Origin of the sequence: Enterobacter sp. KB-280D8 (assembly GCF_041399405.1) — a bacterium.
Classification (GTDB): Bacteria; Pseudomonadota; Gammaproteobacteria; order Enterobacterales; family Enterobacteriaceae; genus Enterobacter; species Enterobacter cloacae_N.
Window position 1 is genome coordinate 1 of record NZ_JBGKEC010000014.1, and the last position, 57,671, is coordinate 57,671.

Consider the following 57,671-nt stretch of genomic DNA (forward strand, 5'->3'; position numbering starts at 1 on the left):
GTCGCTGAAAGCTTTAACTCATTCTGAAACAACCTTATTGCTTCTGCTTATAAATTACTGGGGATTCCTCAGCCCACGGGGAGAGGGAGAACGCCTGGCCCGTAGGCCCGGTAAGCGAAGCGCCACCGGGCGGTTGGGCTGCACTGCGGGCTGATGCCTTCTTTACTTCAGAGATCCTTTGAGGAACTGCTGCAACCGCGGGCTTTGCGGGTTCGCCAGCACTTCGTCCGGGTGGCCCTGCTCTTCAATTTTCCCCTGATGCAGGAAAATCACGTGGTTCGAGACGTTACGGGCGAAGCCCATCTCGTGCGTCACCACCACCATCGTTTTGCCCTCTTCGGCCAGCTTCTGCATGATGCGCAACACTTCGCCGACGAGTTCCGGGTCCAGCGCGGAGGTCGGTTCGTCGAACAGCAGCACTTCCGGCTCCATCGCCAGCGCGCGGGCGATAGAGACACGCTGCTGCTGGCCGCCGGAGAGGTGCACCGGGTACTTCATCTGCTGGCGCTCGTCGATACCCACTTTCGCCAGGTATTTCACCGCGCGCTCGCGGGCTTCCTGCTTGCTCAGGCCCAGGACCTGAACCGGTGCTTCCATCACATTCTCCAGCACCGTCATGTGACTCCAGAGGTTGAAGTGCTGGAACACCATCGTCAGGCGCGTGCGCAGCAGGCGCAGCTGATTCTTATCCGCCACCTTCAGCTGGCCGTCTTTGTCACGGACCAGGTTAATAGTCTGCCCGCTCACCACAATCGAACCTTCGCTCGGCTTTTCGAGGAAGTTAATGCAGCGCAGGAAGGTACTTTTACCCGAGCCGGATGAGCCGATGATGCTGATCACATCGCCCGCATTCGCCTGCAGCGACACCCCTTTCAGCACTTCATGTTCGCCGTAGCGTTTGTGCAAATCAATAACGTTTAATTTGTTCTCAGCCATCATCTTTCTCAGTGCGTCGAAGAAGGTTTTATATGCTGCAACCAGCGTTTTTCAGCCTTACGGAACAGGCTAATCAGAACATAAGAGATAATTAAATAGAGCACCGCCGCAATGCCAAACGCGGTAAACGGCTGATAGGTCGCGGAGTTGATATCGCGCGCGATTTTGAGCAGATCCGGCACCGTCGCGGTAAAGGCGAGCGCGGTGGAGTGCAGCATCAAAATCACTTCGTTGCTGTACGCCGGAAGCGCGATACGCAGCGCCGAAGGCAGAATAATACAGCGGTAAAGCTTCACGGAGGAGAAGCCGTACGCGCGCGCCGCCTCGATCTCTCCGTGCGGCACGGAACGAATGGCCCCGGCGAAAATCTCGGTGGTATAGGCGCAGGTGTTGAGCGTTAGCGCCAGCACCGTACAGTTCAGGCCACTGCGGAAGAACGCGTTCAGCATTTCCGTGCCTTTTACGATCTCAAGCGTATACATCCCCGAATAGAACACCAGCAGCTGCACGTACAGCGGCGTGCCGCGAAACACATAGGTAAACAGCCAGATCGGGAACTGGATAAACTTGTTGTTCGACACGCGGCCGATGGCGAGAAACACCGCCAGAATGCCGCCCATCACCACGGAAGAAATCAGCAGCCAGAGCGTAATCGCCACGCCGGTAAAGCGGTAGCCATCCGTCCACAGCAGGGATTTCCAGTATTCCTGAATAATCTCAATCACAGGTCAGCCCTCTTCACACCCACGGAGTAGCGACGTTCGAGCAGAAGCAGCACACCATTGGAGACGGTCGTAAAGACCAGATAGATCACGCCGCAGACCACCGCAAAGTAGAACGGCTCCCAGGTGCTCTTGCCCGCCAGCTGAGTCGCTTTAACAACGTCTTCCAGACCGAGCAGCGAGACCAGCGCCGTCGCTTTGAGGATAACCTGCCAGTTGTTGCCGATGCCCGGCAGCGCATAGCGCATCATGGCCGGGAACATGATCCGGCGAAACGTTTGTGAAGAGGTAAAACCAAATGCGGTTGCCGCTTCAATGTGTCCTCTTGGGACCGCCATGTAAGCGCCACGGAAGGTTTCCGTGAAGTAGGCACCGTAGATAAAACCGAGGGTAATAATACCGGCCACCATCGGGTCGATATCAATTTGTCCCATCCCCATCGCATCCGTCACGCTGTTCAGCGCAATCTGCAGACCGTAAAAGATAAGCAGCATCAGCACCAGATCGGGTACGCCGCGAATGAGTGTGGTATAACCTTCGAAAATGAGCGCCAGCGGTTTGTTAGCCGAAAGCTTCGCCCCTGCGCCCGCCAGACCTATCAGCACCGCCAGCACCACGGAGCTGATAGCCAGCTCAAGGGTGACAAGCGCGCCCTGTAAAATAACGCCAGAAAATCCGTACAGCATACCGCGAGCCCTGTCGTATCGTGAGTGGTAAACCGTGTCTTATCCCCTCCCGCAGCGGGAGGGGCCGCACGTTATTTGACGGAGCGATTAGCCGCCGTACACATTGAAATCGAAGTACTTTTTCGCCAGCTTGTCATAGGTACCGTCAGCGCGCATTTCCGCAAACGCTTTGTTCAGCGCTTCACGCAGCTCGTTGTCTTCTTTGCGCAGGCCCATTCCGGTGCCTACACCAAACAACTTCACATCCTTAATAGACGGGCCGCCGAACTTGTAATCTTTACCCACCGGCGTTTTCAGGAAGCCTTCGCTTGCCGCGACTTCATCCTGGAATGCCGCATCAATACGGCCTGCCGTCAGGTCTGCGTAAATATTTTCCTGGCCCTGATAGGAGACGATTTCAATCCCCTTCGGCGCCCAGTGTTCGTTACCGTAGGTTTCCTGCGTGGTGCCCTGCAGCACGCCCACGCGTTTCCCCTTCAGCGACTCGAGGGTCGGTTGAATGTCTGAAGACTTTGCCACCACCAGACGTGAATCGGCCGCATAGAGCTTGTCGGTGAAGGCAATCTCCTGCTGGCGTTTCTCGGTAATGGAAAGCGAGGACATAATCACGTCGATTTTTTTGGCTTTCAGGGAAGGGATCAGCGCATCCAGCGGGTTTTCTACATAAGTACACTGCGCTTTGATGCGTTTGCACAGCTCATTGGCCAAATCGATGTCAAAACCCACCAGTTCACCCTTTGAATTCTTCGATTCAAACGGCGCATAGGTTGGATCAGTACCAATACGGATTTTCTGCGGAATGGCTGCGAATGCCGCGGTGGCGCTGGAAAAGGCCAGCACGAGGGATAGTGACAACACGAGTTTTTTCATATTTGTCCTCAACAAACTGTCTACATACGGTTTTTTTACGACGACGGGGTGGGGTTAATGTGCCATTAATCCCTGCTGTCAGGCAAAGAATAATGCCTTTCTGGCGGGATTTTTTGCATTATAAATGCTTAAGTATGCACACAGCGACCCAATATGGTGCACAGACTGCACCATATTGAATCATCCTCACCCGTGATGCACCACATCAGTGCATCACCGTGATGCGTTAGTCACCGTAGACGTTGAAGTCGAAGTATTTCTTCGCCAGTTTGTCGTAGGTACCGTCTTTGCGCAGCTCGGCAAACGCTTTGTCAAAGGCGGCTTTAAGCTCTTTATCGTCCTTGCGCAGGCCAATGCCGGTGCCGTCACCAAAGTATTTTTTGTCTTTCACGGACGGGCCCGCAAAGGCGTAGTCTTTACCTGCCGACTGCTTCAGGAACCCTTCGCTCGCGGCGACTTCATCCTGGAACGCGGCATCCAGACGGCCCGCCGCCAGGTCAGAGTAGATCAGATCCTGGTTCTGGTAAGCCACCACGTCGACGCCCTTCTCGCGCCAGTTGGCATTGGCGTAACCTTCTTGGGTCGAGCCCTGGAGTACGCCAACGTGCTTGCCTTTCAGCGAGTCGATGGTCGGTTGAATCGGGGAACCTTTCGCGGCAATCAGACGCGAATCCGCAGCGTAGAGCTTGTCAGAGAACGCGATCTCCTGCTGACGCTTTTCGGTGATGGAGAGAGACGAGATAATGGCGTCGATTTTCTTTGCCTTCAGCGACGGGATTAACGCGTCGAAGTCGCTGCCCACCCATGTGCATTTCACTTCCATACGTTTGCACATTTCATTTCCCAGATCGATGTCAAACCCCACGAAATCGCCCTTCGCATCCTTGGAAGAGAATGGCGCGTAGGTTGCGTCTGTACCGATACGAACCGTCTGTGGAAGCGCTGCGTAGCTACCTGCTGCTGCACTTAACCCCACCAGCAAAGACAGAGCCAGAACCGTCTTCTTCATACATTTACCCTCAAGTACCGTGATTTTATTATGTATTGTGTTGTGTGTTGTGTTGCAGGCTTCTCTTGCAGGTCTTATGCCACATTGCCGTCTGGTCAAAACTTCGACGTTAAATATGTTAATAAAACGTTGCGATATTGCCTTAATGGTGAAAGATAGCAGGTCTGCCGAACGAACCGGAAAGAGAAAAAGGGAAAAAGCGAATTAAATGTCGAGGATATGATCGCCGTTGCATAATTGCCCTGAAACAGGGCAACGTCTCTTTTCATGCACAGCATTTGTGCACAGAATCAGGCTCCCTGCCAGCGGGTGAAGAGATCTTCGGGCAGGTCGATGTCAAACTGATCCAGCACGCGATTGATGGTCTGATTAATCACATCGTCCAGCGACTGTGGTCGGTGATAGAACGCCGGTACCGGCGGCATGATCACCGCGCCCAGCTCGGCGGCCTGAGTCATTAAGCGCAGATGGCCCAGATGCAGCGGCGTTTCCCGCACGCAGAGCACCAACGGGCGACGCTCCTTCAGCACCACGTCCGCCGCGCGCGTCACCAGGGTGTCGGTATAGCTGTTCACAATCCCGGAGAGCGTTTTAATTGAGCAGGGCAGGATAACCATGCCGGCGGTTTTAAACGAGCCTGAGGAGATGCTGGCGGCGATATCGCGGGCATCGTGAACCACGTCTGCCAGTGCCTGGACATCGCGCAGGGAAAGATCCGTTTCAAGGGAGAGGGTTTGTCGCGCCGCCTGGCTCATCACCAGATGCGTTTCCACTTCTGCCACGTTACGCAAAACCTGTAGCAGGCGTACGCCGTAAATCGCGCCGCTGGCACCGCTGATGCCAATAATGAGTCGTTTCATGATTTCGCCCTTGCTGATTTCTGGGCTGACTGTGCAGGATTTTGCGGGGAGTTGCAAGTGAGGGCACGCGCCCTCACCTGCGAAGAGATCAACCTTCGTTGTGCATCTCTAAGCTTTCGAGATCGTTTTGCAGCTGAACGGCTTTCGCATCGTCATTGCGCAGCGAATCAAGATAGTCAAGGTACTGCTGGTCAACGTCTTTCGTCACGTAGACGCCGTTAAACACGGAGCATTCGAACTGCTGAATTTCCGGGTTCTCGGCGCGCACCGCGTCGATGAGATCGTTCAGATCCTGGAAAATCAGGCCGTCGGCACCGATGATCTGGCGAATTTCGTCCACTTCGCGACCGTGAGCAATCAGCTCGTTGGCAGTTGGCATATCGATGCCGTACACGTTCGGGAAGCGAATTTCCGGCGCGGCAGATGCCAGGTAGACTTTCTTCGCACCCGCTTCGCGCGCCATCTCGATAATCTGCTCAGAGGTGGTGCCGCGAACGATGGAGTCATCCACCAGCAGAACGTTCTTGTCGCGGAATTCCGCGCGGTTGGCGTTCAGCTTACGGCGCACGGACTTACGGCGCAGATGCTGGCCCGGCATGATAAAGGTGCGGCCAACGTAGCGGTTCTTCACGAAGCCCTGACGGTATGGCTTTTCCAGAATACGGGCAATTTCCAGGGCGATATCGCAGGAGGTTTCCGGGATAGGAATAACCACGTCGATGTCGAGATCGTCCCACTCGCGGGCAATCTTCTCGCCGAGCTTCGTGCCCATGTTCACGCGCGCACTGTATACGGAGATTTTGTCGATGAACGAATCCGGACGGGCGAAGTAGACGTATTCAAACAGGCACGGGTTGCTGACCGGGTTGTCAGCACACTGGCGGGTAAACAGCTGGCCCTTCTCAGTGATATAGACCGCTTCGCCCGGCGCAACGTCGCGCAGGAATTCGAAGCCCAGGGTATCCAGCGCCACGCTCTCAGAGGCAACCATATATTCGGTACGGCCATCGCCAAGGTCGCGCTTACCCAGCACCAGCGGACGAATGCCGTTTGGATCGCGGAAGGCAACCATACCGTGACCGATGATCATCGCCACGCAGGCGTACGCACCGCGGATCTGGCGGTTGGTCGCAGCAATGGCAGCGAAGATATTGTCTGCTTCCAGCGGGTAATGACGGAAGTTATCCAGCTCGCTGGCGAACACATTGAGCAGGATTTCTGAATCAGAGGTGGTGTTAATGTGGCGACGTTTCTCTTCGAACAGCTTCTTACGCAGCTCATGGGCGTTGGTCAGGTTGCCGTTATGGGCAAGCGTGATGCCATACGGTGAGTTGACGTAGAAAGGCTGTGCCTCAGAGGCGCTGGAACTGCCAGCAGTAGGATAACGAACGTGACCGATCCCCATATTACCTTGCAGACGCTGCATATGGCGGGCTTCAAACACATCGTTTACCAGGCCATTCGCCTTACGTAAACGGAAGCAGTTGTTTGCATCAATGGTGATGATACCCGCAGCATCCTGCCCACGGTGCTGAAGCACCGTTAACGCGTCATAAATCGACTGGTTTACCGGCATGAAACCGGCGATACCGACAATACCGCACATTCGTCTTTTCCTCGTTAAGCCACATCTCAGGGTTTATGCCCTGGGCAAAAAACTCGACGAGCTTTGCAGATAGTCAAAGAACCATCTGATGATGAAGCTGAACTCCGGAATGAGCTGCGATTTCTGCCAGTCTTCACTTTTGGAGAACCCGGTGAAGGTATCCAGGAAGAACAGGATCGCGGCCACAATCAGCACGCCTCGCAACGCCCCGAAACAGATCCCGAGTACCCTGTCCGTTCCTGACAGACCGGTTTTCTCGACCAGCTGACCTATCACATAATTTACGATAGCGCCGACAATCAGCGTCGCAATAAACAGCACCGCGATGGCGATTCCATTTCGGACCAGTTCATCTTCAAAGCCCGTGAACCAGACAGACAGGTAAGTGTAGTAATGACTGGCGACAAAGAAAGCACAGCCCCATGTCACCAGCGATAACGCTTCACGAACAAAGCCACGGATCAGGCTAACCAGACAGGAAAAACCAATCACCGCAATGATGGCGTAATCAATCCAGACCATATGTGTCCCACGATTAAACGCCCTGTCATCCAGTTCGGGGCGAATTCTAACAGAAAAAGAAAACGTTTGCGTAGGGATTTCCTTCCCGCGCGTAAATAAAAAAGGCGCTGAAAAAATGTTCAACGCCCCTCACCCTAACCCTCTCCCCAAAGGGGAGAGGGGACGGTACGATGCAGTATGATACAAACGCGCTCAATGCGACTTTCACCCTCTCCCCTTTGGGGAGAGGGCCGGGGTGAGGGATAGATCTTATCAGTTCGCGCTGTAGCTCATCACCACACCGCTCAGCCCGGAGATCTGCTTCAGCTCGCCGAGCGACCCCTTCAGCTTGTCTTTCGACGCTTCCGGCCCCACGAGAATACGGGTAATTTTACCCTGCACCGGCGTGGAAGGTGAAGTGTAAACGCGATATCCCGCGCTGCGCAGTTTACCGACAACCTCGTTGACTTTATCGGCGTTTTTCAGCGCCCCCAGCTGCACAACGTAGGCTTTGCCGGTCGGGGCCGCGTCTTGCTTCGCCGGCGGTGGGGTTTCAGACGCAGCAGCCAGCTGCTCTGCCGCTTTATCCCGCTGTGGCTGTTGCTGTGGCTTCGGCTGCGGTTTCTCTACCGGCTTCGGTTTTTCAACAGGCTTAGGCTTCTCTACCGGTACCGGATCGATCTCGATGTTGTTATTCGCCGCCAGACGCGACGGATCGAGTGACGGTGCAGCGGCATCGCCCGCGCGAACTTCTTCCGCCGCCCCTTCAGGCGGCTGAGCAGGCAGCGCCTGCGTCGCCGCAGGCAGCATATCCGGCTCATCGCGGTCGCCCGGCTTCGGCACCAGCGGAATGGCTGCAAACTCGTCCTGATAATGTTTTTTCTGCCCGTCGAGCAGCCCGGGAAGAATAATTACCCCGAGCGCGACCAGCACAATGGTTCCTGTTAAACGGTTCTGAAACTTACTCGCCACCGGTTCTCCCCGCGTCCATCACTTCCATGACATGTGCCACCGTGTGGAAAGAGCCACACACCAGCACGGTATCTTCTGGTTTAGCCTCCGCCATCGCGGCATGCCAGGCCTGCGCCACGCTACTGTAGATTGCGCCTTTGCCGAGATGTTCCATCAGCTGCTCAGCGGTCGCGCCGCGCGGCCCCTCCAGAGGAGCACAATACCAGCTATCGACCACACTCTCCATGCAGGCCAGCGTCCCGCCGATATCTTTATCATGAAGCATACCGATAACCGCCAGCACGCGCCCGGTTTTTGGTAACGATTTGAGACGTCCTGCGAGATACGCCGCCGCATGCGGGTTGTGCGCCACGTCCAGGATCAGACGCGGTGACTCGCTGACGATCTGGAAACGCCCCGGCAGAATTGCGCTCTGAATACCGTCGCGGATAGCCTGCTCGCTGACAGCTAATCCGCTGGCGCGCAGTGCCGCCAGCGCGGTTGCCGCGTTAGGCTGTGGTACCTGCGGCAGCGGCAGGTTGTCCAGCGCACCCTGTGCATCGCTGAAGCGCCAGCCGTTGTCCTGTACCTCATACTGCCAGTCAACGCCGCGGCGCAGGAGCCGTGCGCCCTTCTCGTTTGCTACATCAGCGATGGTGTGCGGCATGTCCGGCTCGCCGACCACGGCGGGCTTATTTGCGCGGAAAATACCGGCCTTTTCGCGGCCAATACTTTCACGGTCCGGGCCCAGCCAGTCAGTGTGATCCAGCGCGATGCTGGTGACCACCGCCACGTCCGCATCCACCATATTGGTGGCATCCAGACGCCCGCCCAGGCCAACTTCCAGAATTACCACGTCCAGCTGCGCCTGTTTAAACAGCCACAGCGCCGACAGGGTACCGTATTCGAAATAGGTTAATGAGGTTTCCCCGCGCGCAGCTTCGATAGCCGCGAACGACGCCGTATGGGCAGATTCCGCCAGCTCGCTGTTTTGCACGCGTACGCGCTCGGTATAGCGCACCAGGTGCGGAGAGCTGTAAACGCCAACCTTGTAACCGGCTGCCATCAGGATAGCTTCCAGCGTGCGGCAGGTGGTGCCTTTACCGTTAGTTCCGGCGACGGTAAACACGAAAGGCGCCGGTTTCAGCACGTCGAGACGCGCGGCAACCTGACTTACGCGATCAAGCCCCATATCGATGGTTTTACTGTGCAGGTTTTCCAGATAAGAAAGCCACGCGGCCAGGGGCGACGTGGCTTGGGGAATGCTTTTATTTTCCATAATGCCCGGTTGTCATTAACAGGTTATAAAGCAAAAGGGCAGCGCCATCTGGCCCTGCCCTTTTCAGTTATCAGGCCTCGGGTTCCTGATCCGGTACCACCACGCCTTCGCGCGGCTCATCCGGGTTCGGCGCTGGCAGATTCATCAGCTTCGCCAGAATGCTGGCCAGTTTCAGGCGCATTTCAGGGCGGCGGACGATCATGTCGATAGCGCCTTTCTCAATGAGGAACTCACTGCGCTGGAAGCCAGGCGGCAGCTTTTCACGAACGGTCTGCTCGATGACGCGAGGACCGGCAAATCCGATCAGTGCTTTTGGCTCAGCGATGTTCAGGTCGCCCAGCATCGCGAAGCTTGCAGAGACGCCCCCCATGGTTGGGTCAGTCAGCACGGAGATGTACGGCAGACCGCGCTCCTGCATTTTCGCCAGCGCTGCAGAGGTTTTCGCCATCTGCATCAAGGACATCAGCGCTTCCTGCATACGTGCACCGCCAGAGGCAGAGAAGCAGATCAGCGGACAGTTGTCTTCCAGCGCCTGCTCAACGGCACGCACAAAGCGCGCGCCCACCACGGAGCCCATAGAGCCGCCCATAAAGGAGAACTCAAACGCAGCGGCAACAACCGGCATCTCATGCAGGGTGCCTTTCATGACGATCAGCGCGTCTTTCTCGCCGGTCTCTTTCTGTGCAGAGGCCAGACGATCTTTGTATTTTTTGGAATCGCGGAACTTGAGCACATCTTTTGGCTCCAGTTCACTGCCCAGTTCTACCAGAGAACCTTCGTCCAGCAGGCTATGCAGGCGGTTGCGCGCCGACATACGCATATGGTGGTCGCACTTCGGACACACCTCAAGATTGCGCTCCAGTTCTGCACGATACAGAACCTGGCCGCAGCTATCACACTTCGTCCATACCCCTTCAGGAATGCTCGCTTTGCGCGTCGGGGTAATGTTGCTTTTAATTCGTTCAATCCAGCTCATTGATAACCTTTCTGCCTGAACCTGGTCGTATGCCAGTTTTGCTATAAGAGGCGAATAATGCCATTTTTGCCTCCAACAGACCATGAATGTTGCACATTAAAACATAACAGCCCGAAACTTTGGATAAAAAAGTGGTCGAACCGCCAGTGTGCATTTACTTCGCTTGTTTTGCCGCCGCACGTTTGTGACGAATGATTTCGATAACGCCCGGCAGAACGGAAAGCACAATAATCGCTACAATCAGTAACTTAAGGTTTTCCTGAACCACCGGCAAATCGCCAAACAGGTACCCTGCATAGGTAAACAGTAGCACCCACAGCAGCGCGCCTGCGACGTTATACATTGCAAAATGACGATAGGACATATGCCCCATTCCCGCCACAAACGGTGCAAATGTGCGCACAATAGGCACAAAACGCGCAAGGATAATGGTTTTTCCACCATGACGTTCATAGAAGGCATGGGTCTTGTCTAAATAGCTGCGGCGGAAAATTTTCGAATCAGGATTGCTGAACAAGCGCTCACCGAACACCCTGCCAATCGTATAGTTGACAGCATCCCCGACAATCGCGGCGATCACCATCAATACCACCATCAGATGCACGTTCAAATCATTGGTGGGCAACGCCGATAACGCGCCGGCTACAAACAGCAGCGAGTCGCCAGGCAGGAACGGCGTAACGACCAGCCCGGTTTCACAGAACAGAATGAGGAACAGAATGGCGTAAACCCAGACGCCGTACTGCGCCACCAGCTCCGCCAGGTGAACATCAATATGCAGAATGAAATCAATCAGAAAACGTATTACGTCCATATTGTCTAAGCCTTAATTGCACCTTTGTTTAGTCCGCTAAAAACAGCGGGCCCATTGGCGGTTTTGGCAGGTCAAACCGATCCGGATAGTCTACAGAGACCAGATACAGTCCTTCCGCTTTCGCCGTGGCTGCCGCAAGCGTTCTGTCCTTCGCTGCCAGCAGGTCTGCAATCCAGCTCTCCGGCTGGTGTCCGGCACCCACTTCCATCAGGCTGCCTACAATATTCCGCACCATATGATGTACAAAGGCATTGGCTTTGATATCCACCACCACATACGCGCCAAAACGACTGACGTTAATGTGCATGACGTTACGCCACGGCGTGCGGGACTGACACTGCACCGCACGAAACGACGTAAAGTCATTTTCACCAATCAGACACTGCGCCGCGCGATGCATGCGTTCTGCATCGAGCGGTTCATAAAAATGCGTCACGCCCTGGCTTAACACCGCCGGGCGCAGACGCTGGTTGTAAATGACATAACGATAGCGACGCGCCGTCGCGCTGAAGCGCGCGTGAAAATCATCCGGCACAGCTTTCACCCAACGCACCGCGATGTCACCAGGCAAATTCGCATTTACACCCAGCGTCCAGGCAGCATCCTTACGCACGGCGGTGGTTTCAAAGTGCACCACCTGCCCCGTGCCGTGAACACCCGCGTCCGTACGTCCCGCGCACAGGACGTTTATCGGCTCGTTTGCCACCTGAGAGAGCGCTTTCTCCAGCTTTTCCTGGACGCTGCGTACCTCATTCTGACGCTGCCAGCCATAGTATTTACTGCCGTCGTACTCAATACCGAGGGCAATTTTATGAACCGGCTTTTGTTCCACGTCTGACATCAGTACAGATACTCCTGCACCAGCTTCTCGGCGATCTTGACCGCCATCAGCGCGCCGCCGAAGCGAACGTTGTCCGCAACGGACCAGAACTGAACCTGCTCCGGCATACCGTAGTCGTTACGCACGCAGCCAACGGAGAGATGCGCGCTGCCGGTAGCGTCGCCCACCTGCGTCGGGAACTCGCTCTCTTCGGAAAGGACAATGTCTTCACCGCGGCCAAACGCATCGCGCGCTTCTTCTGCCGCGAGCGGGCGCAGCGCTTCAAAACCGACCATCTGCGCGTGGCCGTAGAAGACCGGCGACTGCACGACGCTGGCGGAAATCATCAGCCCCTCGTCCTGCAGAATCTTGCGCGCTTCGTCGACGAGACGGCGCTCTTCGCGCACGGAACCTTCACGATCCGGCAGCAGCGGCAGCATGTTGAATGCCAGCTGGCGACCGAAGAAATCGTCTTCGTCAATCGGGATGCCGTTCAGCAGCTTCGCGCTTTGCCCTGCCAGCGCGTCGACGGCCTTTTTGCCATTTGCCGAGGCGGACAGCAGGCTGGTCACGGTGATACGCGACAGGCCGCCGTCGTCAATCAGCGGCTTCAGCGCGGTCAGCAGCTGGCTGGTCAGACTGTTCGGGACCGCGATGATATTGCGGTTACGGTAGTCAGCCAGCACAAAGGGGTTGACGTCCGGGACCACCAGCGGCACGTCCGGCACCAGGGAGAAGAGACCGCTCAGGTCGATCGCCAGACAGCCCGAATTGGTCGCATCTTCGATGTAAGACGCCGTCGCCTCAGCCCCCGCGGCAAAAAACGCCAGCTGCGCCTGAGTCCAGTCAAACTCTGCCGCGTCCTGAACCATGACGGATTTACCGCCAAAACGCAGATGCTCGCCCGCGCTGTCGGTGCGCGCCAGAGCATAAATTTCTCCCACCGGGAACTGACGCTCAGCAAGGGTTTCGAGCAGGGCTTCACCCACGGCACCCGTGGCACCTAAAATGGCAATGTTCCAGCCTTCAGACATGGTGGTTTACTCCAGAAATAAAAAAGCGTCCCTGTCGGCGTATCCGACAGGGAGCATTAAGAAGACATTAATGCGCCGGGTGATGAACGGCGTTAAAACCCAGTTTCTTGAGCAGCGCCGCAGCCGTTGCGTCGTCGCACATCACATACAGGGAAGACCACTCGCGGCGCTCAACGTAGTTCTTGCGCAGCTTGTCAAATTCACCCGGGATCCCCGCCACCTTACGCAGCAGCGCGTCATCGCGGCGCACATCATACACTAAATGCACCAGCCTTTTCAGCGTTGCCTGATCGAGGGGACCGTGCAGCGTAATGCGGCCAAATTCAGGCGCGGGGAGTAAGGTATCCAGCGCTACCTGCTGCGGATGACCAATAAAGGCGCTATAGGCTTCAAACACCTGCGTCGTGCCGCGCGCTTTGCCTTCAAGCGTATATCCCGCGATATGCGCAGTGGCTACGTCAACCTTATTCAGCAGTTCAACGTTGAGATCCGGCTCCGGCTCCCAGACGTCCAGCACCACGCTGAGGTCTTGCCCTTCATCCAGACATTTCAGCAGCGCGGCATTATCCACCACCGGGCCACGGCAGGCATTTATCAGAATTGTGCCAGCCTTCAGGCGACGAATCAGCGCCTCGTCCGCCAGGTGCAGGGACTTATACGGTCCCTCTTTAAACAGCGGCGTGTGGAACGTCAGCACATCGCACTGCTCTACCAGCTCATCCAGCGCGCGGAAATCCTCGTCGTCGCCGTTGTCTTTACGCGGCGGATCGCACAGCAGCGTGCGGATCCCTAACGCTTCAAGGCGCTTTTGCAGGCGCCCGCCGACGTTACCCACGCCGACAATCCCCACGGTGCGGTCTTTCAACGCAAAACCGTCGCGCTCGGCGAGCATCAGCAGCGAGGAGAAAACGTATTCCACGACGGCAATGGCGTTACAGCCCGGCGCAGCGGAAAAACCGATTCCCGCCTGCTTCAACCATCGATCGTCCACATGATCGGTCCCTGCCGTTGCGGTTCCGACAAACTTGATCGCTTTACCGGCAAGCAACGCCTCATTTACTTTGGTCACCGAGCGCACCATCAGCGCGTCTGCGTCATCCAGTTCGTTGACCGGGATTGGGCGACCGGGGACAGCCTTAACGTCGCCGAGACGGCTAAACAGCTCGCGGGCGTAAGGCATATTTTCATCAACGAGGATTTTCACGTCTGAGTACCTGTTTGAGAGGAAGAAAACCTGCCAAGTGTGCCATAATCTGGCCGCCAGGCATATACGTATACCTGGTTTACGCTGAGTTTTGACTTTAAGGATTTTTGACGATGCAGCCCATTTCAGGTACGCCGCCACGCCCTCCGGGTGAAGGCCCTGTCACGCCAAACGTTGCCGGTGAACAGCCGCTATCCACGCAACAGCGCACCGTGCTGGAGCGACTGATCACGCGCCTGATTGCGCTGACTTCACAACAAAATGCGGAAGTCTGGGCCGGGGTAAAGCATGACTTAGGCGTGAGGAACGACGCACCGCTGCAGTCGCGTCATTTCCCTGCCGCTGAGCAAAATCTCAACCAGCGTATTACGACCGCGCAGCAAAACCACACCACGCGTCAGATTGTCACACAGCTGACCGAGCTGCTGGGCCAGGGAAATAATCGTCAGGCTGTCAGTGACTTTATCCGTCAGCAGTATGGCCAGACCGCCCTGAGCCAGCTTACGCCAGACCAGCTTAAAACCGTGCTGACGCTGTTGCAGAACAATCAGTTGTCTATTCCGCAGCCTCAGGTGCGCCCGTCAACCGAGCGCCCGCTGCAGCCTGCCGAGCACAACACGCTGAACCAGATGGTAACCAAACTGGCCGCCGCTACCGGCGAGTCGACGAAGCTTATCTGGCAATCCATGCTTGAACTGTCCGGCGTGAAGGCGGGTGAGCTGATACCGGCCAGGCAGTTTACCCATCTGGTGACCTGGCTTCAGGCGCGCCAGACGCTCAGTACCCAGAGTGCCCCAACCCTGCATACCGTTCAGGCGGCGCTTAAACAGCCGCTGGAGCCGCACGAGTTCGAAGTGATTCGGGATTACGCCCAGCAGAACTGGCAGGCAACGCCGCAAACGGTGCTGACCACCGCGCAGGTGCAGGATCTGCTCAATCAAATCTTCGTTCGCCGCGCCGAGCGGGAAGGCGGCGTGCCGGAGGTAAGAAACGTTCAGCCGATCTACAGCCCGCTGTTTGCCCCCGTTGTGGAGACGTTCAGAACGCTCTCTGCCCGTCCGGGATTAATGTTTATTGCGTTATTGATTGCGCTGGCGATTTTCTGGCTGGTTGCCTGAGGATTTGCCCGGTGGCGCTACGCTTACCGGGCCTACAACGGCTCGAACCGTAGGCTGGGTAAGGCGCAGCCGCCACCCGGCGACAACAGTTAATTTCTGCGAAACGCCATCAGCGTCACCACGATCCCCACCACCGCAGAAACTGCGCCAGCCAGGAAGACGGACGGGTAGCCAAACGAGGTGGCTAACAGCCCGGCCAGCGGCCCGGTTACCCCGTATGAGATATCCTGAAACGCCGCGTAGCCGCCCAGCGCCGTACCGCGTACCTGCGGCGCCACGCGCTTCACCACCTCAACGCCCAGCGCCGGGAAGATCAGCGAACAGCCGCAGCCGGTGAGCGCGGCACCAAGCAGCGCAACGGAGGCGACCGGCGCCTGCCAGAGCAGCACCAGCCCAATGGTTTCAATCACCAGCGACGCCACCGCCACCTTCACTCCGCCAAAGCGATCCGGCATCCAGCCGAACAGGACGCGCATCAGGACAAACGCGCCGCCAAAGGCAGTCAGCGTAAAGCCCGCCATCGCCCAGCCACGGCTCATAAAATAGAGGGAAACGAAGGTACCAATCACCGCGAAGCCTACTCCCTGAAGCGCCAGCCCGAGCCCTGGCTGCCAGATTTGCCCCACTACACTCCACAGCGAAGGACGTTCGCCTTTATGGGCGGGCACCTTGCGTACCGAACCGTTAAAAACCCACGCCAGCAGCGGCAGCACCATGGTAGTACCCGCCAGTACCGCAAAACCAAACTGGCTGTGGATCAGCAAACCCAGCGGCGCACCTGCAGCCAGTGCGCCATAAATCGCCATCCCGTTCCAGGACATCACTTTGCCGGAGCGTGCTGGCCCCACCAGCCCCATGCCCCAGGTCAGTGTCCCGGTCAGCAGTTGGCTTTCACCGAAGCCAAGGATTAAACGTCCCGCCACAAGCAGCGCAAATTTATACGCGGCATCGACCGGCAGGAGAGCGGCCAGCAGCCACGCGCCGCCCGCCAGCCCGCAGGCGAACATCCCCTGCAACGCCGAGCGTTTTGCACCGTGCTGATCCGCCAGCCGTCCTGCGTAGCCGCGGGTTAATACCGTGGCTAAAAACTGAATGCCCACGGCAATGCCGACCATGGTGTTGCCATAGCCGAGTTCCTGATGAACGAACAGCGGGATCACCGGCAGCGGCAGGCCAACGGTCATATAGGTCAGAAATACCGCAAAGGCGATACGGAAAAGAGAAAGGTTCCCGGAAGGAGTGCCCTTCTCGGGGGTAACAGCCTTCATGCATAACTCCGTGTTCAGGCATAAAAAAAGGGAGCCTTCCGGCTCCCTTCTATTATACATTCAAACGGTTATGCTTTCAGCTTGCGCATAACCAGCGTGGCGTTGGTGCCGCCGAAACCGAAGCTGTTGGACATGACGGTAGTCAGCGTCGCTTCCGTTGGTTTGGTCACGATGTTCAGGCCAGCCGCCTGCTCGTCCATCTCTTCGATGTTGATGCTTGGGGCGATAAAGCCGTTTTCCAGCATCAGCAGAGAGTAGATCGCTTCCTGCACGCCCGCCGCACCCAGAGAGTGACCGGTCATAGCTTTGGTTGCAGAGATAGCCGGGCTGTTGTCGCCGAACACTTCACGGATTGCGCCCAGCTCTTTCACGTCGCCTACCGGAGTAGAGGTACCGTGGGAGTTCAGGTAGTCGATTGGGGTATCAACGCCGTGCATCGCCATCTTCATGCAGCGCACCGCGCCTTCGCCGGACGGAGCAACCATGTCGGCGCCGTCGGACGTCGCGCCATAGCCCACGATCTCAGCGTAGATGTGCGCGCCGCGCGCCAGCGCGTGCTCCAGCTCTTCGACCACAACCATACCGCCACCGCCAGCGATGACGAAACCGTCACGGTGCGCGTCATAGGTACGGGACGCTTTATCTGGCGTCTCGTTGTACTTAGTGGACAGTGCGCCCATCGCGTCGAATTCACAAGCCATTTCCCAGCCCAGCTCTTCGCCGCCGCCAGCAAATACGATGTCCTGTTTACCCAGTTGGATCTGCTCAACAGCATTACCGATACAGTGCGCGGAAGTCGCACACGCGGAGCTGATGGAGTAGTTCACACCGTGGATTTTGAACGGGGTCGCCAGGCACGCGGAAACCGCAGAACCCATGGCTTTAGTCACCACATACGGACCTACCGCTTTCAGACCACGCGGGCTGCGCATAGCATCAGCACCGAATACCTGCGCTTTTGATGAGCCGCCGGAACCAGCAATTAGGCCCACGCGCGGGTTGTTCTGATAAACCTCTTCACTCAGGCCAGAATCTTTGATCGCTTCCTGCATGGAGAGATAAGCATATATAGAGGCATCGTTCATGAAACGAACCACTTTACGGTCAATCAAACCGGTGGTGTCCAGTTTGACGTTACCCCATACGTGGCTACGCATACCTGAATCTTTAAACTCTTCAGAGAAAGTGATCCCGGAGCGTCCTTCACGCAGAGATGCCAGGACTTCCTGCTGGTTATTACCGATGCTGGAAACAATGCCCAGGCCAGTAATCACTGCACGTTTCATTCAATACCTCTGTAAGTCGCACTATAAAAAGTTTCGAGTCGCACAATAGCGTACACTTGTACGCCGAACAAGTCCGATCAGACATTTTCTGCGGAAATTTGCACCGATGGACTCACATCGTTAAGATCGTGCCACTGCCTGTCAGACGAGTAACTTACGTGAAACAAAACGCTATACAACCCGCCAACCTCGAATTTAACGCTGAGGGTACACCTGTTTCCCGAGATTTTGATGACGTCTATTTTTCTAATGATAACGGACTCGAAGAAACGCGCTATGTTTTCCTCGACGGAAACCAGCTCAGCACCCGCTTCCCGGTGCACCCGCGGAGCCTGTTTGTGGTCGCGGAAAGCGGATTCGGCACCGGGCTGAATTTTTTAACCCTCTGGCAGGCGTTTGACCAGTTTCACGCTGCACACCCTGAGGCTACGCTACAAAGATTACATTTCATCAGTTTCGAAAAATTCCCGCTCACCGCGCACGATCTGCGGCTCGCCCACCAGCGCTGGCCGGAGCTTGCAGCCTGGGCGGAGCAGCTTCAGGCGCAGTGGCCGCCTCATATTGGCGGCTGCCACCGTCTGATTCTGGACGGCGGACGGGTGACGCTGGATTTATGGCTGGGCGACATTAACGACCTGACCGATACGCTCGACGACTCGATGAATCAGACGGTGGACGCGTGGTTCCTGGACGGCTTTGCGCCCGCCAAGAACCCGGACATGTGGAGCCAGCATCTGTTTAGCGCGATGGCGCGGCTGGCGCGTCCTGGCGCAACGCTCGCTACCTTCACCTCGGCAGGCTTTGTCCGCCGCGGGCTGCAGGAAGCGGGCTTTACCATGCAGAAGACCAAAGGCTTTGGCCGCAAGCGCGACATGCTGGTCGGCAGGATGGACCAGACGCTGGACATTCCCGCTCAGGCTCCCTGGTTTGCACGCAGCGCCAGCGCATCGCGCGAAGTGGCGATCGTTGGCGGAGGGATCGCCAGCGCCCTGCTCTCTCTCGCGCTGCTGCACCGGGGCTGGCAGGTGACGCTCTACTGTGCTGACGAGGCGCCGGCCAGCGGCGCGTCCGGTAACCGCCAGGGGGCACTCTACCCGCTTTTAAGCGCGCACGACCCGGCCCTGTTCCAGTTTTTCCCCGCGGCCTTTACCTTCGCCCGTCGCCTGTACGACGCGCTGCCAGTAGCATTTGACCATGACTGGTGCGGCGTGACGCAGCTCGGCTGGGATGAGAAGAGCCAGCAAAAAATCGCGCAGATGCTGTCGCTGGGTCTGCCGGAGGAGATTGCCCGCGCGGTCAGTGCGCAAGAGGTGGGAGACGCCGCTGGCGTGGTCACCGGCTGTGGCGGCATTCAGTATCCGCTCGGCGGCTGGCTGTGCCCGGCTGAACTGACCGCGGCGGCAATGACCCTTGCGCAGTCACGCGGGATGACGGTGCATTATGCTCATAAGGTTGAATCGCTTAGCCGAAGAGAACACTGGAATCTGCGTTTTGCTGATGGCAAAGAGGCACAGCATGCCAGCGTGGTGCTGGCAAACGGGCACCACATTAGCCAGTTTATCCAGACGGAGACGTTGCCGGTCTATCCGGTCGGCGGCCAGGTGAGCCATATCCCGACCGCGCCCGAACTGAGCAAGCTTCGTCAGGTACTGTGCTATGACGGCTATCTGACGCCGCAAAATCCGTCTAATGGTCATCACTGCATCGGCGCCAGCTATCATCGTGGCGAAACGGATATGCACTACAGCGACGAGGATCAGCAGCAAAACCGTCAGCGCCTGATTGACTGCTTCCCGGATGCAGCGTGGGCGAAGGAGGTTGACGTCAGCGAGGGTGAAGCGCGCTGCGGCGTGCGCTGTGCCACACGCGATCATCTGCCGATGGCGGGAAACGTGCCGGACTACGACGCTACGCTTGAGGCCTATCAGGATCTGGCTGAACGTAAGGAAACGGCGGTGAGTGCCCCGGTTTATCCGGAACTGTTCATGCTGGGCGGATTAGGATCGCGAGGATTGTGCTCCGCGCCGCTACTGGCAGAGGTGTTAGCCGCGCAAATGAGCAACGAGCCTGTTCCGCTGGACAGAACCACGCTTGCAGGACTGAACCCGAATAGACTGTGGGTACGGAAACTGCTGAAGGGGAAGAAGGTTAAGTAGGGTGCGGTCGAATCCCCTCACCCTGACCCTCTCCCCAAAGGGGAGAGGGAAGAGAAGGCGGCGGCTTAGCGTTTAGCCTGCTGGAACAAATTGTCCCACATGCCCAGCACCAGAGACTGGTCGCGCGGAGAGAGCTCCCCGGCGAGAATGGCTTTTTCCAGGCTGCGAGTGACTTCAGCGTGAACGGCGTCGGCAGAGTGATCGTCACCCGCTTCCAGCTCGGCTACCGCCAGCGTCAGGTGACCACGCAGATAACCGCTGGCGAACAGCTCATCATCACTGGCGTGTTCCACCATTTCATCAATTAACGCCAGAATGCGTGATTCAAATTCTGCGATCATCTTCTTTCCTCTGTTAAAGATCTTCCGGCCAAGGGAAGCATTCCGCCGTGATAACCGGCGTGTGGTAATAATTCTGTAAGGCCTCGATCAGGCGTGCCGGACGCTCCGGGATGCCTTTCTCAAGATACTCCATCACCTGCGCGTGAACGCGGCGCTGGAAGACGATACGGTCTGGCTCGAAGTCGCCTTCGAGATTGTCACAGCTCACGTTGAACGGGAAGCCTGCCGCCACGCAGAACAGCCATTCCAGCGCCTGCGGCTTCACTTCCACATCTTCAAACTGGCCCTGTGTCGCAGCATCGCGCCCGTCCGGGCAGTACCAGTAACCGAAGTCCACCAGCTCGCGACGCGCTTTCCCCGCGATGCACCAGTGCGAAATCTCGTGCAAGCCGCTGGCGTAAAAGCCGTGGGCAAAGACGATGCGGTTATACGGAACCTCTGCATCAGCAGGAAGATAGATCGGTTCGTCGTCGCCTTTAATCAGACGGGTATTAAAATCATCAGCAAAACAGCCGTTAAAGATCTCAATCAGCTGTTCGTATTTATGCGTACTGTTCATTAGTGCATCCCCAACCAGGTGAGGATCTCCTGTCCATGGCTGTCATAAAGAAGTTTGGCGCTCATCACTGCCGAAACGATAACAATCATCGGGCGGATCAGCTTTTGCCCTTTGCTTAATACCAGGCGCGAGCCCGCGCGCGCGCCCAAAAACTGCCCTGCCATCATCACAAAACCGGTTGCCCAGATAACCTTGCCGCCGATGATAAACAGCAGCAGGCCGCCGACGTTTGAGGTCGCGTTAAGCACCTTGGCGTGAGCGGTAGATTTGGCGAGGTTAAACCCGGCCAGCGTCACGAACGCCAGCGCGTAAAATGAACCGGCACCCGGGCCAAAGAAACCGTCGTAAAAACCGACGCAGCCACCGGCAATCAGCGCAAACGGCAGGCCGTGCAGACGACGCTGCCTGTCTTCTTCACCGAGCTTCGGCATCAGTAAGAAATACAGGCCAATGCAGATAACCAGAACCGGCAGGATCTGGCGCAAAATATCGGACTGCACGTGCTGCACCAGCAGCGCGCCCGACGTGGAGCCGATAAAGGTCATCAGGATATTGAGCTTCTGATCGGCCAGGCTCACCACCTTACGGCGGATAAAATAGAGCGACGCGGAGAGCGAGCCGCCGCAGGCCTGAAGCTTGTTGGTGGCAAGCGCCTGTGCCGGGCTCATACCCGCCGCCAGCAGCGCGGGCACGGTTAACAGCCCGCCGCCGCCCGCGAGCGCATCGATAAAACCGGCCAGCATGGCCACGAAGAACAGCACCACCAGCAGCAGCGGTGACACCATAAACAGATCGACGAAATTATCCATTAAAGTACATGCTCATCCAGTAGCGCCTGGCAGGAAGGCGGCAACGGAGGCGGTGTCTTCTTCTCAGGCTTAGAGGTTCCAGGTTTTGCTGGCTCAAACCAGCTTTGCAGTTCCGCACCACAGCCATCGCCTGGCGGAGGTAAGGGCTGATCTTCACATTCCAGGCTGTTCGCCGGGCAGCGCAGACGAACGTGCATATGCGCACGATGCTGGAACCACGGGCGCACTTTGCGCAGCCAGTCGCGGTCGGTTCCGGCATCCAGACAGAGCTGCTGCTTGATGGCAGGGTTGACGAAAATCCGCGTCACGTCGTTATCTTCTGCCGCCAGCTTGATCATGCTGGAAATCTCCGGTGACCATCGGGAAGCAACGACCCGTTTGCCGTCGCCCGACACCAGATCCAGCGCCTGCGGTTTCAGCAGCTGCGCAGACGTCCAGCGCATTTTCGGCAGCTGCAGGAAGATATCGACATCCAGTCCGGTCTGGTGGCTGGCGTGCCCACCGTTAAAGCGGCCCCCGGCAGGCATCCCCATGTCGCCAATCAGCATCGTCCCCAGCCCCAGGTTATGCACCTGGTTCCCCAGTCGCTGAATGAACAGCACCAGATCAGGGTGGCCGAAGTAACGACGCTGATCGGTACGCATCACCTGATACGTATCCGATTGCAGCGGCAGCTCCTGCGCGCCCACGATACAGCCGTTAGAGAAGGCGCCGATGGACTGCGCGCTTCCCGCCACCGGATGGGTGATTTTTTGCCACGGCGTGGCGGCCAGACTGGCTCCACTGGCGAGCAGCGCCAGCAGAGCAATTGCGGTTTTTTTCATGTTTACCAGCGTGGAATGGTGGTCGTCACGTCCGCATTTTGCGCGCGCTGGCGCAGGAAGTGATCCATCAGCACGATCGCCAGCATCGCTTCCGCGATCGGCACCGCGCGGATCCCCACGCACGGATCGTGACGTCCTTTGGTGATCATCTCAACTTCTTCGCCTGAGCGGTTAATTGTGTGGCCCGGCACGGTGATGCTGGAGGTCGGCTTCAGCGCGATGTTGGCAATAATCTGCTGCCCGCTGCTGATCCCGCCGAGAATGCCGCCCGCATGGTTGCTCTGGAAGCCCGCCTTCGTGATTTCGTCGCGGTTCTGGCTGCCGCGAAGCGCCACCACGTCGAAGCCGTCGCCAATCTCAACGCCCTTCACCGCGTTGATGCTCATCAGCGCGTGGGCGATGTCAGCGTCGAGACGGTCAAATACCGGCTCGCCCCAGCCCGCCGGAACGCCGTCAGCCACCACGGTGACTTTCGCACCGATGGAGTCGCCCTCTTTTTTAAGGCCGCGCATCAGTTCGTCCAGCGCTTCAAGCTTGTCCGCATCGGCGCAGAAGAACGGATTCTGCTCGACCTGATCCCAGTCTTTGATCGCCAGTGGAATGTCACCCATCTGGGTCAGACAGCCGCGGATAACGATGCCAAATTTCTGCTGCAGGTATTTCTTGGCAATCGCCCCTGCCGCCACGCGCATCGCGGTTTCACGCGCGGAAGAGCGTCCGCCACCACGATAGTCGCGGAAGCCGTACTTTTGTTCGTAGGTGTAGTCGGCGTGGCCCGGACGGAAGACGTCTTTAATCGCGCCGTAGTCCTGAGAACGCTGATCGGTGTTTTCAATCAGCAGACCGATGCTGGTCCCGGTGGTGCGGCCTTCAAAGACGCCAGAGAGAATTTTGACCTGGTCCGGCTCGCGACGCTGCGTGGTGTAGCGGGAGGTACCCGGACGACGGCGGTCAAGGTCGTGCTGTAAATCGGCTTCGGTCAGTTCGATGCCTGGCGGTACGCCATCAACGATACAGCCCAGCGCCAGCCCGTGCGACTCGCCAAAGGTGGTCACGCGGAATAACTGTCCAATACTGTTTCCTGCCATCACGGCTCCGATGTTGTTGTTTGTGTTTGAGCGTTGTGAAACGGGCCGAAGCCCGCGAGATTAATCTTTATAAATGCTGAAGTGTTCGCGCGCGTCGAGCAGCTGCGCTTTGGTCAGCATAAAGACGCCGTCACCGCCGTTGTCGAACTCAAGCCAGGTGAACGGCACATCCGGGTACTGCTCTATCAGATGTACCATGCTGTTGCCCACTTCACAAATCAGAACGCCGTCATCGGTCAGGTAATCCGGCGCGCAGGCCAGAATGCGGCGGGTCAGCTTCAGGCCGTCAGAGCCTGACGCCAGACCCAGCTCCGGCTCGTGACGATATTCGTTCGGCAGATCGGACATGTCTTCCGCATCGACGTACGGCGGATTAGTGACGATCAGATCGTACTGCAGGGTCGGCAGGTCGCGGAACAGGTCAGAGCGAATTGGCGTGACGTGATGGATCAGGCCGTGCTCTTCAATGTTGTGTTCGGTCACGGCCAGCGCGTCGGTGGAGATATCGACGGCGTCCACTTCAGCTTCCGGGAAGGCGTAGGCGCAGGCAATCGCGATACAGCCGCTGCCGGTGCACATATCGAGAATGTGCTGAGGCTGATGGCCGATCAGGCCGTCAAAGTGGTTGTTGATCAGCTCACCAATCGGCGAACGCGGTACCAGCACGCGTTCATCGACGTAAAACTCGTGGCCGCAGAACCAGGCTTTGTTGGTCAGGTAGGCGACCGGAATGCGCTCGTTTACGCGGCGGATCACGCGCTCAACGATGCGGTGTTTTTCGCTGGAGGTCAGGCGCGCGGTGCGCATGTCTTCCGGAATGTCCAGCGGCAGATAAAGAGACGGCAGCACCAGCTGAACGGCCTCGTCCCACGGGTTGTCGGTACCGTGACCGTACCAGATATTAGCGGCGCTGAAGCGGCTAACCGACCAGCGCAACATGTCCTGTATGGTATGCAGCTCGTTTACTGCTTCATCGACAAATATTTTATCCACTCTTTCCTCCAGGGCATGCTCGCATAATTTTCGGCGGCTAGTTTGCCATGAAGACGGCGATAAATCAGCAATGACGCGTACCGCTTGAGGTTAAAAAATGCGTTTAGTCGGGTACACTATCGGAAATACGAGATGAGAATGACGAATGAAAAAGAAAACATCGCTCAGCGAGGAGGAGCAGGCTCTCTTCCGCCAGTTGATGACCGGGACGCGTAAAATCGCGCAGGACACGATTGTCCACCGCCCGCAGCGTAAAAAAATCAGCGAAGTACCGGTCAAACGGCTGCTGCAGGAGCAGGCGGATAACAGCCACTATTTTTCAGATGAATTTCAGCCGCTGCTCAATACGCAAGGGGCTGTGAAGTACGTGCGCGAAGACGTCAGCCATTTTGAGCTGAAAAAGTTACGCCGGGGAGATTATTCGCCGGAGCTGTTTCTCGATCTGCACGGTTTAACGCAGATGCAGGCGAAACAGGAGTTGGGCGCGTTGATTGCCGCCTGTCGCCGCGAACACGTTTTTTGCGCTTGCGTGATGCACGGCCACGGTAAACATATTCTGAAGCAACAGACGCCGCTGTGGCTGGCTCAGCACCCACACGTGATGGCGTTTCATCAGGCACCGAAAGAGTACGGCGGAGATGCCGCATTGCTGGTCTTGATTGAAGTTGAGGAGTGGCAGCCGCCAGAGTTACCCTGACAGAAGGGCGGGAAACACGTAGTACCCCGCCCTGTCACACGTCACGTCAGATCGCTTTTGCCATCTTCAGGTTGCACGGACTCATTTGCCAGTTGAAGACCCCTTTGCCGGTTTCGTCGAGGGTGACGTTGGCAATGGCGGAAGTGGTGAACATTGGCGGCGTTTCGCCCGGGCACAGCTCAGATACCAGATAGCCGACCAGCGGCAGGTGGGAAATGACCAGTGCGGAAGCGACACCTTCGTTGCACAGCGCCTGAAGATAAGCGCTGACAAGGCCGACATCACCGCATGGCGTCAGTTCGGGTAAAACATCCACACTGGATGGCAGGTTCATACACTCCCCCACCACGTCCAGCGTCTGTTCTGCCCGCAGGAACGGACTCACCAGAACGCGTTCAATGTCCACTTTTTGACCTTTAAGCCATGTAGCCATCTGACGGGATTCGTCGCAGCCACAGACGGTTAAAGGACGTACTGAGTCACTGGCGGCATCGAGTGCCGCGTCGCCGTGACGCATGATAAAAACTTGCATATTGCACCGCTTTTGTTAACCAGAATCACCGGCGTTAACTACCCGCGATTAATGCTCTGAGGTAGAAAACCCGATGGCCGGGCATTGTGCCTGATCCATTCGGTGAATGAAACGCTGTTTTTTACCTCAATGGCGTAAGTATAGTCAATCTCTGTTTACAAAATCGCCAGAACAGGTTCGTTCACCTCAGGATTTACCCTTCTTTGACTTCAGTTTACGAAATCAGTTTCCCTTGCAGGCCAGAATGTCTGGCCGCGCTCCGCCATCTGCAATAATTCGTCACACGGTGTAAACCGCGGACCGTATTGCGAGGCCAGACGTTGCAGAATGGCAACCACTTCACCCGCGCCGAGAGTATCCATGTAACGGAACGGACCGCCAAGGAACGGCGGGAAACCAATACCAAATACCGCGCCGATGTCGCCATCGCGCGCGCTCTTGATCACCTGTTCACCAAAGCAGCGCGCCGCTTCATTGAGCATCATCATGACGCAACGTTCAGCGCACTGAACGGCAGACAGTTTTCCCTGACCGGCGGCCGAAATAAGCCCATAAACCGAAGGGTCGACCTGTTTCTTGCTTTTACGCCCTTTTGCGCCGTAAAGATAGAAACCGCGTTCATTTTTTCTGCCTTTGCGATCGTCCTTCAAAATTGCAGAAACAATGTTTGCAGGCGGGGTAAAACGATCGCCGTATGCGGCTTCCAGCACAGGTATAATTTTAGTGCCGGTGTCTATTCCCACCTCATCCAAAAGTTGGATTGGGCCAACGGGGAAACCAAACTTTACCAGCGCCTCGTCGACGTGCTCGATTTTCTCCCCTTCCGTCAGCAGCCGCATCGCTTCGTTAATATACGGTGCCAGAATACGGTTGACGTAGAAGCCGGCCTTGTCCGCGACCACAATCGGGGTTTTGCCCTGCTTTTTCGCCAGCTTCACCACGGTGGCGATGGTTCGCGGGCTGGTCGTGGCGTGCGGGATCACCTCCACCAGAGGCATTTTTTCTACAGGACTGAAAAAGTGCAGCCCAATCACCTGCTCCGGACGAGCAGCTTTCGCCGCGATATCGCCAATCGGTAAAGACGAGGTGTTTGAGGCGAAAATAGTGTGCGGCGCGCAGTGTTGCTCAACGTCAGCCACCATCTGCTGCTTAAGCGCCAGGTCTTCAAATACGGCTTCAATTACCAGGTCCCGGTGCGCAAAACCGCTGTAATCCGTCGTGCCGGAGATCGTCGCCAGGGTTTTATCACGCTCGCTTGCCTTGATATGGCGGCGTTTGACCTTCTGATCAAGGTTCTGCCAGCTGTACTGCAGCGCGTGGTTGATGCCCTTAGCATTGATGTCTTTGATGCGCACGGGCAATTTGCCTTTGCTGGCGGTAACAAACGCGATGCCGCCGCCCATCAGCCCACCGCCCAGCACGCCAATAGCACGCAGCGGAGCAGGCTCTGCCTCGCTGCCGGGATCTTTTTTCACCTCGGTGCTGGCGAAGAAGATGCTGCGCAATGCCTGTGACTGTGGCGTCATCGCCAGCTCGCCAAAGGCTTTGGCTTCAGCGGCATAGCCGCTGCTGCTTCCCTGCGACAGCCCGGTTTCGATCACTTCCAGGATCCGCTTTGCCGCCGGATAGTTGCCTTTGGTTTTTTGTTCAGTCTTTTTGCCCACCATGTTGAACAGGAGCGCACGCCCCAGTGGCCCTGCCAGCACGCGCTCGCGTACGGAAAGAGGACGCTTTGCCTGCCGCCCTTTCAGCGCAAGCTCAACGGCGGCCTCCAGTAAAATGGAGTGCGGCACCACGTCATCGACCAGACCGGCTTTCAGCGCCTGACGCGCGCGCAGCTGCTTGCCGGTTAAAATCATCTCCAGGGCGGTGCTGACCCCCACCAGGCGAGGCAAACGCTGCGTGCCGCCGGAGCCCGGTAAGAGGCCTAACTGCACTTCTGGCAACCCTAAAACGGTTTTCGGATCGTCAGTGCAAATGCGGCTGTGGCAGGCCAATGCCAGCTCCAGCCCACCGCCCAGACAGGCACCGTGGATCGCGGCAATAACCGGGATCGGCAGCGCGTGGATCTCGGCCATCACCTGCTGGCCCTGACGCGCCAGGTCTTCTGCTTCCTGGGCGCTTTTCGCTCGGGCGATCATGTTGATATCGGCGCCGGCAATAAAGTTATCCGGCTTGGCAGAGATAAAGACCAGGCCACGGACGGCTTTGTTGTCGCGGATCTGCTTTAACATCCCGCGCACCTGAACACCAAATTCGGCCTTCAGGGTATTCATCTTTTCATCAGGCACATCAATAGTGATAACAGCCACGTTATCGAGGCGAACCGTCAGGTTAAATGCAGATGTCATATCCATTATTCAGCCTCCAGAACCATTGCTGCGCCAAGGCCGCCCGCCGCGCAGGCGGTAACGAGGCCAAACCCGCCGCCGCGGCGTCGTAGCTCGTGTAATGTTTGGGTGATCATACGTGCGCCCGTGGCTGCGAACGGATGGCCGTAGGCAATCGAGCCCCCCAATACGTTGAATTTGCTCTGATCCACTTCGCCAGTGGCATGGGCGCGGCCCAGCACGTCGCGCGCGAAACGCTCGCTTGCCAGCAGCTGGACGTTTGCCAGAGTTTGCGCGGCAAAGGCTTCGTGCATATCAATCAGGGTTAAATCTCCCAACGTCAGCCCCGCGCGATCCAGCGCCAGCGGCGTGGACCAGGCCGGACCCAGCAGCATGTCCTGCCAGACATCAATGGCGGTGAAGGCATAGCTGCGCAAATAGCCCAGGGGGGTAATGCCAAGCTCCTTCGCGCGGGATTCCGTCATCAGGATAACGGCGGCAGCCCCATCGGTGAGCGGCGTACTGTTGGCCGCCGTCACGGTGCCGTGCTTGCGGTCAAACGCCGGGCGCAGTTTGGCGTAATCCGCCAGTGTCGAGGTACCGCGAATATTGTTATCTTCCGCGAGCGGTTCACGGTAGGGCGGAATATAGGCGGTCATCACCTCATCGGTGAGCTTGCCCTCCGACCAGGCTTTCGCTGCCAGCTGATGCGAGCGATGCGCCAGCGCATCCTGCTGCTCGCGGGTGATACCGTAGGTTTTGGCCATCTGCTCGGCAGTATCGCCCATTCGCAGGCCTGTGGAGTACTCTGCTACGGCAGGTGGCACGGGCATAAGGTCGCGCAGGCGTAAACGCGAGAAGAGTTTGAGCTTCGCACCGGTGGTGCGGGCTTTATTGGCATCAACCAGAATGCGGGCCAGTTTTTTACTGACGCCAATCGGCAGTACGGAGGAAGAATCGGCGCCACCTGCGATCCCGGCGCGAATAGTGCCCGCCATAAGGCTTTCCGCCACGTTTGCTACCGCCTGGAAGCTGGTCGCGCACGCGCGGCTGACGCTGTAGGCGTCGGTGTGAACGTTCATGCCGGTACCGAGAACAATTTCCCGCGCAATGTTGGGGGCTTCAGGCATCTGTACGACCTGGCCGAAGACCAGCTGTTCGATGACCTCAGGCGGGATTTCGCTGCGAGCCAGCATCTCCCCCACTACCATTTTCCCCAGATCGACAGCAGGAATACCGTGAAACGCCGTCGCCTGACGCGCAAACGGCGTACGCAGTCCGCTGACAATGGCAATGCGGTCACCCTGTCGGGTGATTAGCGGTAATGCCTGACTCATAACCTTCCCCTGTGAAAAATTTTACATGAATATAAAGTGGTCTGACCTGATAACAGTCTTAACCATTTTTTTACATTCAGCCAATCAGGGAAGCATAAAAATGCGAGCTAAAACACAGAGAAGAAAAAGAAAATGCCCCAGGGAAAAAGCAAAACGGTAACCCACAGGTTACCGTTTTTAGTGTTTGCTCCCTCTCCCGTGGGAGAGGGCACCAGATCGCAGGAATTAACGCAGGCCTAACTGGAAAATCAGCGTTTCAGCTTCGCAGGCAAACACAAAGTCGATATCCAGCTTCACGCCGCCTTCCACTTCAGTGAAGGTAGATTTGATTTCACACGGATCGGACTCCACATCACGCGCGCGCTTGCTTAGCGCGGCCAGCGTTTCTTCGGCTTCGGCGCGGTTGGTGAACACACGGCTGTAAGACGCGGTGCAATCGGAGTTGTCCATGATGGTGCCAACATCCATACAGCAGCAAACCGGGGTTTCATCAGCACTGCATTTACTCATAGCTCAATTTCCTCTGTATTCGCGCAGCGCGCGAGATAAACACGATGCTGATATTTTACGCCCCAGCGCTGGCTCTCTCCAGCCGTTAATGGCGCAAAATCGGATAAGTGACCGATATCACACTAAAAAATGATCTAAAACAAAAATCACCCTTTTGGGTGAGCCGCGATGGTCACAATTTTGCCAACCAGATCTCGTTTCAAGAAACATGTTTGAAAATATTAATAAACAAACTTGCAACATTCCGGCTGGTCGGACCTATACTCTGGCCACTGGTCTGATTTGTCTGTCATACCTCAGACCCTACACTTCGCGCTCCTGTTACGGTATGTAACAATTATTGAATAAAAATAACTCAATGAGGTTATGGTCATGAGCCAGAAAACCCTGTTCAACAAGACTGCGCTGGCAGTCGCAGTGGCAATCGTCTCTACTTCCGCCTGGTCAGCGGGCTTTCAGCTAAACGAATTTTCTTCCTCTGGCCTTGGCCGTGCGTATTCAGGGGAAGGTGCAATCGCTGATGATGCTGGTAACGCAAGCCGTAACCCTGCATTAATCATGATGTTCGATCGCCCGACCTTCTCTGCTGGTGCGGTGTATATCGATCCTGATGTCAACATTTCCGGCACGTCACCTTCTGGTGCGAGCCTGAAAGCAGATAACATTGCGCCAACGGCGTGGGTCCCTAACCTGCACTTCGTTGCACCAATCAATGAACAATTTGGCTGGGGCGCATCCGTCACGTCTAACTATGGCCTTGCTACCGAGTTCAACAACAACTACCCGGCAGGCGAATACGGCGGTAAAACAGACCTGACAACGCTGAACCTGAACCTGAGCGGTGCTTATCGTCTGAACGACAGCTGGAGCTTCGGTTTGGGCTTTGATGCCGTCTACGCCGATGCAAAAATTGAGCGTTACTCCGGAGAACAGACGGCTCGCCTGCCGAAAAACAGCAACAAAATTGCCAGCCTGAAAGGCGATGAGTGGGGCTATGGCTGGAACGCCGGTATTCTGTACGAGCTGGACAAAAACAACCGTTGGGGCCTGACCTATCGTTCCGAAGTGAAAATTGACTTCGACGGCGATTACAAGAGCGGCATCCTGGCGCCAGTCAACAGCCTGGTTCCTGGCGCGGGTACCACCATCCCGTGGGGGACTTCCGGTCAAACTGTCCCTGGTTCACTGTCACTGCATCTGCCAGAAATGTGGGAAGTCTCCGGTTACAACCGCGTTGCGCCGCAGTGGGCTATTCACTATAGCCTGGCCTATACCAGCTGGAGCCAGTTCCAGGAGCTGAAAGCGACCGGCACCAACGGTCAAACGCTGTTCTATAAGGACGAGAGTTTCCACGACGCCTATCGTATTGCGTTGGGTACAACCTATTATATGGATGACAACTGGACGTTCCGTACCGGTATCGCATTCGATGATAGCCCGGTACCGGCTGATAAGCGCTCCATCTCCATTCCGGATCAGGACCGCTTCTGGGTGAGTGCTGGCGCAACCTACGCGTTCAACGAAAATGCTTCTGTCGATGCGGGCGTGTCTTATATGCATGGTCAGAAAGTGACCTTCAAGGAAGGTCCGTACGAATTTACCTCTGAAGGTAAAGCCTGGCTGTTCGGTACTAACTTCAACTACGCGTTCTAATCGCGCAGGGATCAAAAAAGGTGAGCGTTGCTCACCTTTTTTATTTATTCCGAATCAATATCTTTGAGTTCGTTTTCAATAGCCTTCGCGTTTGGATTATCTTCCGGCTTCAGCTTGCCGCCGTTGGCGATAAAGTCATGATTCTGGAAGTACGCTTCACGCACCATAATGTACGGATCGGAAGACTGGCGCAGCAGGCCGTCTGAATCGAGCAGTTGCGCGCGGGTTTCAATCCCCTCCACCGTCCATTTACCAATCGACAGCGGCCAGGTCAGCCACGACAGGACCGGATACAGCGTATCGACCATATCGCCGCCATCATCACGCACGGTGAAGCTGCCATAGAACGGCAGATGAACGTAAGGGCCGTAACCGACGCCATAATGCCCCAGCGTACTGCCGAAACGGTGCGGCTGTTCACGCTGCAGTTTCGGGTTTGCCATACCTGCGACATCGATAAAACCGCCCATCCCCAGCAGGGAGTTCAGGAAGAAGCGCGTAAAGTGCACCATCCCCTGATACGGATCGCCCTGCAGGAAATAGTTGACCATCACCGCAGGCTCTTCCAGGTTACTGGTAAAATTGCTTAACCCGTTACGCGCGGGCTGTGGAACGTAATCGCGCCATGCTACTGCCACCGGGCGAACCACGTACGGGTCCAGCACGTTGTAGTTGAAGCTATACATAGAACGGTTAAATCCTTCGAGAGGATCGGAGCGTCCCGTTTGCTCCCCGGAGCTGGCGCAGCCCACGAGCATCGTCGCGCCCAGCGCAAGCGCCGACAGCCGAAGTTTCATAAATATCTCCCTGTTCAGTATGGCTATCGTTGATTGCCATCCGTAACGGAGCATCTGGCGCTCCGTCTGAAAACGTGCAAGTGATTGTAACAGCACGTTTACCGATGTCTATGAGTTCAATTACGGGCAGTAATCACCGTGACTCTGATCTCAGCATAGCCTGACTTTTGGAATTCGTTTCGCTGGCAATTTTATAATGTCTTTGAACGAGATGTATCACCTTTGTTGTCATTCCCGCCAATTTAAGAGCATCCCCACAGGCATCCCGACAAAAGCCGCTACGCTTAAAAGAAAGATCAACCTCCGGGAGCAGATATGAAAGACGTGGGCGAAGAAAAAATTGGCGAGAGTAATGAGGAACATGAAATTGAAAGCGAGGAGAAAGCGCGCGGTGAGAAGATAGAAATTGATGAAGATCGCCTCCCTTCCCGCGCGATGGCCATCCACGAGCATATCCGCCAGGATGGCGAAAAGGAGATGGAGCGTGACGCGATGGCCCTCTTCTGGTCAGCCATCGCTGCGGGACTGTCAATGGGCGCCTCGCTGCTCGCGAAAGGGATATTTCATGTGCAGCTGGAGGGCGTACCCGGCGGATTTTTACTGGAGAACCTCGGCTATACCTTCGGCTTTATTATCGTCATCATGGCCCGCCAGCAATTATTTACTGAGAACACCGTAACCGCCGTTCTGCCGGTGATGCAAAACCCTACCCTCGGTAATTTCGGTTTATTGATGCGGCTCTGGAGCGTGGTTCTGCTGGGAAATATCATCGGCACGGGTATTGCGGCCTGGGCGTTCGAATATATGCCGATTTTTGATGAACCCACCCGGGACGCGTTTGTGAAGATCGGTATGGATGTCATGAAAAACACGCCGGTCGAAATGTTCTCTAATGCCATCATCTCCGGGTGGATTATCGCCACGATGGTATGGATGTTTCCTTCAGCCGGCAGCGCTAAAATTGTGGTGATCATACTGATGACCTGGCTGATTGCGCTGGCGGATACCACGCATATCGTGGTCGGTACCGTTGAAATACTCTACCTGGTCTTTAACGGCACGCTTCACTGGAGCGATTTTTTCTGGCCGTTCGCCCTTCCGACGCTGGCAGGGAATATCTGCGGCGGAACGTTTATCTTCGCGCTGTTAAGTCATGCCCAAATACGTAACGACATGTCTAATAAACGCAAAGCAGAACTTAAGGCGCAGGCAAATAAGGATAAAGCGGCAAAAAAATCAACCTGAATGGTGACTCTTTGAGCAGTCAGGCGGCAATGCGCTTAACGCAAAGTGTAAATAACGGTATACTCGTGCCGCCTCGTCCCCTTAGTTAAATGGATATAACGAGCCCCTCCTAAGGGCTAGTTGCAGGTTCGATTCCTGCAGGGGACACCATACACACCTCTCCTGACATCTACCAAATTCAATAAAACCCTCTTATAATCAGTGAGAAACCCTCTATTCTGGCTATGCGACATCAACTGATGTCTACCCATTTCAACGTGAATCAATAAACACCTGGGGGCCTTAGTGGGTGCTTATCCTGTTCAATGAAAAACGAGGCCCCCAAAAAGGACCTTAAATGCGCGTCAGGTCGAGACTGCAAAGCCAAGAGACAAAGCCTATAAGCTCGCTGATGGCGGAGGACTCTATCTCATGGTCAATACTAACGGTTCAAAGTACTGGCGCATGAAATATCGATTTGCCGGGAAAGAGAAAAAGCTCTCATTCGGAACCTACCCGGACATCTCACTTGCGGAAACTCGCACTAAACGAGATGAGGCAAGAAAGGTATTGGCGAATGATAAGGATCACGGAGAGGTCAAAAAAGCCACGCAATTAGCTAAAAAACTCTCGGTTACCAACACATTTGAAGCAATAGCTCTCGAATGGCACAGTGCAAAAGTATCTGGTTTGTCAAAGAGTTATGCTGATTACGTCAAGCGAGCTTTTAAAAATAATGTCTTCCCCTATCTAGGCTCTCAGCCAGTGGACTGACCCCGCCCCGGTAGACGATCCTGCCCTATAGTTGGACTGACCCCGCCCCCGAATATGCTCAAGTCATAATCAGGAATAACTGGCTTCAATCTGGCTGGATACTTCTCATCATCTTCTTGGTTCACATGACCTCCTTTTACCCATTTTTCCTTCTGAAGGACCTCAGCCCCAAAGCCTTCACCCGATGTTTGATAGTAGGGATCGTCCTGTGGGGAAGCCTCTCCCACACACCTGTAACACCGCCTTCAGGATATATATCCCTTAATACGCGGTCCTCAACAGGCTGCCAGAGCCGGGCCTCAGTCAGCCCCATTTTTCCGGTTTGGGCAAAAATGGCCTCCCGGGTACGATCCGGCAGCGACGCTTTTATTTTATCAATCCCTTTACTGTAGTGCGCCTGCATAAACACTAGTTCCCTTTCCGAGCAAGGTCTGTTTTTCCCTGTTCCAAGGTCAAATTTGACCACTGCCGCCCTCACCGCACTGACGCTTCTGCCCAGTCTGGTGGCAATTTCTTTTGTTGGCAGATACCGTAAATTTTTCCAGAAAGAACTTATCTTCACGGCTCCAGCTACTGCGACTAGTGAGCCCGGCAAGGGGACGCCTGCCGGAAGATAGCCTTGCGTGAACGCCCGGGCAAGAGTGATATGACATACTCTATGCCTTCTGCATAGTGGGTCCGGAGCAATACCAGCTCCTCTTCTGACCAGCACGGTGCGACGCCCTGGGACAGACCTAAAAGCTGAACAATTCGGGCCACTCCATGGGCAGACCGGCCAAGCCGCTACCCGATTTCACGGGCAGACAGCTGACCATAGTGTTGTTCCACAAACGTAATTTCGGTGGCCGTCCGGTGATTACGGTGTCGCTGTGTTTTACCCACCCCGCCAGTTCCTTTTACATCACTCACGATGTTTTTCCTGCGCCAGCATATAGACTTGAGCCCGGAGGTGCTGCTCAGCCTGCTGAATCTGCTGCTGACGCTGCGGAGAGTCTTCAGGGAGCAGCTTCAACTGCCGAAGCTGTTCTTCCACCGGCACGGTCTGCCGGAAGCTTGTCAGCATGCCAAAGACCTGCGATTTAAGTTCACTGACGGTGATGTATTTTCCCTTCTGACCATCAAGTGCATTCAGTTTATCGGCAAGAGCCTGAAGCTGCGTCATACCTTCATGCCAGCCGTTCGTTTTATCGACAGGAAGTACTGAGATATTAATCTGCTGCTGCCACTGCTGTACCAGGGTCTTAGCCTGATCCGGCCACAATACCTGAACCTGTTCGATGAGTTTTCTGCTGTATGCAATATCCCAGTCAGGAGGCAACTTATCCAGTCGGGCAAGCTGATGCTCTGTCTGTGCGATAAGGTCCTGCGGTAACGAAGTCTGCTGACGCAACATCCCCAGTTGTTCAGACGTGAGAGGTGCAGGGAACGGAGCCAGTGAAGCAGCAAGCTGAGTCTGTAGAGGGTCTGGACGGTGTAGAAAATGCCAGCTCCACGCTGAGACTATGCTTATCACCAGCATGGTACACGTGCCGGCAGCGAAGGATTTCCACTTTTTAACCGGAACAGGCATTGTCGACAGCACTTCCACATTCGACTGCGGTTCCGGTTGCGCAACGTAAACCCACTTCACTGCACTCTCTGGCGTATCTTCATCCGGTCCACCAGCAAAGTCTCTCGTGGATGCTGTCGCCTCATTCATCACGGTGGCAGGCAATACGATACCAGGCTGAATGCTCGACCCGGTAGTGGTTATGCCATCGCTATTTTCCAGCCGAACAGCACTGTTGTGCATCAGGGTACGCAACGTATCGAGCTGACTCAGATGCTTAAGCTCCAGACGCTGCAGTACCTCTCCCAGACCTGTAAGCAGTTGCTCCGCCCGGTACAACTGGCTGAGGTCGCTGTAATTCAGCGGGAGCGAGCGCATTCGTTGCTGCAGACGCTGACTCAGACTGCTGAGAATTTCCATGCGCGCATGGACTGGCTGAGGCCACAGTGTCCCCCACTGATGGCTTATCAGGGCCTCGAGTATCGTCAGCCCTTCATTGAGCCCGAATAAACCGGCCAGCTGTGCACGCGCAAGCGTATACCAGGCTGCAGTTTGCAATTCCACACCGTTCTGCTCGAACAGTGAGAGACATAGTTTTTCCGCATAACGCCAGTTCATATCCGGGCGAGCCGGATGCGTCAGCTTACTCAGCTCATCACGCAAGGCGGCATAATCAGATAGCGAGCGCGGGTCACCGCCGGTTTTAATCTTACGTTGGGTAATGTCATTCATGACCAGTTGTCCATTCTGACGTGTCCGGGAATAAGGATGATTAAGGCTTATGCGGCTTCGCTTTCTGCATATTCGAGACTCTGCAGATACTGTAACGCCACCGGGTCGGCGATATATTCAACCTGGCCATGATGACGCTCAACCTCATCGATAATTTTACTGAGTTCAACCCGGAAAAACTCCTTCCGCAGGTTGATTCGGTTAATCCGGTAGCTTTCCAGATGATCATGCAGTGTCTTTTCAAGCGCAGGGGCGTCATCGCAGGAAATCATGGCATGGACGTCAAAATCAAACGGCACGGCTGCTCCGCTCAGTTCTTTCACGCGCTCCATAGGCTCCAGCCGTCGGGTCATACCGATTTTAAATACGTTTTCACCGAAGGAGCCAATATTCGAAATCACATATACGTGTCCCTGCTTCGTGAGCTGGGCCATGGATTTGGCGCGTTCATACTGTTGATGCACATCCTGGATTTTCTGCTCCAGCTCCAGACGCTGTCTTTCCAGCTCTTCCCGGTGCGCACCTTCAGCGGCGAGCAGAGCTTCTTCCAGTAAACGCTGCTGCTCAGCAAGGCGTTGCTCCTCCTCTTCCGCTTCGCGCTGTTGCTGCTCCAGTTCATCCTGACGCTGTTTCTCTTCCCGCATCTGACGCTTGAGCTCAGCCTGATATTCTTTTTCTTCCTGCGCTTTTTCAAGCAGGGCGACCTTATCCAGAAACTGCTGTTTTACGCCTTCCCAGTCGGCATTATCTTCCAGTTCCAGAAAGGTGATTTTCTCGCTTATAGCAGCATAAGCGTCTCTCTCTTTTCTGAGCTGGTCGTACTTGCTTTGCCAGTTATTTACTGTGGTGCCGGAAAGCAGGGTTTTGACTTTGAATTTATACGCGGAGTCCACAATACGCTGCAGAGCCCGGGAGGTTTTATTTCTGGCATTGTGAAAGTCATCCCACTTACCGGAAAGCTTTTTCTTTTCCTGATACAGGCCGCGAGCCACTTCAGTCCTGACCGTTTCGTCAAAGGCTTTCTCTTTCTGGGCCAGGTCCGACATGGCCTGTTCGAGTTCTGTTGTTTTCTTCCGGAAACCCCGGTAAATGAAAATTCGTATTATCAACGCACCGGCTATCAGTAAACCTAAAAACAGACCGATTATTCCGACCGGATTAGACACAGATTCAATAAATCGCTCATTAATATTGATTAATGCTCTTACCGCAACATAAATACCCCAGACAACGACGCCAATAATAACCAGAATAATACCCGCAGCATTATCATCTTTTTTCTTCGTGCCATATTTTATTTCTTTCCTTTTTCCGTAAACCTGATTATTTAATCTTTACAACGGGCAGAGAGTCTGTTCCATATCCGATTAATACTGGTTCCCTGAGCAAATCGGTAAATGGGTGTATCCGGGCTTGCTGGCCATATAGAGGGGAGCGCATGTGGGCTGGCGGGGTTGGGTACTGACTGGTTCGTCATTTTCTGTCACTCGTTGCTGATTTTGCTTTGTCGAAGTTGTCACCTTTTTAGTCTGCGTTTTTCGGGTGGAAGTGGACGGTTTTACCCGATTACTGGCTTGTGAGGAACCATAACCGGAACAGAATCGTTTCGACTGACTCAGACTCCCGTCATTACAGACAAAGCGTCCATCCGATGTGCAGTGCGCTATACCGCCTTTTGAACCTGAGCAGGGCTGCCTTCCACGCGCAGCATCAGCCTGTGCCGTAAAAAGAATTCCTAAAACCAGAAGGAAGATTAATTTTCTCATTTCCATATCCGTAATTTATTTCGTAATTTTGTGGCTTTGTTCTCCGTCAGCCATTAACTGTTTCGCCAGGTAATTATGCAATGGCTGACAGGCAAACAAACTATTACTAATTCCGGTTCCGCTATTGAAGGAGCGCCAGAATCAAACCAAAAAAAGCGCTTTCATCAAAAACCTGCCCATGGCGGGATAAAGCACCAGGCGGAACAAAGGTCCAGTTGTTCACCGTCCCGGACCGCATAAATAATCGCCCCATAGGCGTCACGAGTCCTCCATTATGGAAGGTCGCCTCCACGCATCCGGTTACACCCTGAGCATACAGGAATACCGGCACAAATTTTACAGACCGGTCGTCGATACGAAGAACGAGGGCGGCAATATCAAACACTCTCCCCTCAACCAGCAGGTCCGTAACGGATGTACTGACCGTCTCCACATTCAGTCCGGTACCCTCCAGCCACGCGTCCATCTGCTCCTGAAGTTGTGTCATTTGCAGGCGAAACTCTGCAATATCAGTCTGACTCTTACTGACAGATGAAGCCGGAGCAGACTGTCGGGCCTGCAATTTATCGAGAAACTGTGATTTTACTGACATGATGCTCTCTGGCCTTACTGACGGGTTGTAGTATCGATATACTGCTGTTGCTTAAGATGGCGTAACATTACTCGCCCCTCCGGCATAAACTCAGTGCCATAGCGCACCAGACCAATACCGCTAAGTTCTGCATCTATGGCGTAGCGGAGCTCACCAGGAATTTCCTGATCAAGAAGTAGCACCTCAATAGACTTCAGGCGCGGCTCATATTTCAGCAAGACCGCAGACAGCGTCGACATCAGCTTATGTGCGGTTCCGGGAAGCCCCTGTAGAATGGTGGTCATATCCGGCAGACCATAGTCTGGCAGATGTGCCAGAGTACCGGCGCGACAGTTAAGGATCCGCTGCATGTTATCCAGCACCGACAGGATAACCTGATTTTCTTCACTGATATGCTGAAGGTCGAGATCACCGACAAAATTGCCATAAAGCATCTCGCATAATGAGGGCGAATTGCGCGGCATGATCAATTTCCCTCATCAGGAGCTATGTCAAACACGCTGCCGCCATCATCCCTTTCCAGCAGTGACCAACGGGCACGGTGCTTCTGTCCATGCTTATCTTCAAATTCCGGCATCACCTGTCCGGCGTGAGTGTGAGTATATTGCGTTGTGCCGTTAATAATGGTTGCCCAGCGGCCACTGAACGGTGCAAAAACGCCGCTCCAGCAGGTAATACGTTTCCTCTCTTCCTGCAAAAGTTTCTTTTCACGCTGTGGCCAGTTATAAAGCTCTTCCGGTTTCCCCTCCGGGAAAAAACCACCCGGCGGCACATCGATATATTCACCTTCGATACGGCGAATCAGCGTCCAGCCTGTTTTGGCCCACTTGGATTCTTTCCAGCTGTAGCTTCGTTTTCCACTTTTACTGACATAATCGCTTCGTTTTATTCCCTGCCAAGTTTCGGGTGGTTCACCAAAATCAGCCGGAATAAATCGGGCAGGAGCAAAGTCAATATCAGGCAGATAAATCCCCGTCTGAACAGGGTTTTCACCCAACTCTATTCGGACTGTTGGATCAAGCTCGTAACGAGGAACCTGGGATGGAAGATCATGGAGGTTATAAGCACCATATCCAATTTCGTCACAACCATCATATGTTAGATCCCCCTCATTCCAGGTGGCATCCAGAGTGGCGGATAATCTGCGATCTAATTTGGACGCAATGCTCTGAAGTTCAGATATTGTTTCGATTTCCTCCTGCGTCATCCAGCCATCCCAGCATTCTGTAATGCCTTTGCCGATATCACTCATGGTATGACCTATGTTAAATGCCCTGATATCATTATGAGTACGCAGAATAAAAGCTTCTATATAACGCTCCCTAGCAGAGCGAATATTGGGCAGCACGCGATTCCCCCACACTATATCAGCCTGTTGCCAGAGAGGGAGTTTACGGCTGTTTAACGGCATCTCCCGCAGGTAGCGGGCGAAAGCAGCTTCATGAGCGTCAATGTAAGCAATAATCGCATCGCGGGTTGCGGCGTAATGTTCAGGAGAAATAAACTTCTCCAGTAAATAACATTCCTGAGGATGTAGGACAGCCATTATTTTTTATCCTTTGGTTCATACCAGTTATGGGTGTTTTCCAGCTTCGGTAATCCCTGATACGGATAAACAGGGTCGTTAGCCGCATCACCATACCCCCAGCCTGTTTTCTGCCGTGGCCCGGTGTACTCTTTTTTCAGTTGTGACGGGTCAAGTACAATCTGCACAGCACCGCCTTCCAGCGAATATTCAGGGGCCTCACGATTAATCTGCGTACCAGCCCGGCCTTCCCAGACTTTCAGGGGTTGTCCTGGGGGAACGGTATAGGTCACATATTCACCGTTTTCATTCCACTTTTTCCATACCGCAAACCGTCGGCGCCAGTCGCCTTTACTGGTTAATTTGTCGAACTCTGCCTTGTGCATCCAGCAGATATTGTTATCACTGGAGGAAGGGTCAACCACACGATAGATAACCGTGCCCGGTGGAATTTCAACCGCCTGCATTGAGCTATCGAAAGTATCGAATTTATTCATAAGCGCCGGATTTTTGCTGGTTTCACTGATATCCGGCCAACCTTCAGTAATAGCTTCCTTATCTTTAAATTTTTCCAATGCCGGATATGCCCGTTTTCTTGCCCCAACATCCACCCAATCTGGCTTTTCCCGTTTGAAATATGCCAGTTCTTCACTGGCACGGGCCGTGCCGTAGAAATGAGCGTTATCACCGACATGCGCACGAAACGCATTATCCCCCTCAACCCTCAGGCGATTCGCCAGATGTTCAAGAATATCACTCAGCGGCTTCAGCGCTTTTGCCAGCATTGCATTCGCTTTGCTGCGTACAGAGACCAGCGTTTCCCACAGTGCAGCGACAGGACGTTGCAGACTGGATGGCCCCCAGCGAGTTACTGTATCGAACAGACTGCGCGTCACTTTCATCAGTTTGTCCATCACCTCTAGCAACGCAGAAGTACTGAGCATGCCTTTCAGTTCATCAATTTTGCCTGCCAGATAATGATAGGGATTGTAGATACGAAGCGTTCGTAACGTGCTTCGAACCGCAGGAGTATCCAGAAAACGGTTGAGTTGGGCGATACTCCCGTCCAGCAGGCGACTGTAGTTACCCGCCTTGCTCAGCTCGTTAAAATGGGCTTTGCGTACGGACAAGAACATCACTTTGGCACACCCCTTGACCAGCGAGCCCAGCGTCGGGAAGCAACCGACCAGCGTCAGACCAAGGCACACCCACGGCCAGACCTCGGTGTCATTTTCTTTGATCTTTTTGCAGTTGGCGATAAGGTCACGGACGTCGCAAATCTGATCCACCAGAGGGATCATCGAGATAACCGTTCCGGTAACGATCTGCCCGGTCGTCTGCTGTTCGTTAAAGTCGCCCTGAAGCGTTTCCCACAGCCACTCTCCGGATGCTTTGGCTTTTTCTGCCAGTTCGTCATACCAGCTTTGTGGTGGGGACTGGTAGAACGCCAGGGCGTGCTGAAGCTCCTGATCTATCATTTTCATCCCTCCCTGACGCTGGTTTTTTCCAGCAGTAAATCCCACGGTGCCCAGGGCTTTTCCGGCTCAGGCGGTGGAAGCTGGTAAGTCACGGTCGCTGACTCAAACGGCACATTTTTGTGCAGGGCATATCCCTGCTCATCCAGTACGCCAGCGAGTTCGCTGCCACCATCGAAATGAAGGGTATAGGGGGCTTTCGGGATAGCATCCGATCCGTCAAAAAAGTTAAGAGCGAGATCGTGTTCTCCCTTGCCCTCAAGCAGCACCACTTTAATGGACTTCAGACGTGGCTAATATTTCAGCAAAACAGCAGACAGCGTGGCCATGAGTTTATGGGCGGTGCCGGGAAGACCCTGCAGAATAGTGGTCATGTCCGGCAGACCGTAGTCCGGTAGATGTGCCAGTGTACCGGCACGACAGTTAAGGATCCGCTGCATATTATCCAGCACCGACAGGATAACCTGATTTTCTACACTGATATGCTGAAGGTCGAGCTCGCCAACAAAATTACGGTAAAGCATCTCGCATAAAGAAGGGCTATTTCTCGGCATCGTCAGTGATTCTCACCAGGATTAGCCTCGAAGGGGCTGCCACCGTCATCTCGATCCAGCAAACTCCAGCTTGCGGGTGTGAAGGTTTCTGGACTGTAGCCACCTTTGAAAACTGTCGCTTCAGGCATCTGGCCTCCTGTACGAACATAAGCAAACTGCTGATGACCTCCGGCAAGCGTGGCCCATTGCCCTGAGTGAGGGCACTTATCACCCGTCCTGCACTGGATACGTTTCCCTTGTGCTTCATGAAGAAAATACTCTGATTCATCCGGAATTATGCCGTCGCAATAGCGGTTGTCTTCCCAGACCAGGCGCCAGTGAACGTCACGATAACCCCAGCCTTCAGCCAGCAACAGATCTTCATAAATCTGCAAAGGTGCTTTCATTCCTCGTATGAAATAATTATAGGCACCAAGATTTTTAAACCCACTGATGTCAGTTTTTATCACTAACAACTTATGATTGTACTGAATTTTCACTGGTTCCCAGATACCGTCACAGAGTACAGGCTCTCCTGTTTTGATAATAATATCTGTACCTTCGGGAACGGGTGGCAGTTTTTTGGGAAATACAGGGTAAGGATATGTATGAAACACACCGTTATACCGACTGGAGTCCAATAAGTAATCTGCTTCAAAAATATTGCAGACATTATCGTACGGAGGAAATAACAGATTATCGCCATAGCACTCAGCCGCAAATCGCAAATTATCCAGGGGGATCACGTGTTCCGGATAGGGTTCTACATGAACCCAGCGTTCATGACATGAAGCCCAGAAAAATGATCTGACAAGATCAATCGGCCTACTCAGACGGTAAAATTCTCCCGTCTTAGTCTTCCATACCTGACGATTACCTACTGCCAGTTCTGACAGGCCTTCGTCATAAAGACGTAACGCATCATAAATCCAGATAATAGCTTTTTCATCAAACCCCTTAGTTTTCTCTTCCGGCCAGGTTTTCAGAGCTTCTTCGTACTTTCCTGCAAACAATGCCCAGGCTTCACGTTTACGTTGCCAGAGACTATAACTGCTGAGTCGTTGCAGCAACCAGAAAAGCCGGCGGCGAACATGTTCATCCGTCATCAGAAATTTTGTCATTATTTATTACCTTCAGTGCTGGTCTGGTGTTCAATGCGAGTGGCATTTACGATACTCCGCTGCGTCACTTTGCTTCGGAGTTCATCATCATGTAACTGGCGCGTATTGGACGCATAAGGAGGCTCAATACCTTCTGGTTTGCTGTATCCATATTTACCACTAACATCCTCCCACCTGGAGGGGTAAAATTCGGCTCTCACACCCTGGATATCGACAGTAATTGCATGGCCATTAGCTTTAGCCTGATTTCCGTAATTATTCACCATTCTTTTAAACCGTTCGTCCAGCTCAATAATGACCTGCTCCCCACCACCTTTTAGATATTGATTCGGCCTGTGTTTCCCGAATTGCTCAGCTATTATCCCATGCCAGGCGTTAGCGCCAGGCATCCGTGTACCGAAATCTTCGGGGAGGTGAAGTACAATGAGAAAGCCATTGCCGTTCCACTCATCCAGCACACCATATAACTCACGCCATTCTTCAGCTGTCTCTGGCGTTTTTTGATATCCCCAGAATCCTCCCGCGGCGTAGGATTCTTTGGCAAATTCACTTTCATTACCAAAAGCACGAAATAGTGTTTTCCCACCCATTTCCCTGGCGCTTTTCGCCGTAATCTCCCCACTGAAAGACGCTACGTCTGTAAATACGGTTTTTCCAGGAAAGGCTGGGCTCTCCCCTTCCCAGTGGAGGATGTTTGGATAACCTGTTTTTTGATACTTTCGTCTGAGACTCCCCCTGAAACGCGTCTCCGCCTGAATACTCGGGTACCGTGTCCCCTGTTTAGGTGCTTCCCGCAACTCACGCTCAATCAGATACGCCTCGGACTCACGACGAACGGTAGCACGCCCTGAGCTCGTAACCAGAATGAAAGGATTACCCTTATAGACCATCCCCTGTATCACTTTGAGCTTCAGATCCAGTTCCCGCAGAGCCTGAGGGATCATTCTGGCTCCCATATCCCGCAGGCTCGCAAAACCATCAACCAGCGAATAGAGCTGCCCGTGCCATTTTTCCGGCAGTGCACGCCCCAGCGTAGAGCCCAGGATCTTGTTCGTCACCGTAATCATCGTATTGCAGAACGCCCCAAATTTATCCAGCAGAATGGCCTGGTGAGACTGTACATCCAGTGCTTTCAACCACTTTGGGGCATTACCTTCGCCAACGCGGTTTAAAAACTGAATTATTTCCTTCTGCGTTTCAATGTTTTTTGCCGCTTTAGCTGTTTTGGCCGTCCCGACAAGCACCAGACGACCTACCCCTTTGATAACGCCGCCAATCACCGGAATCAGTGCAAACAACAACACCACCAGGAAAACCCACTCGGTGGTGCTTTCACGTTTTTTGGGTTCATTAATCAAGCCAATCGACACGGCCAGCAAATCACGCACGGCGGTGACATCCCCGACCAGAGGGATCATTCCAATGGCCGCATCGGTAATAATTTGCCCGATGGTCTGCTTCTCATTGAACGCCCCGGAGAGGGTCCCCCAGATCCACTGGCTGGTTTCAAGACTGGTCTGTTTAAACCAGGCGGTACTGCTGATATCGCTCATACTTCACTCCCTGTGTGGCGGGCAATCAGGTCATCAGCCTGAGCGTCACTCATCGCTTTCGCCTGATAGCGCGTGTTTTCCTCTGTGGCCTTTCGGGCAAAGCTGCGGCTGTCCGGTCCTATATCGACGGTCATCGGGCCGTCTGGCACATCGTCAAGATGCAGATAGCCTGCACCATCTAGATTCCCTGTACGCACAGAACCGTCCGACAGTGTCGCGGTAAACGGCGCTCCTACCACCGGCGCATCATCATGGTAAAGGTACTGCATCAGTGCATCATTGCGGTCTTTCAGCGGGTCAGCCAGCCACGGCACGTCTGGAGTCTGTGAAGCACCACCTTCCGTATCCAGCCGGCTGGCCTTGCGGGTATACGTCCCCGCAGTCTCGTATTTGATTTGCCCCTGCTCAATGAGGATGGAACTCCCGCCACCCACCAGACGTATTCGCTTCTTCCCGGCCAGCAGCATCTCGCTGGCAGAGATGAGGGTTAGTTTCTGCTCCGCGCTCAGATGCATCACGCCGTTCTGCGCCTGAAACTGGACCGGCCCCTGTGCCGAAATCAGGCTCAGCTTGCCGTGTTGAGCAAACATTCCCACGCTGTCGCCCGCCAGTCCGGTGATATGCCCCTGGGTCCCGATACTGATATCACCACCGGCATTCAGGGCAATATTGTCAGTGGCCGCCAGCTGCAGGTGCTCTGCGCTGGTAAAAGCCATCCCCTCGGGTGCTGAAAAGTGAAGCATCTCATTGAGAGTTTTCAGCCGTGTGGCGAACATTGCCTGCTGGCTGGCGATATCAGCTTCCAGGGCTTTCGCCTGTCGGGTGGCGCTGGCCAGTCCCTCGATTTGTGCGCGGACGGCCTCAATCTCATGGAGTGCCACATCCATATCCAGAATATCGCCCTCGCCATGTACTTTACCGTCGGCGGTGATAAACAGCCCTTTCGCTACGCGAATCACCCCGTACTCATCGGTGCGCAGCTCAAAGCCGGTGCCCCGCGGCTCGTTCTGTGCATCAACGATATGGCCCTGGTTAAGGGCCGTGGCTCCAAACGGCGTTTTCAGCGCAATATGCTCGCTTTGGCGCAGGTCTTCCATTCGCAGTTCGTTCTGGCCGGCGGTGCGCAGGATGTTCTGACTATGGTTATCCCGGGTGACCACATCCGGATGCTCAGAGTCATGGAATGCATGGGCAATGTACGGCCGGTCCGGGTCGCCGCCGTCAAAGGCAATCCCCACTTCAGTGCCATTTATCAGCGGCGTGTGCCAGCCGTACGTTTCCCCGGCGTACGGTTTGGCCTGACGTATCCACAGGTAGTTATAGCCCGGCTCTGCGTCTTCACGGATGAAGTCCAGTTTCACCCGGTAGCGCCCCGTTTCATCGAGGTGCGCATACGGCGCATTCTTCTCGTCGCTCTCAACACGGGCCGTCAGAGTCCCGGCAATCAGCGGGCGTGGTACAGGCTCGGGTCTGAAGCAAAACTGCTCGCTGTAAGGCATGCCCCACACCGAGACATGCAGGCGGGTATCACGTGCCGCGCGGAAGGTGGTGAGCGTGATGACCATCCCCTCTTTCAGCTCCGGCACGTCAGTGTCTCCTGTCTCCAGCACCATGCCCGGCGTCAGGTGGCTGGCGTTACTGAACAGGTGCAGGCGGATGGCCCTGTTCAGTTCACGTTCGTGCTGGATACGAGCATAAAACGCGCCGCTTTCGGTTTCCGGCTCAGAGGTGGTGTCATCGCCCGCTTCACGATAAGGGGCAAGATAGAGGTAATGTTCGCCGGTAGTGGCCGCCTCGTTTCTGACGCTGACCTTCGCATCCATCGGCGTACCGGCGGTGCGGTAGTTGTAGTCCCGTGTGGCCACACTGCCTGTCACCGTGTGGTGCCACACTCTGGCATCCCATACCGCCTCAACCGCGCCGTCATGGAGGGCAGAAGGCTCACGGTACGGCAGGCGTACATCAAACTGATACTGAAGCTGGCTGTCAGCAAAGGTCACCGTATCAAGACCAGTGGTGGTGTTGACCCCGGTGCGGAACCAGATGCCGTCTTCGGCCAGTATTCGCTGAATAAACTGCAGGTCGGTCTCACGCCACTGGGTAATCAGTTCGCGGACCGGGTAAGTGCGTTCCAGCCGGAATTCAAAATCCGCTCCTTCCAGCCCGTGGCTGCGCAGGACCTGTTCCACCAGTTCCGGTACCGAAACATTCTGCCAGACCGCGCAGCGGCGGGTGTGGGCCAGCAGTGCCAGGCGCGAGGAGAGCGTCACAGCGAAATGCGTCTGGTCCACGGTTTCGTTGAGGACCTCAAAGCCGGTAATAATACCCTGCACAACCCGGCCTGAGAGCATGCTGAGGGTGGCATACTTCAGCATCGCATCCTGACGGCTGATGCCTTTCTGTGGCGTGGTGAACTCAATGCGCCATTTGAACGGCGTATTCAGCGCTTGCCGCCCGTGGAAGTTCAGCACTTCCGGCTTCAGGATGCTGTCGTTTATCTCAAGGCGGTAGCGGGTCTGCCCGTCAAACAGCGCCAGCCAGTTATCAAGGGTGGTGTCCATGTCCTTACTCCTTCACCGGAACCAGGGTCAGCCCGGTGCTGTTGAGCTGGATGGTGCGCGGCTTATCCGGGTCGAGGTCGTCGCGGCTCAGTACCAGCTTCCAGGTGTTGTTTTTGATATCCGGCCGATTAAACAGCCCCACCACCGCCACAAATTTCGCCTCTTCGTTCATCGGCATATTGAGCGTCACGCTGCCTTTCGGCATCACCAGCAGCGACTTGCTGGCGACAATGTCCTCTTTAAGGGTGTTATCCGCATCGCGCAGCAGTTTCTGATAGTCAGCCGCGTCCACCTTCTGGCGGTCCTTCAACTGGTATACCTGCACCATGGTGGCAAGCGGCACCTGGCTTTCATCTGCGTTGATGGCCGCACGCGGCTCAAAGTCCAGGTGCAGCACCTTTATTTTTTTGTAGAAAATGGCTCTGGTTGCACTGATGGTGCCGTCCGACACGGCCTGAGTCAGGCCACATGCAGTCAACAGGGAACAGAGCAGCATCAGTGCGGCGCTGCGCGACAGGGAAGCGAAAGTCATTCGAGGAGTCCTTTTCAGCGTTCAGAAACAGGGGCGTGTTGAATGTGTTATGTGTCGGAATATCAGTCGAAACGATAGCCACCGGGTTCTGCCGGCCGCAGAGTCTCACAGGTGAGCCCCTCACAGGTACCAAGGCTTACTGTCAGGTGCGTACGGGTCGCGGGATGGTCGCGTTTGAGGCCCAGCACGCCGGTGCGGCCCAGTTGTACCCGGCTTGCCTTACCCAGGCGTGGTTCAGGCAGACAGCTTACCGGTACCGTGAGGCGAAGGCGTACATCGGAGCGATAACCCATGTACACCCGCAGCAGCACCATCATGTCAGTGTGCAGCTGACCGCCGGGCAGCCAGCCCTGCGCCTCCTGCGGATTGTCAGTCGCCAGCATCAAGAGGATACGGCTGCAGGCTTCTTTCCCGGTCCTGCCGAGCGTGGCCCGCTGTGACAACGACACGCGGTTGGCTTTGCCGAGTCCGCTGCGATTCTCCACGGGGACTTTGACCGGGTCCGGGCTGATAACCGTGGTCCGGGTCTCCGGGGCCAGCAGGCTCACCAACTGGCGGATGCCTTCGGCGTTTCGGGTTGGCAACCGCATGGTTCCCAGTAGCGCCAGGAAGCGGGAGACCGGCGTGGCAATCTGCTCCGCCGTACCCGGGATGCCAAGCCCCACCAGACCCAGCAGACACTGAGAAGTGTCATCCACGCCACCGGCTTCGAAAGTCGCCGGGTAAGCGTACTTGCGCCAGATACGGTAGTACTGGGTGTGAATACGGTGACTGAAGATATCGAGAAACGCGGTGGTGGCTTCATACCCCTCCCGGCGCTGCGCAATATCATCGAGATACGCCGTCGGTAGCGGGGAGTCCACCCCGTACATTCCGAGGAAAGTGGTCCGCACCGTCGGCGACAGGTCCGGGTGGTCCTCGTCGGTTTCAACCGCCTTCAGTTCACTGACCGGGAATCCCATCCCCGGCCACGGACGAAAACGCACCGGGTCGGCGGACAGTTTCTCGGTACTGCCCAGTTTCGGCGCATCCGGGTTCTCCTGCTCCAGCAGCTGACAGAATCGGTAGAAATTAACCTGCCAGATGTTGTCGCGAAGCGCTTCTGTCAGCCCGGAATGTGCTGGCTGTGATTCTCTTTCCATCGCAGTCTTTTCCCAGTCGGTTGCAGGACCAGCGTGAGCTGATTAAAGAGGTGGACATCGGCATAAAGGGCAAAGAAGCGATGCAGCATCTCGCCAAACAGCGTGACATCACCCTCCCCGGCAAAGTTATCGGCATTAAGGGTGATTTCAATGTCCACCCCGCGCAGCATAAAGCCCTTTTCAAAGCGACGGATAAGCGTGTGCTTCACGGCAACAATCGCCTCCAGGCGTCGGCGGTTCATCTCATCGTCGGTCCAGTCATACAGCGCCAGCGTGCCGCGTAACACTTCCGGGTTATCCATCATGCTTAAGAAACTTGAACCCAGATGGCTCATCACCCGCCAGTGGAAGCGGTCATTTGCCGGTGGGTAAAGCGGCAAAGTTGGCACCTTCAGATTCATGACCCGAACCGGCACTTTGCCTGCTTTCACCACCCTGTCCAGCAGCGTGCTCTGGAGTGAGCGGCGCGGCAGCTGGCCGTTGGTACCTGTGATGCGGATGGAGAGCGACTCCGGGGCCTGTGATAGCTGCTCCAGTTCGAATGACTTACCGCCAAGGACAAGCCAGGTGTCATACAGCCCCGAGGGGCCACGCTTCACGCGGGTATGGAAGTAACGCTCCGGCGCATCGTGGCGCATCATGCCCCCGCGATGGCGGAAACTGGTGAACGGCACGTACGGATGTTTGCCGTTTTTCACTGCGCCGTGGATGGAGTCCACGCTGTAGATTTCAGTATGACCGTCCTGAACGCGCATCGGGCGCAGCAGGTATTCGTTTTGCAGCGGATCAGGCGTCAGCGGGTCCGCTTCCAGTGAGAACAGGTTAATGACCGGCGCACAGTGCAGACGGAAGTTGTCGGTCTCAAACGGCATGTCAGAAGGCCAGCCGCCGTCGAGCACGATATCGGTCTCAAACCAGGTGGTTTTCGCACTCAGGCCGGCAAGATCCAGACCGTTAAGCTCCACGAACATAAACTTCTCGCGAAAGCTGAAATACTCCAGCAGCAGCTGGTAGCCACTGAACGCAGAGTCCCCTTTAGGCCACAGCCGGTCGGTATCATCAAAGCCCATGGGTTTACACCAGCCGTCAAAGCGTACCCGCTCAGTACGGGTCTCACTGTGGCGGACATACATCGCCTGCACCCGGCGCGTCAGCGCCAGATGCAGAGCCGAGGCCACCGGTCTGTCGGCATCGAGGTAAATAGCCACCTTATCAATCCTGGCTTTCGACCAGTCCACTTTGTCCGGGCATTCAAAGCGCAGGCGGATGGCGGCGCGGCCATCCGGTTCGGTCTGCAGGCGGGCCTCAGCCAGGTGCAGCGGCTGCAGGGGCACTTCGCGGGTGGTGCGGTACTGACAGACCGTATTATCGGGACCGACCGGACGCGACAGGACGGAAAAGCCGTTTTCAAGCACTTCCATTTTGCGAAGCTGGCGCCAGTCCGGCGTGAACGCCACTACCGACAGCGACGGAATGGTGCGCATGTAATGTGGCCACAGCAGGCTCACCAGCCCTTCGGTCAGTTCCGGCAGGTCATCATCGAGCTTTTCACGCAAACGGCCCATCAGGAAGGCAAAGCCCTCAAACAGGCGCTCCACATACGGATCGCGGGCCCCGGTTTTATCCAGATTGAGCATCGCTGCCCGATCGGGGTGGGCGCGGGCAAATTCTTTACCGGCTTCGCGCAGGTAACGCATCTCGGCTTCGTAATAGCGAAGGGTTAAATCATCCATGGGAGAAAGTACTCAATTCAGTAAATTTCAGGAAACGGCCATTCTTTCTTCTACAGCCTTACGACGATCCCACACGGGAGGTTGAGTGTTCATTTCGTCAACGTTGACACGAAGTAACGGAACACCGGCCATTTCAAACAGATGTTCGAGCCGTTTATCACGTGCAATGCGCTCATCTAGTTCATGACTTTTATCATCCAGCTCAATGGCGCAGACAATCTTGTTATTTTTTCTGGAGACCAGAACATAATCCACGGACATCGCATTAAACTGGGTAAAGAAACGCGCTCTTTCTTCAGCACTGAACGCCTCCTGCTCCGGTAACTTCAGGAAGCGCCCGGGACTCACCTGGCAAAATATCCGACAATATTGATCAAACCACGCTTCGAGCTTTTCCAGATATTGTCTTTCGGTCGGGGTTGTCATGTATTTTTTGTTTTCAAGAATGACATCTTCTTCCACCATTCCCCAGAACAGGTCCTCCTTCTCTTCCCAGCGAGAGTTTCTGTATTTAACGGCTGAATGTGGCGACGACGCGTGGGGACAAGTTGTTGGCTGAGCTTCGCTTCGGACAGTACGGTTCTTCGATGTGGACTGCAGAAAGGATTTTCGCTGACTTTTTCTGTGCTGCACTCCAACCCAGATGCCAGCACCAAAGCTGACAGCGACCCAGAACAAAACATCCATCATGTTTACCTCTTTTCTAACCGCACAGCACCATCGCCCGGGCGGGGTCAATGGAAATCAAGCCAGCCAGCAGTTCATCCATTTCAGGGGTGAGCCGGGATTTGTCGCTCTCGCTGCGACCAGCTTTCAGACGCAACAGCCGAAGACGGCGGGCAAGCACGTCAAACAACAGTCCAGGCTCCCAGTCACCGAGGGTCAGGTGCGGTGCACTAGCTGTGAGCTCACCGAGCAGGTGCAGGGCAAGCTCGTTGCGGCCGTACTGCTCTGCCACCCGTGCCATGAGTAAACGAATTAACCAGCGGCTTCGGGGTGAGGCCATGTCCGGACGATTCTGAAGCCAGGTCAGCGCTGCTTCCGGGCCATCGCGGTCACCTTTTTCCATCGCTTCCACTTCCAGCGCAGATATGTCATCCGTCTGGCCTCCGTTTGCCACCGCAGGCGCATCGGCAAACCCGGGCATCTCATCGTTAACCATTTCAGCAATCCAGTTCAGTGTCACCTCATCGGCCAACGGCGTGCCATCGTTCCAGGCAAGCGTCTCCAGGCCTGGCAGGCGTTTCAGTAACAGCCTCAGGTCGCTGAGTATGTACTCCGCCCAGTGCTCCCACGGCCCACCAGCCCGGCTCAGCCCCTGCCACAGATACCACTGCAAATCGAGCCAGAAGCGGTTACCGCCCTCAGAGAACATCACATCCACCTGCTCAACCAGTTCAGTCCAGCTCTGCTGCAGGTAGAGACGTTTAAGCTGGGCGCGGTAGTCAGCCTTTGGCGGCAGTAGGCGCGTCCGCCCGGCTGCATCAAGAGCCGGAAGTTGCGTCACCAGGTCCCAGCGGGCGGCCTTCATCATCCTGTGAGCGGCAAGCCAGCCCTGCGGCTGCTCAACCACCCAGCCGGACAGCACCCGCAGCTGACGGACCAGTTCCACTTCCGATTTGACAGCCACGGTTTCCGGTACATCAATGCCTGACGTCAGTGTGCTGTGGGTGCTTTCACCTGAGCCATCCGGTCCTGATGAAGCCACCGGTGTATCCAGCCCGCCGCTACCAGCCAGGCGGGTTTCCAGCCTGCGCAGCAAACCGGCAAAGTCAGGGCGTTCCGCATCCGGCAGCTGTTCCAGGGCCGTTTCCAGCAAGCACAGCGCGGCTGCTGTTCTGCCTGTCTCCTCACGCGTCACGTCCGGCCAGCGAGAGAATGTATCGAGCACTTTCTCACTGTTCAGCCAGTCGAGTGCGGCCAGTCTTGCGGTGCTGCGCTGTGGGTGGCAGTGCTGCCCCGCCTGCTCCAGCATGGCTGCCAGCAGCAGGATGCCATCCGTCAGACCGGTATCGCCATCGCGCTGCAGACGAGCCATGGTGTACCAGGTCACCACCCGGATGTCGCGGGCATGTTGGGTCAGAATGCTTTCCGCCAGGCGACAAAGCACCCCGGTATCGGTGCCGGAAAGCTTGTTGATCTCCTCGCGCATCAGCTGGAAATCATCCTCATAGGTCGGGTCATCCCCGGCTCCATTACCAGTCGGGAGTGGTGTCAGCCACGGCGACCACAGGGAGAGGCTTTCCCGGCTCTTAGCGAGCAGTGTGGTACGCTGGACCGCATCCGGAAGACACAGGGTCAGGAGCGTTTCTGCAGTCGCCATTTATTCGTCTCCGGCAAGGGTGAGTGAGCCGTCAGTCGCGCCCACGGAAAAAATAGTCTGTGGCAGACTGAAGCCCTGCAGTTCGAGCAGCGCCAATGGCCCGTTGCTAAGCTCACTGCGCATGATAAATTTCAGAGGATTACCGTCCGGCGTGATCCACACCAGTTGGGTACGGCTGCTGTCGAGCGGGGTGATAAGCGCCTTATCCAGCAAACGGATAAAGCCCCAGTTTCCCTGATTACTGGCATACAGGCGCATTTCTGTATTGACTGAGCGCCAGCTCAGATCCACACCGGGGTAATACGTATTGCCCGGCCAGGTGAAGCTCTGCCAGCTTTCCATCTGGTTGAAGTAATCCAGTTTCTGACCATCGAGCGTCAGCTGGGTGCGGGCCACATCGCGTGACGGTCGGGCCATCAGTTCGAAATGAACCCCGGCATCGCCCTGGGCAAAGACGATATCCGAGATATCGGCAAGCTTGTTGATGGCGGCAAGAAACGCCGGACTGATGCTCATTCCCTGACTGGCAGCCGGATCCACCACCCAGTGGTTGCCTTCCTGATGCAGCATGCCCCCGAGGTTGGTTTTGATAAATGCCGCGATACGCCCGGAGTCGCTGCGCAGGAACTGGGCCAGCAGTGGCAGTGAAGCATCGCTGCCGGTGGCCTTAAATGGATAGCGTCCGGCAAAGGCGGTGTTCCACTGCGAAACAATGGTGCTCTGCCAGCGGGCATTGAGGCTGCCTGCCGCCGGAGCCAGCACCTGACGCCAGGCCAGATCGAGCGGCTGCACAAACAGCGCCTGCCCGAAACCGTTCCACTCCTGCCCGAGACTTGCCGCTACCAGAGAGCCGTAGTCACGGGTGTCGGTCAGATCGATGGCTTTTCCCTGGAAAACAGTCTGGGCCAGCATCTGCGCCATCGCCTGCGGGTCAGGGGCGCTGGTCACCTGCTGCAGCTTGAGACGCACCTGGGTTACACGGGCAAGCCAGGACTGGAAGCTGAGGTTACCGTTTGAGCCGGTACCGTCCTTGCCGGCCATCAGCCCCGTAAGCGGCCCAAAGACGCCGTCCAGCGGCCCTTTCGGCCCCTGCGCCTGTTCAATAAACTGTTTTGCACTCTTCTGACGCTCCACCAGTTTTTTCGCCGAGTCCACCAGGGTGTCAGCCAGGGCTTCTCCTTTGGCCCCCGTCTGACCCTGCCAGGCAAGCGTATTCATCAGCGCCACCAGAGGTGACTGGCGCACATCCGCCAGCAGGTTCAGTTGCGCAATGGCCTCCGAAAGCGATGACGCTTCGTGCCACTGAATGCTGTTGGCCATGTTGAGCCAGGCGTTGCCAAAGTCAGTGAAGTAACGCTCAGTCAGGCGCTGTTTCAGCGCTTCCGGTGACACATCACTGCCCGGCTGATGGGTTTTGTCGGTCAGCACCCAGTCAATTTCATCACGGCGGGTCTTCACTACCTCATCAATCGCATCTTCAACCTGCTCTTCCCACGCCTGACGGGTGAACATCCCCGGCACCATCTCTTCCGAGGAGAACAGGGTTGACGCATCCGTATCGCCGGTCATGTCAGACAGGGTTAAATCCGGCCAGTTACGGGCAATACGCCCGAGCATCTCCTGGTACAGACCGCTTTCCGCGTTACGCTGACCAATCTGTTTGAGCAGGATCTGACGTACAGTGCCCACCAGTTCGCGGTCAGGAGAGATTTTCCACTCCGGGTGTGCCGGCAGGTTCTGCGCCCAGAAGCCGAGCAGCTTCGGCGCCTGGGTCTGCCACACGCTGTCCGGCACGCCGCTGCGGTGCGGCCAGGCCTTCAGCATATTGCCCGCCAGCCACTCCGCATCCGCTTTGTCTGGACGGGCCAGCATCAGGTAGCCTTTAAGCAGGCCATAGGTCTTCTGGGTGGCTGACGTTCGTGCGGTGCTTGCCGGAGGCAACTGCACGAAAGCGTTGAGCTGACGGTGAAGTTCGTCAGCCAGTGCATCACGCATCAGCGCCTGATTGTTACGGGCATACAATGGCCAGAGCAGCTTCAGCGTGTCGCTGTCCTGGTTCAGGCCAAAGCGGGTGTACCACGGCGCACCGTGCACTTCGCGGTTCTGCAGGCGGGCAATGGTCTGCTGCAGGGCTAACTGGTTACGCAGGCGATCCGACAGAGGCTGTTTAGTGTCAGCAGCAATCCGGGCCGTATCCTGAGCCAGCCAGATTTGGGTGCGGTTGACGGACAGGGACAGTAGCGTACCCGCGCCCCAGAGCAGTACCAGACCGAGCAGCACCATGCGCAGTACCTTTTGCCAGTGGAAACCGATTTTACGGGCATGCACCTGCAGGCTGTCGTTTTCGAGCGCCTGCCAGACCGGTGGTGAAAGGCGCGCATGCGGCACCGTTTCGGTCCCGGGCAATGCCGGACTGAACATCACCCCACGCAGACGGTATGGGGCTGGCCCTGACATCAGCGTGGTCAGCAGCGGGATCAGGGAGCGTCGCAACGAGCCGCGCAGGGCTTTAGACAGGCTCAACAGCCAGTGGTGCTGAGAGTTCTCCAGCAGCGCCGACACGCCTGGGGTTTGCAGGTCTGACGAGAGTGAGGTCAATGTCGAACGGACCTCTTCCGTTGTCGCACCTGGACCAAACAGCGCGCCGGCTGGAGGTACACCCACTCCGTCCTGGTCCCAGGAGCCTTCCCGGACAAGCCACAGCCAGACCGGCAGCTGCCAGCCCAACTGAGTATCGGTTTTCTGACGTACACGCACCAGCGTGTCCTGCTTCGCTGTATCGGGCAGTGCAGCCGTGTTCATCACCTGCACCACGCCATCCAGCGGACGCTGTGGTCGCACTGCTTTCAGCACGGACAGGAACTCATCATCCGGCACGCTTTCCGCCAGACCGCCGTAAATAAGCACAATCCCGTCACTTTCCTGCCAGTGATCGCCCTTAAGACCCGGCACAACCTTTTCGATATCACTGTCGGTCCCCTGTACCAGCAACAGGCGAACTTTGGCTTTCCAGCGACGGCGGTAGCGCAGGCGCAGATGATCGACCAGCGCCTCAGCCACAAACCGGGAGGTGTCCGCGTCGGTATGCTTTGCTTCAGGCTGGGATGCAGCAGCCTGCTGTCCGGAGGCGACCACATCCAGCTTTCCCTGTTTCTCACCGTTCTTAGCGAATACGGTTTCAAGCACCCAGCCGATAATCAATGCTGCCAGCATCAGCAGCAGGCTGATTATCACTATGCCGGTCGTACTGAATGGCCCTATGTTGAAGGTGTCCTTAACCCACTCCGGCCATAACAAGAGTGCGCCGCCAATGAGGCAGACAGACAGTGCGCCCAGAAGCAGCGCAAGCAGAAAAGTGGATGCGATTTTCATAACGGAGGAGAGCAATCCCTTGATAGTTATTCCGGGGTGACAATACAGAGTTGTCGGTTGTCTTCTGAAAGTTCGGTGACAATTAGCTGGGCTTCGCTGTCGCTCAAACACTGACGGGCAGCCAGCTGTAACGCCTGCCAGGGAGCGGCAACGCCCGCAAACCCGACAACCGTATCAATATGGGTAATTTTATCGGCTTTAAGCCCCGGGGCATGTGCCTCCCGGGCCTTGCTGAAGATATCGCCGGAGGCCATCTGGCCGCCGCTGGTCCAGGCCTGCTTCAGTGCAGTTTTTTCCAGCCCTGACCACATCATGACGCGCTCAAATGCCCGATCGAGATTGCCATCGCTACAGTTCTGCGGCCGGTGAACCCTGACTGACACATCCGGGATGTCCTTCAGGCGGCAGTTGGTCAGCAGTAACATGGAAATGGCCTCGCCACTGTCCTCTGGCGGATGTTCGTAAAGCTGAGCGCTGACCACCAGTAACGCAGCAGCACGGTCATAATGGCAGTCCAGCCAGTAGTCCAGGATTTCCAGCCCTGTCAGGTCGCGAATGCGTACCAGCGGATGGGACACGCTTTTTTGCAGGAGCGATG

General features: G+C 55.7%; 52 protein-coding genes, 1 tRNA gene and 2 pseudogenes (1 of these 55 running past the window's edge). 7 read left to right on the top strand and 48 right to left on the bottom strand.

Annotation, left to right across the window (positions count from 1 at the left end; translation table 11 throughout):
- Positions 1-162 precede the first annotated feature (162 nt).
- The 15 genes from hisP to pdxB form a co-directional block, all read right to left on the bottom strand.
- Positions 163-936, bottom strand: a complete 774-nt coding sequence (gene hisP, locus AB8818_RS21295; protein WP_116338533.1) for a histidine ABC transporter ATP-binding protein HisP — start codon at positions 934-936, stop codon at positions 163-165.
- A gap of 8 nt (positions 937-944) precedes the next feature.
- Positions 945-1,661: an ABC transporter permease gene (locus AB8818_RS21300; protein ID WP_028013953.1), complete on the bottom strand. Its 717-nt coding sequence runs from the start codon at positions 1,659-1,661 to the stop codon at positions 945-947.
- Positions 1,658-2,344 (bottom strand): histidine ABC transporter permease HisQ, encoded by a 687-nt coding sequence (locus tag AB8818_RS21305; RefSeq protein WP_048961437.1) that lies wholly within the window; start codon positions 2,342-2,344, stop codon positions 1,658-1,660. The genes AB8818_RS21300 and AB8818_RS21305 overlap by 4 nt, the downstream gene beginning before the upstream one ends.
- A gap of 87 nt (positions 2,345-2,431) precedes the next feature.
- Positions 2,432-3,214 (bottom strand): histidine ABC transporter substrate-binding protein HisJ, encoded by a 783-nt coding sequence (gene hisJ / locus AB8818_RS21310; protein ID WP_008502592.1) that lies wholly within the window; start codon positions 3,212-3,214, stop codon positions 2,432-2,434.
- A gap of 226 nt (positions 3,215-3,440) precedes the next feature.
- Positions 3,441-4,223: a lysine/arginine/ornithine ABC transporter substrate-binding protein ArgT gene (argT, locus tag AB8818_RS21315; protein ID WP_116338531.1), complete on the bottom strand. Its 783-nt coding sequence runs from the start codon at positions 4,221-4,223 to the stop codon at positions 3,441-3,443.
- 290 nt (positions 4,224-4,513) lie between these two features.
- Positions 4,514-5,083, bottom strand: coding sequence for a UbiX family flavin prenyltransferase (locus tag AB8818_RS21320; protein ID WP_116338529.1), 570 nt, complete (start codon positions 5,081-5,083; stop codon positions 4,514-4,516).
- Positions 5,084-5,171: 88 nt separating this feature from the next.
- Positions 5,172-6,689: an amidophosphoribosyltransferase gene (gene purF / locus AB8818_RS21325; protein ID WP_116338528.1), complete on the bottom strand. Its 1,518-nt coding sequence runs from the start codon at positions 6,687-6,689 to the stop codon at positions 5,172-5,174.
- A gap of 33 nt (positions 6,690-6,722) precedes the next feature.
- Positions 6,723-7,211: a colicin V production protein gene (gene cvpA / locus AB8818_RS21330; RefSeq protein ID WP_000262116.1), complete on the bottom strand. Its 489-nt coding sequence runs from the start codon at positions 7,209-7,211 to the stop codon at positions 6,723-6,725.
- 252 nt (positions 7,212-7,463) lie between these two features.
- Positions 7,464-8,162 carry a cell division protein DedD gene (gene dedD / locus AB8818_RS21335; protein ID WP_163330278.1) on the bottom strand — a complete coding sequence of 233 codons (699 nt, stop codon included), beginning with the start codon at positions 8,160-8,162 and terminating at the stop codon, positions 7,464-7,466.
- Positions 8,152-9,420, bottom strand: a complete 1,269-nt coding sequence (gene folC / locus AB8818_RS21340) for a bifunctional tetrahydrofolate synthase/dihydrofolate synthase (protein WP_192983215.1) — start codon at positions 9,418-9,420, stop codon at positions 8,152-8,154. The genes dedD and folC overlap by 11 nt, the downstream gene beginning before the upstream one ends.
- Before the next feature lie 70 nt (positions 9,421-9,490).
- Entirely contained in the window at positions 9,491-10,396 is a 906-nt protein-coding gene (accD, locus tag AB8818_RS21345) for an acetyl-CoA carboxylase, carboxyltransferase subunit beta (RefSeq protein WP_003861408.1), read from the bottom strand.
- A 154-nt stretch (positions 10,397-10,550) separates the two neighbouring features.
- Positions 10,551-11,210, bottom strand: coding sequence for a DedA family protein (locus AB8818_RS21350; protein WP_116338522.1), 660 nt, complete (start codon positions 11,208-11,210; stop codon positions 10,551-10,553).
- Between the two features lie 28 nt (positions 11,211-11,238).
- Entirely contained in the window at positions 11,239-12,051 is an 813-nt protein-coding gene (truA, locus tag AB8818_RS21355; protein WP_008502600.1) for a tRNA pseudouridine(38-40) synthase TruA, read from the bottom strand.
- Positions 12,051-13,064 (bottom strand): aspartate-semialdehyde dehydrogenase, encoded by a 1,014-nt coding sequence (locus AB8818_RS21360; RefSeq protein ID WP_192983217.1) that lies wholly within the window; start codon positions 13,062-13,064, stop codon positions 12,051-12,053. The genes truA and AB8818_RS21360 overlap by 1 nt, the downstream gene beginning before the upstream one ends.
- A 67-nt stretch (positions 13,065-13,131) precedes the next feature.
- Complete coding sequence (gene pdxB / locus AB8818_RS21365; RefSeq protein ID WP_192983218.1) at positions 13,132-14,268, bottom strand: 4-phosphoerythronate dehydrogenase PdxB; 1,137 nt, start codon at positions 14,266-14,268, stop codon at positions 13,132-13,134.
- Positions 14,269-14,381: 113 nt separating this feature from the next.
- Between pdxB and flk the strand changes: the two genes are divergently transcribed.
- Entirely contained in the window at positions 14,382-15,386 is a 1,005-nt protein-coding gene (gene flk, locus AB8818_RS21370) for a flagella biosynthesis regulator Flk (protein WP_116338516.1), read from the top strand.
- A gap of 89 nt (positions 15,387-15,475) precedes the next feature.
- Here flk and AB8818_RS21375 read toward each other — a convergent pair whose 3' ends face one another.
- Both AB8818_RS21375 and fabB read right to left on the bottom strand, forming a co-directional pair.
- The gene (locus AB8818_RS21375) at positions 15,476-16,654 is read right to left on the bottom strand and encodes an MFS transporter (RefSeq protein ID WP_192983219.1); all 1,179 of its coding nucleotides are present in this window, start codon (positions 16,652-16,654) and stop codon (positions 15,476-15,478) included.
- Between the two features lie 68 nt (positions 16,655-16,722).
- Positions 16,723-17,940, bottom strand: coding sequence for a beta-ketoacyl-ACP synthase I (gene fabB, locus AB8818_RS21380; RefSeq protein WP_014832795.1), 1,218 nt, complete (start codon positions 17,938-17,940; stop codon positions 16,723-16,725).
- 158 nt (positions 17,941-18,098) lie between these two features.
- On the opposite strand from fabB, the gene mnmC reads away from it, so the two are divergent.
- Complete coding sequence (mnmC, locus tag AB8818_RS21385) at positions 18,099-20,096, top strand: bifunctional tRNA (5-methylaminomethyl-2-thiouridine)(34)-methyltransferase MnmD/FAD-dependent 5-carboxymethylaminomethyl-2-thiouridine(34) oxidoreductase MnmC (RefSeq protein ID WP_192983221.1); 1,998 nt, start codon at positions 18,099-18,101, stop codon at positions 20,094-20,096.
- A 65-nt stretch (positions 20,097-20,161) separates the two neighbouring features.
- On the opposite strand, the gene AB8818_RS21390 is transcribed toward mnmC, so the two are convergent.
- From AB8818_RS21390 to prmB, 6 genes are read right to left on the bottom strand one after another with little or no spacing between them, the layout of a single operon-like run.
- The gene (locus tag AB8818_RS21390; protein WP_116338510.1) at positions 20,162-20,437 is read right to left on the bottom strand and encodes a YfcL family protein; all 276 of its coding nucleotides are present in this window, start codon (positions 20,435-20,437) and stop codon (positions 20,162-20,164) included.
- Between the two features lie 13 nt (positions 20,438-20,450).
- Positions 20,451-20,996 (bottom strand): elongation factor P hydroxylase, encoded by a 546-nt coding sequence (locus tag AB8818_RS21395; protein ID WP_192983222.1) that lies wholly within the window; start codon positions 20,994-20,996, stop codon positions 20,451-20,453.
- Positions 20,996-21,805: a sulfite exporter TauE/SafE family protein gene (locus AB8818_RS21400; RefSeq protein ID WP_008502609.1), complete on the bottom strand. Its 810-nt coding sequence runs from the start codon at positions 21,803-21,805 to the stop codon at positions 20,996-20,998. The genes AB8818_RS21395 and AB8818_RS21400 overlap by 1 nt, the downstream gene beginning before the upstream one ends.
- The gene (gene mepA, locus AB8818_RS21405) at positions 21,805-22,629 is read right to left on the bottom strand and encodes a penicillin-insensitive murein endopeptidase (protein ID WP_116338506.1); all 825 of its coding nucleotides are present in this window, start codon (positions 22,627-22,629) and stop codon (positions 21,805-21,807) included. The genes AB8818_RS21400 and mepA overlap by 1 nt, the downstream gene beginning before the upstream one ends.
- Before the next feature lie 2 nt (positions 22,630-22,631).
- The gene (gene aroC / locus AB8818_RS21410) at positions 22,632-23,717 is read right to left on the bottom strand and encodes a chorismate synthase (RefSeq protein ID WP_116338504.1); all 1,086 of its coding nucleotides are present in this window, start codon (positions 23,715-23,717) and stop codon (positions 22,632-22,634) included.
- A gap of 60 nt (positions 23,718-23,777) precedes the next feature.
- On the bottom strand, positions 23,778-24,710 hold the full coding sequence (gene prmB / locus AB8818_RS21415; RefSeq protein WP_039023972.1) for a 50S ribosomal protein L3 N(5)-glutamine methyltransferase: 933 nt from the start codon (positions 24,708-24,710) through the stop codon (positions 23,778-23,780).
- A gap of 145 nt (positions 24,711-24,855) precedes the next feature.
- Between prmB and smrB the strand changes: the two genes are divergently transcribed.
- Positions 24,856-25,407, top strand: a complete 552-nt coding sequence (gene smrB / locus AB8818_RS21420; protein WP_192983223.1) for an endonuclease SmrB — start codon at positions 24,856-24,858, stop codon at positions 25,405-25,407.
- Positions 25,408-25,453: 46 nt separating this feature from the next.
- Here the strand turns inward: smrB and sixA are convergent, their stop codons facing one another.
- The 4 genes from sixA to AB8818_RS21440 all read right to left on the bottom strand — a co-directional run bounded on the left by sixA (position 25,454) and on the right by AB8818_RS21440 (position 30,116).
- A complete protein-coding gene (sixA, locus tag AB8818_RS21425) occupies positions 25,454-25,939 on the bottom strand; it encodes a phosphohistidine phosphatase SixA (RefSeq protein WP_003861375.1) in 486 nt (161 codons plus the stop codon).
- Positions 25,940-26,148: 209 nt separating this feature from the next.
- The gene (gene fadJ / locus AB8818_RS21430; protein WP_192983225.1) at positions 26,149-28,296 is read right to left on the bottom strand and encodes a fatty acid oxidation complex subunit alpha FadJ; all 2,148 of its coding nucleotides are present in this window, start codon (positions 28,294-28,296) and stop codon (positions 26,149-26,151) included.
- Positions 28,296-29,606, bottom strand: a complete 1,311-nt coding sequence (gene fadI / locus AB8818_RS21435; protein ID WP_116338500.1) for an acetyl-CoA C-acyltransferase FadI — start codon at positions 29,604-29,606, stop codon at positions 28,296-28,298. Before fadI ends, fadJ begins: the two co-directional genes overlap by 1 nt.
- A gap of 225 nt (positions 29,607-29,831) precedes the next feature.
- On the bottom strand, positions 29,832-30,116 hold the full coding sequence (locus tag AB8818_RS21440) for a YfcZ/YiiS family protein (protein WP_023294142.1): 285 nt from the start codon (positions 30,114-30,116) through the stop codon (positions 29,832-29,834).
- 372 nt (positions 30,117-30,488) lie between these two features.
- On the opposite strand from AB8818_RS21440, the gene fadL reads away from it, so the two are divergent.
- Positions 30,489-31,769, top strand: coding sequence for a long-chain fatty acid transporter FadL (gene fadL / locus AB8818_RS21445; RefSeq protein WP_116338498.1), 1,281 nt, complete (start codon positions 30,489-30,491; stop codon positions 31,767-31,769).
- Between the two features lie 44 nt (positions 31,770-31,813).
- Here fadL and mlaA read toward each other — a convergent pair whose 3' ends face one another.
- Positions 31,814-32,566 (bottom strand): phospholipid-binding lipoprotein MlaA, encoded by a 753-nt coding sequence (mlaA, locus tag AB8818_RS21450; RefSeq protein ID WP_061097503.1) that lies wholly within the window; start codon positions 32,564-32,566, stop codon positions 31,814-31,816.
- A 315-nt stretch (positions 32,567-32,881) separates the two neighbouring features.
- On the opposite strand from mlaA, the gene AB8818_RS21455 reads away from it, so the two are divergent.
- The 3 genes and pseudogenes from AB8818_RS21455 to AB8818_RS21465 form a co-directional block, all read left to right on the top strand.
- Positions 32,882-33,811, top strand: coding sequence for a formate/nitrite transporter family protein (locus tag AB8818_RS21455; RefSeq protein ID WP_116338496.1), 930 nt, complete (start codon positions 32,882-32,884; stop codon positions 33,809-33,811).
- 75 nt (positions 33,812-33,886) lie between these two features.
- Positions 33,887-33,961: transfer RNA gene (locus tag AB8818_RS21460), tRNA-Arg, on the top strand.
- Between the two features lie 183 nt (positions 33,962-34,144).
- Positions 34,145-34,558 (top strand): annotated as a pseudogene (locus tag AB8818_RS21465) (tyrosine-type recombinase/integrase); the annotation flags it as partial.
- Between the two features lie 142 nt (positions 34,559-34,700).
- Here AB8818_RS21465 and AB8818_RS21470 read toward each other — a convergent pair.
- The 20 genes and pseudogenes from AB8818_RS21470 to AB8818_RS21565 all read right to left on the bottom strand — a co-directional run.
- On the bottom strand, positions 34,701-35,126 hold the full coding sequence (locus tag AB8818_RS21470) for a hypothetical protein (protein WP_192983227.1): 426 nt from the start codon (positions 35,124-35,126) through the stop codon (positions 34,701-34,703).
- A 339-nt stretch (positions 35,127-35,465) separates the two neighbouring features.
- Positions 35,466-36,845, bottom strand: a complete 1,380-nt coding sequence (locus AB8818_RS21475; RefSeq protein ID WP_192983229.1) for a VasL domain-containing protein — start codon at positions 36,843-36,845, stop codon at positions 35,466-35,468.
- Positions 36,846-36,892: 47 nt separating this feature from the next.
- The gene (locus tag AB8818_RS21480; protein ID WP_226857593.1) at positions 36,893-37,891 is read right to left on the bottom strand and encodes a GIY-YIG nuclease family protein; all 999 of its coding nucleotides are present in this window, start codon (positions 37,889-37,891) and stop codon (positions 36,893-36,895) included.
- Positions 37,892-38,212: 321 nt separating this feature from the next.
- Positions 38,213-38,611: a hypothetical protein gene (locus AB8818_RS21485; RefSeq protein WP_192983231.1), complete on the bottom strand. Its 399-nt coding sequence runs from the start codon at positions 38,609-38,611 to the stop codon at positions 38,213-38,215.
- 121 nt (positions 38,612-38,732) lie between these two features.
- Positions 38,733-39,203 carry a hypothetical protein gene (locus tag AB8818_RS21490; RefSeq protein ID WP_192983233.1) on the bottom strand — a complete coding sequence of 157 codons (471 nt, stop codon included), beginning with the start codon at positions 39,201-39,203 and terminating at the stop codon, positions 38,733-38,735.
- 14 nt (positions 39,204-39,217) lie between these two features.
- On the bottom strand, positions 39,218-39,667 hold the full coding sequence (gene tssE / locus AB8818_RS21495) for a type VI secretion system baseplate subunit TssE (protein WP_192983235.1): 450 nt from the start codon (positions 39,665-39,667) through the stop codon (positions 39,218-39,220).
- 2 nt (positions 39,668-39,669) lie between these two features.
- Positions 39,670-40,749, bottom strand: coding sequence for a type VI secretion protein ImpA (locus AB8818_RS21500; protein WP_192983239.1), 1,080 nt, complete (start codon positions 40,747-40,749; stop codon positions 39,670-39,672).
- Positions 40,749-42,212, bottom strand: a complete 1,464-nt coding sequence (locus tag AB8818_RS21505; protein WP_226857594.1) for a hypothetical protein — start codon at positions 42,210-42,212, stop codon at positions 40,749-40,751. Before AB8818_RS21505 ends, AB8818_RS21500 begins: the two co-directional genes overlap by 1 nt.
- A complete protein-coding gene (locus AB8818_RS21510; protein WP_192983240.1) occupies positions 42,209-42,475 on the bottom strand; it encodes a hypothetical protein in 267 nt (88 codons plus the stop codon). Before AB8818_RS21510 ends, AB8818_RS21505 begins: the two co-directional genes overlap by 4 nt.
- 24 nt (positions 42,476-42,499) lie before the next feature.
- Positions 42,500-42,757, bottom strand: a pseudogene (locus tag AB8818_RS21515) (type VI secretion system baseplate subunit TssE); the annotation flags it as partial.
- 2 nt (positions 42,758-42,759) lie between these two features.
- Positions 42,760-43,857 (bottom strand): Imm72 family immunity protein, encoded by a 1,098-nt coding sequence (locus AB8818_RS21520; protein ID WP_192983243.1) that lies wholly within the window; start codon positions 43,855-43,857, stop codon positions 42,760-42,762.
- On the bottom strand, positions 43,857-45,410 hold the full coding sequence (locus AB8818_RS21525; protein WP_192983245.1) for a hypothetical protein: 1,554 nt from the start codon (positions 45,408-45,410) through the stop codon (positions 43,857-43,859). The genes AB8818_RS21520 and AB8818_RS21525 overlap by 1 nt, the downstream gene beginning before the upstream one ends.
- The gene (locus tag AB8818_RS21530) at positions 45,407-47,971 is read right to left on the bottom strand and encodes a type VI secretion system Vgr family protein (RefSeq protein ID WP_192983247.1); all 2,565 of its coding nucleotides are present in this window, start codon (positions 47,969-47,971) and stop codon (positions 45,407-45,409) included. Before AB8818_RS21530 ends, AB8818_RS21525 begins: the two co-directional genes overlap by 4 nt.
- A gap of 4 nt (positions 47,972-47,975) precedes the next feature.
- Complete coding sequence (gene tssJ / locus AB8818_RS21535) at positions 47,976-48,503, bottom strand: type VI secretion system lipoprotein TssJ (RefSeq protein WP_192983249.1); 528 nt, start codon at positions 48,501-48,503, stop codon at positions 47,976-47,978.
- Positions 48,504-48,565: 62 nt separating this feature from the next.
- Positions 48,566-49,645 (bottom strand): type VI secretion system baseplate subunit TssG, encoded by a 1,080-nt coding sequence (gene tssG / locus AB8818_RS21540; protein WP_192983251.1) that lies wholly within the window; start codon positions 49,643-49,645, stop codon positions 48,566-48,568.
- The gene (gene tssF / locus AB8818_RS21545; RefSeq protein ID WP_192983253.1) at positions 49,609-51,378 is read right to left on the bottom strand and encodes a type VI secretion system baseplate subunit TssF; all 1,770 of its coding nucleotides are present in this window, start codon (positions 51,376-51,378) and stop codon (positions 49,609-49,611) included. The genes tssG and tssF overlap by 37 nt, the downstream gene beginning before the upstream one ends.
- Positions 51,379-51,405: 27 nt before the next feature.
- On the bottom strand, positions 51,406-52,068 hold the full coding sequence (locus tag AB8818_RS21550; protein ID WP_226857595.1) for a DUF2726 domain-containing protein: 663 nt from the start codon (positions 52,066-52,068) through the stop codon (positions 51,406-51,408).
- Between the two features lie 13 nt (positions 52,069-52,081).
- Positions 52,082-53,701, bottom strand: a complete 1,620-nt coding sequence (gene tssA, locus AB8818_RS21555; protein WP_192983255.1) for a type VI secretion system protein TssA — start codon at positions 53,699-53,701, stop codon at positions 52,082-52,084.
- Positions 53,702-57,073 carry an ImcF-related family protein gene (locus AB8818_RS21560; protein ID WP_192983258.1) on the bottom strand — a complete coding sequence of 1,124 codons (3,372 nt, stop codon included), beginning with the start codon at positions 57,071-57,073 and terminating at the stop codon, positions 53,702-53,704. It lies immediately after the preceding gene.
- 26 nt (positions 57,074-57,099) lie between these two features.
- Positions 57,100-57,671, bottom strand: partial view of a hypothetical protein gene (locus AB8818_RS21565; protein WP_192983260.1) — the 3' end only. It continues 589 nt past the right edge of the window; 572 of the gene's 1,161 nt are visible here — the last part of the coding sequence; the start codon falls outside the window, past its right edge — the gene reads right to left on this strand; the stop codon is at positions 57,100-57,102.

Coding starts and splice junctions, on each gene's coding strand:
- hisP (WP_116338533.1), bottom strand. CDS start 936: ATGGCTGAGAACAAATTAAACGTTATTGATTTGCACAAACGCTACGGC.
- AB8818_RS21305 (WP_048961437.1), bottom strand. CDS start 2,344: ATGCTGTACGGATTTTCTGGCGTTATTTTACAGGGCGCGCTTGTCACC.
- hisJ (WP_008502592.1), bottom strand. CDS start 3,214: ATGAAAAAACTCGTGTTGTCACTATCCCTCGTGCTGGCCTTTTCCAGC.
- argT (WP_116338531.1), bottom strand. CDS start 4,223: ATGAAGAAGACGGTTCTGGCTCTGTCTTTGCTGGTGGGGTTAAGTGCA.
- AB8818_RS21320 (WP_116338529.1), bottom strand. CDS start 5,083: ATGAAACGACTCATTATTGGCATCAGCGGTGCCAGCGGCGCGATTTAC.
- purF (WP_116338528.1), bottom strand. CDS start 6,689: ATGTGCGGTATTGTCGGTATCGCCGGTTTCATGCCGGTAAACCAGTCG.
- cvpA (WP_000262116.1), bottom strand. CDS start 7,211: ATGGTCTGGATTGATTACGCCATCATTGCGGTGATTGGTTTTTCCTGT.
- folC (WP_192983215.1), bottom strand. CDS start 9,420: ATGGAAAATAAAAGCATTCCCCAAGCCACGTCGCCCCTGGCCGCGTGG.
- accD (WP_003861408.1), bottom strand. CDS start 10,396: ATGAGCTGGATTGAACGAATTAAAAGCAACATTACCCCGACGCGCAAA.
- AB8818_RS21350 (WP_116338522.1), bottom strand. CDS start 11,210: ATGGACGTAATACGTTTTCTGATTGATTTCATTCTGCATATTGATGTT.
- truA (WP_008502600.1), bottom strand. CDS start 12,051: ATGTCAGACGTGGAACAAAAGCCGGTTCATAAAATTGCCCTCGGTATT.
- AB8818_RS21360 (WP_192983217.1), bottom strand. CDS start 13,064: ATGTCTGAAGGCTGGAACATTGCCATTTTAGGTGCCACGGGTGCCGTG.
- flk (WP_116338516.1), top strand. CDS start 14,382: ATGCAGCCCATTTCAGGTACGCCGCCACGCCCTCCGGGTGAAGGCCCT.
- AB8818_RS21375 (WP_192983219.1), bottom strand. CDS start 16,654: ATGAAGGCTGTTACCCCCGAGAAGGGCACTCCTTCCGGGAACCTTTCT.
- fabB (WP_014832795.1), bottom strand. CDS start 17,940: ATGAAACGTGCAGTGATTACTGGCCTGGGCATTGTTTCCAGCATCGGT.
- AB8818_RS21390 (WP_116338510.1), bottom strand. CDS start 20,437: ATGATCGCAGAATTTGAATCACGCATTCTGGCGTTAATTGATGAAATG.
- AB8818_RS21395 (WP_192983222.1), bottom strand. CDS start 20,996: ATGAACAGTACGCATAAATACGAACAGCTGATTGAGATCTTTAACGGC.
- AB8818_RS21400 (WP_008502609.1), bottom strand. CDS start 21,805: ATGGATAATTTCGTCGATCTGTTTATGGTGTCACCGCTGCTGCTGGTG.
- mepA (WP_116338506.1), bottom strand. CDS start 22,629: ATGAAAAAAACCGCAATTGCTCTGCTGGCGCTGCTCGCCAGTGGAGCC.
- aroC (WP_116338504.1), bottom strand. CDS start 23,717: ATGGCAGGAAACAGTATTGGACAGTTATTCCGCGTGACCACCTTTGGC.
- smrB (WP_192983223.1), top strand. CDS start 24,856: ATGAAAAAGAAAACATCGCTCAGCGAGGAGGAGCAGGCTCTCTTCCGC.
- sixA (WP_003861375.1), bottom strand. CDS start 25,939: ATGCAAGTTTTTATCATGCGTCACGGCGACGCGGCACTCGATGCCGCC.
- fadJ (WP_192983225.1), bottom strand. CDS start 28,296: ATGGATATGACATCTGCATTTAACCTGACGGTTCGCCTCGATAACGTG.
- fadI (WP_116338500.1), bottom strand. CDS start 29,606: ATGAGTCAGGCATTACCGCTAATCACCCGACAGGGTGACCGCATTGCC.
- AB8818_RS21440 (WP_023294142.1), bottom strand. CDS start 30,116: ATGAGTAAATGCAGTGCTGATGAAACCCCGGTTTGCTGCTGTATGGAT.
- fadL (WP_116338498.1), top strand. CDS start 30,489: ATGAGCCAGAAAACCCTGTTCAACAAGACTGCGCTGGCAGTCGCAGTG.
- mlaA (WP_061097503.1), bottom strand. CDS start 32,566: ATGAAACTTCGGCTGTCGGCGCTTGCGCTGGGCGCGACGATGCTCGTG.
- AB8818_RS21455 (WP_116338496.1), top strand. CDS start 32,882: ATGAAAGACGTGGGCGAAGAAAAAATTGGCGAGAGTAATGAGGAACAT.
- AB8818_RS21475 (WP_192983229.1), bottom strand. CDS start 36,845: ATGAATGACATTACCCAACGTAAGATTAAAACCGGCGGTGACCCGCGC.
- AB8818_RS21480 (WP_226857593.1), bottom strand. CDS start 37,891: ATGTCGGACCTGGCCCAGAAAGAGAAAGCCTTTGACGAAACGGTCAGG.
- AB8818_RS21485 (WP_192983231.1), bottom strand. CDS start 38,611: ATGAGAAAATTAATCTTCCTTCTGGTTTTAGGAATTCTTTTTACGGCA.
- AB8818_RS21490 (WP_192983233.1), bottom strand. CDS start 39,203: ATGTCAGTAAAATCACAGTTTCTCGATAAATTGCAGGCCCGACAGTCT.
- tssE (WP_192983235.1), bottom strand. CDS start 39,667: ATGCCGCGCAATTCGCCCTCATTATGCGAGATGCTTTATGGCAATTTT.
- AB8818_RS21500 (WP_192983239.1), bottom strand. CDS start 40,749: ATGGCTGTCCTACATCCTCAGGAATGTTATTTACTGGAGAAGTTTATT.
- AB8818_RS21505 (WP_226857594.1), bottom strand. CDS start 42,212: ATGAAAATGATAGATCAGGAGCTTCAGCACGCCCTGGCGTTCTACCAG.
- AB8818_RS21520 (WP_192983243.1), bottom strand. CDS start 43,857: ATGACAAAATTTCTGATGACGGATGAACATGTTCGCCGCCGGCTTTTC.
- AB8818_RS21525 (WP_192983245.1), bottom strand. CDS start 45,410: ATGAGCGATATCAGCAGTACCGCCTGGTTTAAACAGACCAGTCTTGAA.
- AB8818_RS21530 (WP_192983247.1), bottom strand. CDS start 47,971: ATGGACACCACCCTTGATAACTGGCTGGCGCTGTTTGACGGGCAGACC.
- tssJ (WP_192983249.1), bottom strand. CDS start 48,503: ATGACTTTCGCTTCCCTGTCGCGCAGCGCCGCACTGATGCTGCTCTGT.
- tssG (WP_192983251.1), bottom strand. CDS start 49,645: ATGGAAAGAGAATCACAGCCAGCACATTCCGGGCTGACAGAAGCGCTT.
- tssF (WP_192983253.1), bottom strand. CDS start 51,378: ATGGATGATTTAACCCTTCGCTATTACGAAGCCGAGATGCGTTACCTG.
- AB8818_RS21550 (WP_226857595.1), bottom strand. CDS start 52,068: ATGATGGATGTTTTGTTCTGGGTCGCTGTCAGCTTTGGTGCTGGCATC.
- tssA (WP_192983255.1), bottom strand. CDS start 53,701: ATGGCGACTGCAGAAACGCTCCTGACCCTGTGTCTTCCGGATGCGGTC.
- AB8818_RS21560 (WP_192983258.1), bottom strand. CDS start 57,073: ATGAAAATCGCATCCACTTTTCTGCTTGCGCTGCTTCTGGGCGCACTG.